The sequence below is a fragment of the Pseudomonas sp. Fl4BN1 genome (assembly GCF_009908285.1).
Taxonomy (GTDB): domain Bacteria; phylum Pseudomonadota; class Gammaproteobacteria; order Pseudomonadales; family Pseudomonadaceae; genus Aquipseudomonas.
Genome location: NZ_JAAARM010000046.1, coordinates 1 through 41922, shown reverse-complemented (window position 1 = coordinate 41922; position 41922 = coordinate 1). Strand labels below are relative to the sequence as shown.

The 41922-nt window shown below is 57.0% G+C and carries 45 protein-coding genes and 1 pseudogene; 30 read left to right on the top strand and 16 right to left on the bottom strand.

Annotation, left to right across the window (positions count from 1 at the left end):
* Together GV818_RS30465 and GV818_RS30460 are read left to right on the top strand one after the other, a co-directional pair.
* On the top strand, positions 1-141 hold a 141-nt coding region (locus tag GV818_RS30465; protein WP_161778359.1), incomplete at its 5' end, for an IS3 family transposase.
* Positions 142-178: 37 nt separating this feature from the next.
* A complete protein-coding gene (locus GV818_RS30460) occupies positions 179-754 on the top strand; it encodes an aminotransferase class III-fold pyridoxal phosphate-dependent enzyme (RefSeq protein ID WP_161778358.1) in 576 nt (191 codons plus the stop codon).
* Positions 755-1262: 508 nt separating this feature from the next.
* Here the strand turns inward: GV818_RS30460 and GV818_RS30455 are convergent.
* The 5 genes and pseudogenes from GV818_RS30455 to GV818_RS30435 form a co-directional block, all read right to left on the bottom strand.
* Positions 1263-1688, bottom strand: coding sequence for a hypothetical protein (locus GV818_RS30455; RefSeq protein ID WP_161778357.1), 426 nt, complete (start codon positions 1686-1688; stop codon positions 1263-1265).
* A complete protein-coding gene (locus tag GV818_RS30450; RefSeq protein ID WP_161778356.1) occupies positions 1685-3499 on the bottom strand; it encodes an integrase in 1815 nt (604 codons plus the stop codon). The genes GV818_RS30455 and GV818_RS30450 overlap by 4 nt, the downstream gene beginning before the upstream one ends.
* Positions 3500-3732: 233 nt before the next feature.
* Entirely contained in the window at positions 3733-5157 is a 1425-nt protein-coding gene (locus GV818_RS30445) for a hypothetical protein (RefSeq protein WP_161778355.1), read from the bottom strand.
* Between the two features lie 468 nt (positions 5158-5625).
* Positions 5626-7107 carry a site-specific integrase gene (locus tag GV818_RS30440; RefSeq protein ID WP_161778354.1) on the bottom strand — a complete coding sequence of 494 codons (1482 nt, stop codon included), beginning with the start codon at positions 7105-7107 and terminating at the stop codon, positions 5626-5628.
* Positions 7108-7225: 118 nt separating this feature from the next.
* Positions 7226-7348, bottom strand: a pseudogene (locus GV818_RS30435) (NAD(P)-dependent alcohol dehydrogenase); the annotation flags it as partial.
* A 180-nt stretch (positions 7349-7528) separates the two neighbouring features.
* Between GV818_RS30435 and GV818_RS30430 the strand changes: the two are divergent.
* Positions 7529-8419: an AraC family transcriptional regulator gene (locus GV818_RS30430; protein WP_161778353.1), complete on the top strand. Its 891-nt coding sequence runs from the start codon at positions 7529-7531 to the stop codon at positions 8417-8419.
* A 93-nt stretch (positions 8420-8512) separates the two neighbouring features.
* On the opposite strand, the gene GV818_RS30425 is transcribed toward GV818_RS30430, so the two are convergent.
* On the bottom strand, positions 8513-10177 hold the full coding sequence (locus tag GV818_RS30425) for an electron transfer flavoprotein-ubiquinone oxidoreductase (protein ID WP_161753407.1): 1665 nt from the start codon (positions 10175-10177) through the stop codon (positions 8513-8515).
* Positions 10178-10277: 100 nt separating this feature from the next.
* On the opposite strand from GV818_RS30425, the gene GV818_RS30420 reads away from it, so the two are divergent.
* The 16 genes from GV818_RS30420 (at position 10278) to GV818_RS30345 (ending at position 22306) form a co-directional block, all read left to right on the top strand.
* Entirely contained in the window at positions 10278-10469 is a 192-nt protein-coding gene (locus tag GV818_RS30420) for a hypothetical protein (RefSeq protein WP_161778352.1), read from the top strand.
* 257 nt (positions 10470-10726) lie between these two features.
* Positions 10727-11476 carry an electron transfer flavoprotein subunit beta/FixA family protein gene (locus tag GV818_RS30415; protein WP_161753403.1) on the top strand — a complete coding sequence of 250 codons (750 nt, stop codon included), beginning with the start codon at positions 10727-10729 and terminating at the stop codon, positions 11474-11476.
* A 2-nt stretch (positions 11477-11478) separates the two neighbouring features.
* Positions 11479-12408: an electron transfer flavoprotein subunit alpha/FixB family protein gene (locus GV818_RS30410; RefSeq protein WP_161753401.1), complete on the top strand. Its 930-nt coding sequence runs from the start codon at positions 11479-11481 to the stop codon at positions 12406-12408.
* 80 nt (positions 12409-12488) lie between these two features.
* Positions 12489-13313, top strand: coding sequence for a substrate-binding periplasmic protein (locus GV818_RS30405; protein ID WP_161753399.1), 825 nt, complete (start codon positions 12489-12491; stop codon positions 13311-13313).
* A 9-nt stretch (positions 13314-13322) separates the two neighbouring features.
* Positions 13323-13679, top strand: a complete 357-nt coding sequence (locus GV818_RS30400; protein WP_161753397.1) for a DUF4398 domain-containing protein — start codon at positions 13323-13325, stop codon at positions 13677-13679.
* Positions 13676-14488 (top strand): OmpA family protein, encoded by an 813-nt coding sequence (locus GV818_RS30395; RefSeq protein WP_161778351.1) that lies wholly within the window; start codon positions 13676-13678, stop codon positions 14486-14488. The genes GV818_RS30400 and GV818_RS30395 overlap by 4 nt, the downstream gene beginning before the upstream one ends.
* A gap of 205 nt (positions 14489-14693) precedes the next feature.
* Positions 14694-16133 (top strand): PLP-dependent aminotransferase family protein, encoded by a 1440-nt coding sequence (locus GV818_RS30390; RefSeq protein ID WP_161753393.1) that lies wholly within the window; start codon positions 14694-14696, stop codon positions 16131-16133.
* A 76-nt stretch (positions 16134-16209) separates the two neighbouring features.
* A complete protein-coding gene (locus GV818_RS30385) occupies positions 16210-16704 on the top strand; it encodes a translation initiation factor 2 (protein ID WP_161753391.1) in 495 nt (164 codons plus the stop codon).
* 169 nt (positions 16705-16873) lie between these two features.
* Positions 16874-17128, top strand: coding sequence for a YkgJ family cysteine cluster protein (locus GV818_RS30380; RefSeq protein WP_161753389.1), 255 nt, complete (start codon positions 16874-16876; stop codon positions 17126-17128).
* Between the two features lie 43 nt (positions 17129-17171).
* Positions 17172-17780: an START domain-containing protein gene (locus GV818_RS30375; RefSeq protein ID WP_161753387.1), complete on the top strand. Its 609-nt coding sequence runs from the start codon at positions 17172-17174 to the stop codon at positions 17778-17780.
* 145 nt (positions 17781-17925) lie between these two features.
* Positions 17926-18159 (top strand): hypothetical protein, encoded by a 234-nt coding sequence (locus GV818_RS30370; protein WP_161753385.1) that lies wholly within the window; start codon positions 17926-17928, stop codon positions 18157-18159.
* Positions 18160-18372: 213 nt separating this feature from the next.
* Positions 18373-18714 carry a ribonuclease E inhibitor RraB gene (locus GV818_RS30365; RefSeq protein WP_161753383.1) on the top strand — a complete coding sequence of 114 codons (342 nt, stop codon included), beginning with the start codon at positions 18373-18375 and terminating at the stop codon, positions 18712-18714.
* A 27-nt stretch (positions 18715-18741) separates the two neighbouring features.
* On the top strand, positions 18742-19095 hold the full coding sequence (locus tag GV818_RS30360; RefSeq protein ID WP_161778350.1) for a hypothetical protein: 354 nt from the start codon (positions 18742-18744) through the stop codon (positions 19093-19095).
* A gap of 69 nt (positions 19096-19164) precedes the next feature.
* Positions 19165-20574: a circularly permuted type 2 ATP-grasp protein gene (locus tag GV818_RS30355; protein ID WP_161753381.1), complete on the top strand. Its 1410-nt coding sequence runs from the start codon at positions 19165-19167 to the stop codon at positions 20572-20574.
* An 11-nt stretch (positions 20575-20585) separates the two neighbouring features.
* Complete coding sequence (locus GV818_RS30350; protein ID WP_161753379.1) at positions 20586-21536, top strand: alpha-E domain-containing protein; 951 nt, start codon at positions 20586-20588, stop codon at positions 21534-21536.
* A complete protein-coding gene (locus GV818_RS30345; RefSeq protein ID WP_161753377.1) occupies positions 21533-22306 on the top strand; it encodes a transglutaminase family protein in 774 nt (257 codons plus the stop codon). Before GV818_RS30350 ends, GV818_RS30345 begins: the two co-directional genes overlap by 4 nt.
* 62 nt (positions 22307-22368) lie before the next feature.
* On the opposite strand, the gene GV818_RS30340 is transcribed toward GV818_RS30345, so the two are convergent.
* Positions 22369-23175 carry a c-type cytochrome gene (locus GV818_RS30340; RefSeq protein WP_161778349.1) on the bottom strand — a complete coding sequence of 269 codons (807 nt, stop codon included), beginning with the start codon at positions 23173-23175 and terminating at the stop codon, positions 22369-22371.
* The gene (locus GV818_RS30335; protein ID WP_161753373.1) at positions 23172-23621 is read right to left on the bottom strand and encodes a rhodanese-like domain-containing protein; all 450 of its coding nucleotides are present in this window, start codon (positions 23619-23621) and stop codon (positions 23172-23174) included. Before GV818_RS30335 ends, GV818_RS30340 begins: the two co-directional genes overlap by 4 nt.
* 598 nt (positions 23622-24219) lie before the next feature.
* Here GV818_RS30335 and GV818_RS30330 point away from each other — a divergent pair.
* From GV818_RS30330 to GV818_RS30320, 3 genes are all read left to right on the top strand, one after another.
* Positions 24220-25425, top strand: coding sequence for an acetyl-CoA C-acetyltransferase (locus GV818_RS30330; protein ID WP_161778348.1), 1206 nt, complete (start codon positions 24220-24222; stop codon positions 25423-25425).
* A 25-nt stretch (positions 25426-25450) separates the two neighbouring features.
* The gene (locus GV818_RS30325; RefSeq protein WP_161753369.1) at positions 25451-27595 is read left to right on the top strand and encodes a 3-hydroxyacyl-CoA dehydrogenase NAD-binding domain-containing protein; all 2145 of its coding nucleotides are present in this window, start codon (positions 25451-25453) and stop codon (positions 27593-27595) included.
* A gap of 105 nt (positions 27596-27700) precedes the next feature.
* Positions 27701-28423: an amidotransferase gene (locus GV818_RS30320; RefSeq protein ID WP_161753367.1), complete on the top strand. Its 723-nt coding sequence runs from the start codon at positions 27701-27703 to the stop codon at positions 28421-28423.
* Between the two features lie 43 nt (positions 28424-28466).
* On the opposite strand, the gene GV818_RS30315 is transcribed toward GV818_RS30320, so the two are convergent.
* From GV818_RS30315 to GV818_RS30295, 5 genes are all read right to left on the bottom strand, one after another.
* The gene (locus tag GV818_RS30315) at positions 28467-29438 is read right to left on the bottom strand and encodes a magnesium and cobalt transport protein CorA (protein ID WP_161753365.1); all 972 of its coding nucleotides are present in this window, start codon (positions 29436-29438) and stop codon (positions 28467-28469) included.
* Between the two features lie 148 nt (positions 29439-29586).
* Positions 29587-30309, bottom strand: coding sequence for a lysophospholipid acyltransferase family protein (locus tag GV818_RS30310; RefSeq protein ID WP_161753363.1), 723 nt, complete (start codon positions 30307-30309; stop codon positions 29587-29589).
* A 214-nt stretch (positions 30310-30523) separates the two neighbouring features.
* On the bottom strand, positions 30524-31213 hold the full coding sequence (locus GV818_RS30305; protein WP_161753361.1) for a crotonase/enoyl-CoA hydratase family protein: 690 nt from the start codon (positions 31211-31213) through the stop codon (positions 30524-30526).
* Positions 31214-31254: 41 nt separating this feature from the next.
* Complete coding sequence (locus GV818_RS30300; protein ID WP_256679563.1) at positions 31255-32262, bottom strand: phage integrase; 1008 nt, start codon at positions 32260-32262, stop codon at positions 31255-31257.
* Positions 32263-32395: 133 nt separating this feature from the next.
* Positions 32396-32632: a helix-turn-helix domain-containing protein gene (locus tag GV818_RS30295; RefSeq protein ID WP_123397637.1), complete on the bottom strand. Its 237-nt coding sequence runs from the start codon at positions 32630-32632 to the stop codon at positions 32396-32398.
* Between the two features lie 92 nt (positions 32633-32724).
* Between GV818_RS30295 and GV818_RS30290 the strand changes: the two genes are divergently transcribed.
* The 7 genes from GV818_RS30290 (at position 32725) to GV818_RS30260 (ending at position 38056) form a co-directional block, all read left to right on the top strand.
* Positions 32725-32961, top strand: coding sequence for a hypothetical protein (locus GV818_RS30290; protein ID WP_123397636.1), 237 nt, complete (start codon positions 32725-32727; stop codon positions 32959-32961).
* A gap of 12 nt (positions 32962-32973) precedes the next feature.
* Positions 32974-35652: a toprim domain-containing protein gene (locus tag GV818_RS30285; RefSeq protein WP_178125195.1), complete on the top strand. Its 2679-nt coding sequence runs from the start codon at positions 32974-32976 to the stop codon at positions 35650-35652.
* Positions 35652-36533: a hypothetical protein gene (locus GV818_RS30280; protein WP_161778345.1), complete on the top strand. Its 882-nt coding sequence runs from the start codon at positions 35652-35654 to the stop codon at positions 36531-36533. Before GV818_RS30285 ends, GV818_RS30280 begins: the two co-directional genes overlap by 1 nt.
* Positions 36526-36918 (top strand): hypothetical protein, encoded by a 393-nt coding sequence (locus GV818_RS30275; protein ID WP_161778344.1) that lies wholly within the window; start codon positions 36526-36528, stop codon positions 36916-36918. Before GV818_RS30280 ends, GV818_RS30275 begins: the two co-directional genes overlap by 8 nt.
* Positions 36919-36936: 18 nt before the next feature.
* Complete coding sequence (locus tag GV818_RS30270) at positions 36937-37188, top strand: hypothetical protein (RefSeq protein ID WP_161778343.1); 252 nt, start codon at positions 36937-36939, stop codon at positions 37186-37188.
* A 60-nt stretch (positions 37189-37248) separates the two neighbouring features.
* On the top strand, positions 37249-37491 hold the full coding sequence (locus GV818_RS30265) for a hypothetical protein (RefSeq protein ID WP_161778342.1): 243 nt from the start codon (positions 37249-37251) through the stop codon (positions 37489-37491).
* Between the two features lie 355 nt (positions 37492-37846).
* On the top strand, positions 37847-38056 hold the full coding sequence (locus GV818_RS30260; protein ID WP_161778341.1) for a hypothetical protein: 210 nt from the start codon (positions 37847-37849) through the stop codon (positions 38054-38056).
* Here the strand turns inward: GV818_RS30260 and GV818_RS30255 are convergent.
* The 3 genes from GV818_RS30255 to GV818_RS30245 form a co-directional block, all read right to left on the bottom strand.
* Positions 38029-38286: an ogr/Delta-like zinc finger family protein gene (locus GV818_RS30255; protein WP_161778340.1), complete on the bottom strand. Its 258-nt coding sequence runs from the start codon at positions 38284-38286 to the stop codon at positions 38029-38031. The two genes, GV818_RS30260 and GV818_RS30255, sit on opposite strands and share 28 nt — an antisense overlap.
* A 77-nt stretch (positions 38287-38363) precedes the next feature.
* Positions 38364-39203, bottom strand: a complete 840-nt coding sequence (locus tag GV818_RS30250; RefSeq protein ID WP_256679564.1) for a phage portal protein — start codon at positions 39201-39203, stop codon at positions 38364-38366.
* Positions 39142-41196 carry a terminase large subunit domain-containing protein gene (locus GV818_RS30245; protein WP_161778339.1) on the bottom strand — a complete coding sequence of 685 codons (2055 nt, stop codon included), beginning with the start codon at positions 41194-41196 and terminating at the stop codon, positions 39142-39144. Before GV818_RS30245 ends, GV818_RS30250 begins: the two co-directional genes overlap by 62 nt.
* A 162-nt stretch (positions 41197-41358) precedes the next feature.
* Between GV818_RS30245 and GV818_RS30240 the strand changes: the two genes are divergently transcribed.
* Positions 41359-41922, top strand: a 564-nt coding sequence (locus GV818_RS30240; protein ID WP_161778338.1) for a GPO family capsid scaffolding protein, incomplete at its 3' end; no start/stop codon positions are given.

The window sequence follows — 41922 nt, the reverse complement described above, 5'->3', positions numbered from 1 at the left end:
ATCCGTAAGCGCATCTACAAAACCCGTGACTTGGCCAGGGCCGATGTGTTCGATTACATCGAAGTGTTTTACAACCGTACTCGCCGTCATAGTCACTTGGGCGGCGTCAGTCCTGAGGCCTTTGAAAGCGCCTCGTTATGAGGCCGGAAAATGTCTATTGGAATGGGGGTAGTCCAATATGTTTGGTTGCCAGACGTTTGGGATCAAACCAGACGTCATGGTTTTGTCCAAGCAGCTGTCTTCGTCCTACCAACCGATTGCGGCCATATTGATCAACGACTTGGTTTATCAAGGAATTGCAGACCAAAGCCATACGATCGGAACTCTTGGTCACGGATTTACTGGCAGTGGTCATCCGGTCGCAACTGCGGTCGCTTTGGAAAACATCAAGATCATCCAGGATGAAGAGCTGGTTTGGCATGCTGCACGTATGGGAGAAATCCTGCGTGATGGCCTTCAACGGTTCGCTGATCACCCACTGGTGGGGGAGATTCGTGGCGTTGGCTTGATCGCTGCGGTGGAGTTGGTTGCTGATAAGGAAACAAAAGCGCCGTTTGAAACTGGGGGGCGCTTGGGACGGTACCTGTCGGCACGAGCTCAGGATCTGGGCATGATCAGCCGCGCGATGGGCGACGCTGTCGCTTTTTGCCCTCCGTTAATTTCCAAAGAAGAAGACATCCAAGCCATCCTGAAATGCTTTGAGGAATCATTGGATGCAACTTGGCAGTGGTTCCAAGCTGGCCAAGTTAAATAACAGCAAGAACCTTTCGCAAGCGTCTGTCGATCAGGGCTAAGTACCAATTGTTTACCTACGGTACTAGCCCCGATCACAGGATTGAGAAGCCCCAGGAGTATTCCTGCGTTGATAGCAGTTGCTTAGTGCTAATTTCTGCAGTGACGCTATGAGTGCTTGTCATGTTCAGTGTTTCGATTCTCCTCAAAATCATTCTCCTGTCTGGCATAGCCGACCAACAATTGCATATGGTCGAGCGATTCAAAGTCTAGTACTTTTCCATGTTTGTCTTGCAAGGGGCGCGGACTATCTACTGAAACCCCGTTCATTAGTTGTGTGATGAGTGATCTTGGTAACTACGTGCTGTATCTGATTATTTTTTCGTCGCCATTGGTGCGACCTTGAACGACAGGGAGGGGATTGGGGCTGAATTTATGGCAGGTATCCACACGCTCGGTCTGACGAGCCAGCGATATGAGATAGAGGGGGCGCAGCAATACCAGAGAGGACATTAATTAAAGGAAAAGAGCTAAGGCTCACTCTGAATTTTTTGAACATTACGGTAACTTTTTAGCTCCAATTCCAGAGTGCGTACTCTTTCGACAAGTTGAAGGTTTTGAGCAATTATCTTTTGCGTAAGGTCATGAAGGTATTGTATTTCAAAGTCTTTCTGCTCTGATTTTTTCAATACCTGGGTGAAGCGTGTCAGATTAGTTGAGGAATCGGATTTTAGGCGCTTGCGATAGCTATTAATTTCATCAATTAGATGTATGTGAATTTGACGGGATTTTTTGAGATATCCCCGGTCGAAACCAGCCTCTACACTCACAGTTCCTGGTGTTATTTTTGACGAAGGAAGACCTATATGCGCGGGATGTTCCGGCTTTCCGGCTTTCAAACGTTCAAAGCCAGCGCGGCAAGCCTCCACTCCATTTTTATACGCTGCTTTGTTCAAGGCTTGTTTTCTTTTTTCTTGTGTTTCGTGTGAAAGATTTTCATCTTACTTAGCTCTTCTTTTAAAATCTGATGCTCACCAGTACCGGGATGATAAATAAGCAACTCGCGTTCGGAGTTTTCAATTTCAGCCCCCAGTTTATCTAAGGAGATCGCAGCGCCGTCACATGTTAAACAAGTGCTAACTTGGCCAAGCATATATGTCTCACAGTCACCAGTTTTTGTGCAAGATCCGAGAAAGGTGCTACGGTGACTCAACTCTCCAGATTGGACTCTCTTTGTTGTATCCTTTCGGAACTCGATAACGCTAATCTGGTTTGAGGCGATTCGCTCCCTCTGAGCCTGAATCTGAGCACCGCCACCACCGTACAATTGCATCTCCCCTAGGACGTCAGCTATCAGTTCATAAGCCATTTGCATTGGAATGGCCAGTTGAAACTCGTAAAGGAAGTGAGTGTGGGGTAGGATAAATTCGCCGGTTTTGGGGTCGTAGCTACCGAAGATGGTCTTTATTCTTTCAAAGTTGTTTGAGTAATATCTGGCGAGCTGTTTCGTGAAATGCTTGAATTGCTTGGATAAGCTCGGCAGTGATAGGAAGCCACTACTGCTGCCGTACAGCGCTAGAGATCGGCGAAGTTGATGTGTGCTAAGTGGCCAGGGCTTACCAACCTCAAATCCATCCTGTGCAAGAAAAACTCGGCTGGGATCAGACAGATCAAGTTCTGCTAAGTCGGCTTGGGAGATCGTAAGCCGTTTCATAAAAGCAGGTTGAGAAGGGTATTCAATAATCGCCGGTCGCGGAGCAGATTCTAGGCTTCGGATAACACCAGAGCTGGTGAATAGATGTAAGGATTCCGGCGGTACACCATGTATTTTGGCCAGCCCTCGGCAGACGGCCTGTGCAATCCGTACTGCTCTCACCACCTCCGAAGTCGCGAGCCAAGCTGCTTCTTGGCGATATCCTGTGTATTTGGTTGTGGTTGAGATGACATTGATGATCAATTCTGGATCTCGTAAGAGTCCATAGTCGTCGAAGGTTGCAGGCTCAATCTCTTCCTTTGCAATACAGTCGTAAGGTAGGCGTCCGACTTCTTGATCGCGCATGCCTGTGTAAAGATGAATTGTGTACTTGGCAAGGTGCTGAATGGTGGTCAGGAGTACGGTGAAGCGTTGGCGTGAGTCGCAGAAATAGTCGTCGGTGAATAGACTTCCCAAGTTATGGGAAGCTACTGCTACGCTAAAGTCCGGTTTCAATTCTACAGTAGTATTTCTAGAAATTTTATGCTGAGTCCGGTAATCAACCCCATAGCAACGGTCTGCAAATGCAGTGATGAACTCCTCAAGTTTTGATGTCAGAGGTGCGAGCTTGTCAAGGTCTGCGCTCAGCCCATTTATGAGATTGATATACAACATGGTCGGAATTGCTGGGTGCTGCTTGGCTTTAGCCGGAGCAGGTACGTCAAAGGTGTCAATGGAGCTGATAACCATATAGCCAAGGTTCGAGCTTCCCATCGATGCCATTCGATTTAATATTTTCAATACATTCCGTTGTTGTGTGGGGCGGGATTTTAGCTCCTTTAGAATCGCAGCCATGTAAATTGGAGTAGTGAATATGTCTTTGAAACTAAGTGTTCCGACCAGCTCATTCCCTTTCATTTTATAACAAAATTTACCAATAAGTCGCAGTGTATTACAGTAGTCAAGTATTGAGGACGGCGAAATAGATCCGCCGAAACCTGTCGATGCATAATACATGAAACAAAATGCTAGATACTGTGCCTCTTCAACTATTCCTCGCTGCTCGGTATTCATCTCGTCGCCAAAGTACTTGTCAAATCTAATTTTGGACATGTATCTGGCGCTTAATCTCAGTGGGTTAATATCCCAAATGTATTGTCCATAGACCGCTGTCGGTATGCCTGACTTATCGCGGCATATAATGAAGTCCGGCGATGGGCGAGCGCCGGGTTCGACATAACCCTCTAGGGGGCGGATTTGATCGCCCAGCGAGTCGGCATTGGTAGGCTCGTCGTTGTCCGCGCTCCTCATAGAATACCCATGCGCTCGTAACGCTGTAGTCTTGACTCCCAAAACGGAGTGAGCTCGCCCAGCACAAAGACTCGGTGCTTGACCTTTTCAACCATTGCCATGGTGTGAGCTGATTTAGACGCAATAGCACTTATAATCTCGGACAAGCGAATGTTCAGATCTTTGAATAGTCGAGTGGTTAGCGCACTTGCTACAGAGATTGCTCTCACACTTTCAATGACATACTTTAAGCTCAGTAACTTGAACGTATCCTCTTCATCGGCGTGACAGGAATAGTGCATGCAGTACAGGCAGCCAAGCTGCGATTCACATACTGGCTGAATCGGAATAAGTTGTTCTTTTGGCTCTGGATGATTGATATTGTCGCAATGCCCAGCGGCAATTGACTGCGTTCCAGATGCATCGCGGTCTCGTATGAGTTCCGCTGTTTTTCGTACAGCTGCCCAGTAATTACCAAATTCCCTACGTTGGCCATCGACCGATGGATGCGAATAGTGTCGAATATTAACCTCTTCAGTATGGTTAAGTACCTCGGAGACTACAGGCAGGGAATGCTCGATTTCATGAAGTACTACACTTTTTATTTTGCGGGCAAGCTTCGGTGGGATGTTGGCGGTAGACGGTTCAAAATAAAGGTCGCGTACCCTTGGCCATAGAGTAGATTGGAATTTCTTGGACAATCCCGTTATGCTATTTAAGCCGGCGCCATGGCCAATAAAGAGTTGGCTGATTTGTTCGCCACGTACAACCCAAGCCCGGAACTTTAGGTATTCGCGAAGCAGTTTTAGTCCTGTTTTTCGTCCGACGGTATATTTCGTAACCCGACCATTTGCCCGCAGCTTAATAGCCTTCAGCTGTTTTCTGAGCGTGTCCTCAGTGATGGTAATTCCTTCTTCGTAGTCAAATTGAGATAATTCTTTTGCAGAGGCTGCAGTAATATAGATGAACAGATTTGCATACGCCTGCAAGGCTAGGGATGCTAGCTGATTCCTGGCGCGGCAGTACGGGTTGTTGTTTGCGAGACTTAAAGTTTTGCGAACTCCCTTAAGGCGGTTGAGTGCGTCATTTTTTTCAAGCCGATAAATGCTAACTAAGCTTTCGACAGTTCTAAGGGTGCACGTCGCATCGTCAATCGTCACAACCTCATGTTTTTTCTTATCTGTGCTGATTGGCCTTGTTATGTAAGGGAGGAAGCAAGATCGCTGTCCTCCGATCTCCAGTATAAAAGGAAATGGCTCTACGTCCATCAGAGCTTTGGAAAGTTTTTGAGCTAAGTCTAGTAAAACTCTCACTTGAGATCGGATGATCTGCTCTTGAGGTATATTGCCCTCAATAAATCTGTTGTATCTTAATGTGATGACTCCAGCAGTTATTGAGGTGGCAAGCTCAGTTCCAAACTTAAGCTCAATCAGGCGCTTCATGATTGATTGCAGAGTCGAGCATCTAATCGGGCCCAGTTCTTCAGTTGTGTGAAGTTTGTGTCTGAGTTCATTCGTGTAGTTTAAATATACACGCCGGCTTTGCGTCGGGCTGACAAAAATATCATGGTGGTTAGTTGTGTCGCACCAGTCGATAATTGTCCTTATGTTGCTCAAGAAAGGGTATATGCTTGACTCGCTATTAAATGCAGTAGGGATGACGTCGAAAATGGCTTCAATCAGTTCGATGCGTTCATGTCTCAATGACATTAGATCAACTGGAGTCGGCTCGCCAGAAGGTCTTGTGGTTTTCCGGGAGATTGGAATGTACCTAATTGAATATGCAAGCGCGCCTATATCAAAGGGAACTGCCACTACCTCTGGGAGGTGTACCCTAGCTAATTCAGGATGCGTAATTACATCGGTTAGCTCTGAGACTAAGTAAGTATTGGTTTTTCGAGTGGATAGCATTTAGGCTAGCTTTTTATTGTCATGGTTTTGGAGCATGCCTTCGCCACCCATAAGCCAATCTTCCCAACCCTCTTGCGCTGCCAGATTCTCGTTGAACATCTTGAATAGTTTTAGATAGTGCTCCGTAGTCTCACGATAACTGTGGCTGAGCCTGATCTGTATAATTGAAATTTGATCACTGCTCCCGAGACGTCCGGAATCCACCAATGGCTGTAAGTATTGGTAGAGTTGGAAGGCGAATGTCGCTCTTAACCAATGAAAAGTGAAGTCCTTTGGGAATGTACTTCCTGAATACTTCAGGATCTTTCGCTTTATTGTCGTGGTTACTTGGCCCTTGGCAGGCGTTTTTATGAAGGGGTAGTTGGGGTCATCTTTGGATACGTAGTAGGAATTTCCTTGCTCAGACAGAAATAAATAAACGTCTTCACGCTTCCATTGAGAGCCAATTGGCCCGGATGCTGCCAAGTCCATAAATTTTTTTTGTCGTTTGGAAGCGGTGGGGCTTTTTGCCCAGATTGACAATCGTGAGGCGAGTGCTTTCGGAATATAAATCGTCAAGGCTTTGCTATGCTTAGTGTCGATTCCGGTGCCAGGGCCGCACTTAACTGCATAGGTGTTATCGCGTCTTAGGTTCTCTTCAGTGAACTGTGCAAGGTGTTTAAGTCGTAGTGTCAATACTGTCTGTTTACGAGCCCCGGTCATCAGGGCGGTATCAACTATTAAACGATCTTGCACCCGCCATTTGTGCTTAGTAAGGGAGTCTTGCAGCATTTTCAATTGCTGGTTCGTTAGCGGCCGAAGGTCTTCGCCTTCATCTCTTACCGTACCTATGTCGGGTTGAACCGTAGGTGCTGTGCTTAGAGTTTGACTTCGTCTTACGCGTTCAATTAAAAATGAACCTTTGGCTGTAGAAGCAAATGATTTGAACGTGCGGACGGTGTCTACGCGCTCCATGTCGATGGAGTGCCAATAGCGAGACACATATTTGTAGAAGTTGTAGACGGCGCCGGTGTATTGGTTGGTGACGCGGCTGCTTCGCTTGCTTTGGTTCTTCAGATAATTGAAGTACTTATAGGTCGGCCGGTGAGAAGGACGCTTCCCTGAAAAGTCTTTCCAGTCGATGCCTTGTGATTCGCAGAAGATCAAATAATCGAGGAGTTCCGCGGCAATTCGCCTTGCTTGATCCGTTGGACGTTCATTGGGATGCTGATCCTGAATAATGTGATAGAGGTAGGAGTTAGCTTCTATCCAAGGTGTACCGTCCTTGTGAAACAAGAAGGGAAAGTTATAGGCGTTCTTTAAATGATCATCTGCTCCAACTTCATCTTCACGGTAAATCTCCCGCGAAGTTTCACAACCATGCAGTGGCTCAGTCACGGCCCCAGGAAGGCAAACGGTTGCGTACACCGTCGCGAATATGTTGGGCACGGAGGGTACGAGGACAATCCTGCCTTCATGTGTGGAATTTATATATGAAGCCATTGTGCTCGTCGTGCCTACTAGGTTTGTAGTCAAGGCTAGACGTTACGCCTGGGTTGTCAATTCTACGGTCAACCCACGCGATACATGATGCAGTCAATCAGCTAGGGTTACATGTTGGGCAGACGCCGCAGTAGAGGATCTCGATGGCGACGTCGTCCGCACGTGGACTGCGTCGCTGGAAGCTCATGGGGGCGAGGGGAGTGGTGGCCGATTGGGTGGCATAACCGATGGCGGTGTACATGGTGAACCTCGCAAAAGCGCTGACAAGTGAGGCGAGGCATTTTCGGCGCCGAGCGTCGCTGCAGCCATGGCGATTCCTCGGCATGTCATGCCTATTCCTCCGTCATTGGCGGTTTTTGCGCGGCATTGGCCAGCAGACCTGCGATGATGTTTTCATCCCTTTTTCCGTGAAGTTTTCCCCATGCTGCTGACCCGTCACCTCGACGCCAATGCCCCTCTGGTTTCGTTGCTCCAGCCCCTTGCCAGTCGTGAGGGCTTTATCCCCACTGCATTGCCTGGGGTGCAGGTGCTGCGGGCCAGCCGTGATGTGGCCCGGGGACCACAGATCTACGAGCCGAGCCTGATGATCATCGTTCAGGGCAGCAAGCTGGCCTACCTGGGTACGCGGACCCTGGAGTACGGTGCCGGGCATTACCTGATCCAGGCGCTGTCGGTGCCCTTCGAATGCGAAACCTTTGCCTTGCCCAATGCGCCGCTGTTGGGGGTTTCGATTGCCATCGATCGGGCGATGTTGGGGGAACTGGTACTGGCCATGGGCATCACCGAGGGTCGCACGGTTTCGGCGCAGACCCTGGAGTCCATGACCTCGGCGGTGCTCGATGACGCCATGCGCGGGTGCGTGGAGCGGTTGCTGCGCTGCCTGCACGATCCTCTGGAGTGCAAGATCATGGGTGCTTCAAGGGTGCGAGAGTTGCTGTTCGCCGCCTTGCGCGGGCCCCAGGCCGATGCGTTACGGGCACTGGTGGAGCAGCAGGGGCAATTCGCCCGGGTGGCGGCGTCGCTCAATCACCTGCACGAACATTACACCGAACCGTTGAATGTCGAGACCCTGGCCCGTTGCGCCAACATGAGTACTTCGACCTTTCATGAGCACTTCAAGCGCAGCACCTTGCTGTCGCCGGTGCAGTACCTCAAGCGCCTGCGGTTGCTCAAGGCCCAGCAGTTGCTGTTGGGGGAGGGGTTGGGCGTGGCCCAGGTGGCGCATCGAGTGGGGTATCAGAGTACGTCGCAGTTCAGTCGTGAGTACAAGCGCTACTTCGAGCGTAATCCGGGTGATGAACGCACGGCTTGAAATCGCTGCTCGCAGGTAGGCGTTGGCTTGCCAGCGAATCGCAAGCATAAAAAAGGCCCCCTTCATTGGGAGCCTCTTTGGCGCAGCGGTGACTTACATGTTCGGGTAAGTCGGGCCGCCGGAGCCTTCCGGAGTGACCCAGGTGATGTTCTGCGCAGGATCCTTGATGTCGCAGGTCTTGCAGTGCACGCAGTTCTGCGAGTTGATCTGGAAGCGCTTCTCGCCGTCTTCCTGGGTGATCACTTCATACACGCCGGCCGGGCAGTAACGCTGAGCCGGCTCATCGTACAGCGGTAGGTTGCGGCCCAACGGAATGCTCGGGTCGGTCAGCTTCAGGTGGCAAGGCTGTTCTTCTTCATGGTTGGTGCCGGAGATGAACACCGAGCTCAACTTGTCGAAGCTCAGCTTGCCGTCGGGTTTCGGGTAGTCGATCTTCGTGCAGTCCTTGGCCAGCTTCAGGCAGGCGTAGTCCGGCTTGGTGTCGTGCAGAGTGAACGGCATTTTGCCGCCGAGGATGTTCTGGTCGAACCAGTTGAAGCCGGCGCCGATGATCGGGCCGAACTTGTGCATGGCCGGGCCGAAGTTGCGGCTGGCGAACAGCTCTTCATACAGCCAGCTGGCCTTGAACGAGTCGACATAGCTCTTGAGCTCGTCGGCGCCTTCGGAACCGGCGAACAGCGAGTCGGCTACCGCATCGGCGGCCAGCATGCCGGACTTCATCGCGGTGTGGCTGCCCTTGATCTTGGCCACGTTCATGGTGCCCAGGTCGCAACCGATCAGTGCGCCACCCTTGAAGACCATCTTCGGCAGCGAATTGATACCGCCCTTGGCCAGTGCGCGGGCGCCGTAGCTGATGCGTTTGCCGCCTTCCAGGTATTGCTTGAGCACCGGGTGATGCTTGAGACGCTGGAACTCGTCGAACGGCGACAGGTAAGTGTTGGCGTAGGACAGGTCGACGATCAGGCCCACCACCACCTGGTTGTTTTCCAGGTGATAGAGGAAGGAGCCGCCGGTGTTCTCGTTGCTCATGATGTCCAGCGGCCAGCCGGCGGTGTGCACCACCAGGCCCGGTTGGTGCTTGGCCGGATCGATTTCCCAGATTTCCTTGAGGCCGATGCCGTAATGCTGGGCGTCGGCGTCGCTGTCCAGGTTGAACTGCTTGATCAGCTGCTTGCCGATATGACCACGGCAGCCTTCGGCGAACAGGGTGTATTTGCCGCGCAGTTCCATGCCTGGGGTATAGAGACCTTCCTTTGGATGGCCTTCACGGTCGACACCCAGGTCACCGGTGATGATCCCGCGGACCACGCCGTTTTCGTCGATCAGGGCTTCCTGGGCGGCGAAGCCCGGGTAGATTTCCACGCCCAGGTTCTCGGCCTGCTGGGCCAGCCAGCGGCACAGGTTGCCCAGGGAGATGATGTAGTTGCCTTCGTTGTGCATGGTCTTGGGCACAAAGAAGTCTGGAACCTTGGTGGCGGCTTCACCGCTGCGCAGGACATAGATGTCGTCGCGGGTCACGGGGGTGTTTAGCGGGGCGCCCAGTTCTTTCCAATCCGGGAACAATTCGTTCAGGGCCCGAGGTTCGAACACGGCACCGGAAAGGATGTGAGCACCGACTTCGGAGCCTTTTTCAACCACGCAGACGCTGATTTCCTTACCGGCTTCAGCGGCCTTCTGCTTAAGGCGGCAAGCGGCGGACAAGCCTGCGGGGCCGGCACCGACGATGACCACGTCGAATTCCATGTATTCGCGTTCCACTAGGCTATCTCCTACTCAAGGCTCAACGGTTTTTTCTAATTGGAGGTTTGGCGTTGCATCCGCGCTTTCTCCCATCACACATGGGGGGGGGGAGGTGAGGATGGCCGACCTTTCTCTCTGGGCGGCGCATTATATCTACACCACTCTCAGCGTCCAATACAAACGTTTGTTTGAATTTGTCGCAGCCCAGATAAATCAAAGAAGCGCGGCTCATGAACGGCTATTTTGCCGTATTGACCGGAAAAGGCGTTCCGGTCAAGATACGGTCGGTTTTGCGCTCGCCGTAGGCTGACTGTTGGTTTCAAGAGCACCTCTAAAGACAGGGCAAAGGCAGTAAAGGTGACGCACCGCGCAGCTTGAAAGTGCGCAGTTTACACGCCGCGATAATGAATGACTCGTCGGTCACCACTGACGAACGGTCATCACCCCGTGAGCAAGGTCAACCTGATGTGCGCCAGCGTTTTTGGAGGTGCCCTTGTGCCGATGAGCATCAACCGCCAGGTTCTCGCCTAGGCGACTTTCTTTTCACCGGAGAGTAACGAGGAATCCATGAAGGTTCTTGTAGCTGTCAAACGAGTGGTCGACTATAACGTCAAGGTTCGCGTCAAAGCGGACAACTCCGGCGTCGACCTCGCCAACGTCAAGATGTCGATGAACCCTTTCTGCGAAATCGCAGTGGAAGAAGCCGTACGCCTGAAAGAGAAAGGCGTGGCGACTGAAATCGTCGTCGTCTCCATCGGCCCGTCCACCGCTCAAGAGCAGCTGCGTACCGCGCTGGCTCTGGGTGCTGACCGTGCCATCCTCGTCGAATCTGCCGATGAACTGAACTCCCTGGCCGTGGCCAAGCTGCTCAAGGCTGTGGTCGACAAGGAACAGCCACAGCTGGTGATCCTCGGCAAGCAGGCCATCGATAGTGACAACAACCAGACCGGCCAGATGCTGGCTGCATTGAGCGGCTACGGTCAGGGCACTTTCGCTTCCAAAGTCGAAGTCAACGGCGACAGCGTTGCTGTAACCCGCGAAGTCGACGGCGGTGCGCAGACGGTTTCGCTGAAGCTGCCGGCCATCGTCACCACCGACCTGCGTTTGAACGAGCCGCGCTACGCGTCCCTGCCAAACATCATGAAAGCCAAGAAGAAGCCTCTTGAAGTGCTGACTCCTGATGCTTTGGGCGTTTCCACCGCCTCCACCAACAAGACCCTGAAAGTCGAAGCGCCGGCTGCACGCAGCGCGGGCATCAAGGTCAAGTCGGTGGCTGAACTGGTCGAGAAACTGAAAAACGAAGCGAAGGTAATCTAATCATGACTATCTTGGTAATCGCTGAACACGACAACAAGGCGCTGGCTCCGGCCACGCTGAACACCGTGGCTGCGGCCGCGAAAATCGGTGGCGACATCCACGTGCTGGTTGCAGGCCTGGGCGTTGGCGCCGTGGCTGAAGCGGCTGCGAAAGTGGCTGGCGTGGCTAAAGTGCTGGTGGCTGATAACGCCGCTTACGCGCACCAGTTGCCGGAAAACGTTGCTCCGCTGGTAGTAGAGCTGGGCGCTGGCTACAGCCACATCCTGGCTGCCGCGACCTCCAACGGTAAAAACATCCTGCCGCGGGTTGCCGCTCAGCTGGATGTTGATCAGATCTCCGAGATCATCTCGGTTGAAAGCGCTGATACCTTCAAGCGTCCGATCTATGCCGGTAACGCAATCGCTACTGTGCAATCGAGCGCTGCGGTAAAAGTCATCACCGTCCGCGCTACCGGTTTCGACCCGGTTGCCGGTGAAGGTGGTTCGGCTGCGGTTGAAGCTGTATCTGTTGCCAAGGATGCGGGTACTTCCAGCTTTGTTGGCGAAGAGCTGGCCAAGTCCGATCGTCCTGAGCTGACTGCTGCCAAGATCGTCGTTTCCGGCGGCCGCGGCATGCAGAACGGCGACAACTTCAAGCACCTGTACGCCCTGGCCGACAAGCTCGGCGCAGCTGTCGGCGCTTCCCGTGCGGCGGTCGACGCAGGTTTCGTACCCAACGACATGCAGGTCGGCCAGACCGGCAAGATCGTTGCGCCACAGCTGTACATCGCCGTCGGTATTTCCGGTGCGATCCAGCATTTGGCCGGTATGAAAGATTCCAAGGTGATCGTTGCGATCAACAAGGACGAAGAAGCACCGATCTTCCAGGTGGCTGATTACGGCTTGGTGGCGGACTTGTTCGAAGCGGTACCCGAGTTGGAGAAGCTGGTCTAATCCGGCGGCTTCACTTATAAAGAGCCCGGCCCTTTGGCCGGGTTTTTTTTGTCTGCTGTTTGCTGGGGGAGAGTTTTGCCATGGATCTGCGCCGCATGAGTGGCTGGTCAGCACTGTTGGGCCTGACGTTGTTGCCGTCGCTGTCGATGGCTGCGGGCAAGTGCGAGCGGCTGGTGGTTACGGGCAGTCCTGATGCGCCGCCTTACTTGTGGCGTGACCCGCAAAATCCCAAGCATCTGATGGGTGCCAGCGCCGACCTGTTACAGCAGGTAGCGGGGGAGATGGGGTTGAAGGTCGAGTTGCTGTACGCCGGCAAACGCTCCGAGGCTCTGGAGGAAGTACGTACCGGGCGCATGGACCTGCTTGCCGATGCGCCGTTGACCCTGGATGAGCTGGAGTCCCTGGACTACATCCATCCGGCCCTGGTGCAGAACGACTACCTGGTCTGGACCCGCAAGGATTCGACCCTGAGCTACACCCAGCCGGCGGATCTTGCTGGGCATCCTGGCGCTGTATCGGAAAAGGCCCGGTTGACCCAGCCTTTTGTCGCTATGGCCAAGGACCACTTGCAGCTCAAGCGCCTACCGAACCTGACCCAGGTCTTTCAGACCTTGCTTCTGGGAGAGGTGGATTATGTCCTGGCGCCGCGTTATGCCGGCATGGCCATGGCCCAGTCCTTGGGCATGGAAGCGGATCTGGCAGCGTTTCCCCAACCTATCGACAAACCGGGACTGTTTCTCGCGCTCTCCCACAACTCGGCCTGCAATGACCCATGGTTGCGCGGACAGTTGGCAAAAAAGATGACAGAATTGCCGGCGTCCGGTCTGACGGAGGCCTTGCTGCAGCGCAATCTTGAGCGCTGGAAGGCCCAGTTGCAGCAACCCGTCAACAGCCCAAAACCGTAGGAATCTTGTGTGACTATTCGACCTCTTTTCGCTGCCGTGGCCCTGTTGGCCATGGCGGGTTGTGCAACCGATCCAGCACCCAACGAGCAGATGCGCCTCACTGCCCAGGCGTTGGAGCAAGCCAAGGCCGTTGGGGCTTCTAGCGAGGATGTGCCTGAGTTGAAACTGGCCGAAGACAAGTTCTCCCGAGCCCAGGGCAACATGCAGGATGAGTCCTACAAGAAGGCGCGGATGCGTGCCGAGCAGGCCGAACTGGATGCACGCTTGGCCGAGGCCAAAGTCCTGACCCAGAAGAGCCAGGAGCAGGTAGACGTACTCAATACCCGCATCACTCGCCTGCGCAAGCAATTGGGAGATGCCCAATGAAGCTCTTCAAACCCATGTTCGGCGCTACAGTGCTGTTGGCCTGCGCCAGTCTCTATGGCTGTGCCGGTCAGCACAGCGAGGAAGCCTTGCAGCAAGCCAGTGTCGACTTCCAGAAGGTCAAGGAAGATTCCAATGTGCTGCGTATAGCGCCCAAGGACGTAATCCGCGCCGGTGAGTCCCTGGCCCGTGCCGATCGCCTGTCGACCTATTGGGGCAGTGGTAGCGACGTTGAGCACTATGCCTATCTGAGCCGTCGTTACAGCGAAATTGCTCGCGAACACACCGAGCAGATGTTGAATCAGGAACGCGCGGCCAAGCTTGAGCTGGAGCGCCAGCGCCTGCAACTGGCCCTGCGTGAAGCCAAGCTGCTGAGCGTGCAGCAGCAGGGCAAATGGTTGGAAGAGCAGATCATCAGCCTGGCCACCACCCAGACTGATCGTGGCCTGGTGATGACCCTGGGCGACGTGCTGTTCGATACCGGGGAGGCGGAGCTGAAGAATTCGGCCAACCGTACTGTGCTCAAGGTGGTGCAATTTCTCCAGCTCAACCCCAAGCGCGTGGTGCGTATCGAGGGTTACACCGACAATACCGGCGAGCGCCAGAGCAATCTGCAACTGTCCCGGGATCGCGCCCAAGCGGTGGCGGATGTGCTGGTGGACCTGGGGATCGATGAGAAGCGGATCCAGGTCGAGGGTTATGGCGACGACTATCCGGTTGAAGCCAATGCCTCCGAACGAGGCCGGGCGCAGAACCGTCGGGTAGAAATCGTCTTCTCTGACGAAAAGGGCCAGCTCGGCGCTTCTCGCTGAAACCAACCTGTTGCCCTGGGAAAACCCGACGCCTCGCAAGCGTCGGGTTTTTTTATGCCTGCCACGGGGTTCGCAAAAACCCTACAGTTCTACTTTTCACTGCCCCACATCCTCGACTATTGTAGAAACTGTCCCAGTACACTTCTAAACTGTGCCGGTATTGTTTCACACAAGAATAAAACGCCGTGAAATCGAGTGCTGCGCAATGACCAATCTCTTGCTCTATCAACGTATCGCTCAGCAGTTGGCTGAGGATATTCGCCGTGGTGTCTACCAGCCGGGCGAGCGTGTACCGTCGGTGCGCAAGATGAGCTCGCAGCTCAATGTCAGCCACGCCACGGTGCTCCAGGCTTACGCCAACCTGGAGGATCAGGGGTTGATCCGTGCGCGCCCACAGTCGGGTTACTACGTGCACCAGACGCCGGCGCTGACCGCGTCGACGCCGGACATCGCTCGGGTCGAGCGCCCGGGACTGGTGACCCGCAGCAGTATTATCCAGCAGGTGTTGGTGGAATCCCGTCGCGAAGGGGTCTTTCCTCTGGGCGCTGCGGTACCCAGCGTCGACTACCTGCCGGTGCGGGCGCTGCACCAGCAATTGGCCAAGGTCACGCGTTTTCATAGCCCTCGGGCATTCAGCTATATGTTCAGTCCGGGGTTCGAGCCCTTGCGGCGCCAGGTGGCAATTCGCATGCGCGATGCCGGGGTGGTGGTCGATCCTTCGGAAGTGGTGATCACCCACGGTTGCGTGGATGCGCTACAGATGTCGCTGCGGGTGCTGACCCGGCCGGGTGATCTGATTGCCGCGGAGTCGCCGACCTACTACGGCTTGTTGCAACTGGCGGACCTGCTGGGGCTCAAGGTCATCGAGATTCCCAGCGATCCCTCTACCGGCATGAGTCTTGAGGCCTTGCAGCTGGCGGCCAACCAATGGTCGATCAAGGCCCTGGTGCTGACCACGCGCCTGAGCAACCCCCTGGGCGGCACCATGCCGGAAGAGCGGCAGAAGCAACTGCTGCGCCTGGCTTCGGACTTTGATATCCAGGTGGTCGAGGACGATATCTACGGCGAGTTGATGTTCGAGGTGGGGCGCACCAAGGCCCTCAAGGCCTATGACCGCCTGGATCGGGTGATCTACTGTTCGAGCTTTTCCAAGACCCTGTCGCCGGGAGTACGCATCGGCTGGATGATCGCCGGCAAGTATCAGCAGGAGATCCAGCGCCTGCAGACTTTCAGTACCCATTCGGCGTGCAGCGTGACTCAGATGGGCGTCGCGGCCTATCTGGAGAACGGTGGTTATGACCGGCATCTGCGCTACATTCGCCAGGAATACCGCAAGAACCTCAGTGCCTTTCAACTGGCGGTGCAGCAGTACTTTCCTGAGGGTACGCAGATCACTCGGCCCAATGGGGGGTTCATCTTGTGGGTCAGCCTGCCGGGCCGGGTCAACACCCAGGAGCTGCATGTGCGCGCCTTGCAGCAAGGCATCAGTATTGCCCCCGGATTGATATTCAGTAACACCGAGCAATTCAATCACTGTGTGCGCTTGAACTGTGGCACTCCCTGGAACCGTGAAGCCGAACGAGCGTTGATGACCTTGGGAATGCTTGCCAGCCAGTTATGCCAGGAAGCGGCCGGCGGATTTTAAACAATCAAGCCCCGTGCTTGTCATGGGGCTTGCAACAAGCGAGCATAGGGCACCTTTTGTCGATCTACCTGCCTTTATGAAAGCCTTTCTTCCTGCCTTCTGGTTATGCGTCTGCCTGTTGGGAGTTGCCCCGGTCACGTCCGTCCAGGCAGACTCGGCTTCGGACAAACCGGCAGCCAGCAGTTCCCACCCGAGCAAGCCGACTACCACCAAGAAAACGCCTGCGAGCAAAAACAAGGCGCCAGCCAGTGCCGCAAAGGCCAAGCCGGCGAACAAGAAGGCCACGTCGAAATCCAAGTGGGCCTATCAAGACATCAAGACGCCTTTGACCAGCCCCAAGCTGGATTTGAGCCTGCCGCCGGAGATGGTCAAGCACCTGCAACCTGTCGGTAGCGTGCCACTGCCCAAGCGTGAGCCGCTGCTGCCGCAGATGTTCGGCGAGAAACCCAAGGAAAGCAGCCCGTTCCAGCTCAATGGCCGCTTGCTCAGCAACGAAATGCAATTGCAGTTGCGCAATGAGGAGCGTCGGGAAATCGAAGGCGCTGCCCTGGATTTCGAGTTCAAACAGTAAAAATTTCAGCATTGCTGTGACTGGCTGGGTCGACACTTTGTCGGAGACTGATCAGTCACGCACGGTTGTGCGTCAAATCCGTTCTTTGAGTAATTTAAAACGGCTGTTTTAGCGGTTACTCTTACCGGGAGTCATTCGACACTTTGCTTGTCGCGAGGAGTTTTTCGTCATGAACTGCCGTGAAGGTTGTGGCGCCTGCTGTATTGCCCCCTCCATCAGTACACCGCTTCCCGGAATGCCCCAGGGTAAACCGGCGGGAGAACGCTGCCTGCATCTTTCTGTCGAACACCTGTGCGGTCTTTTCGGCATGCCAGAGCGACCAGCAGTGTGTGGCGCGTTCCAGGCAGATCCTGAGGTTTGTGGCGAAAGTCGTGAAGAAGCCATCCGCTTGATCGGTTGGTGGGAACAAATGACAGCGGCTTAAGGTGTTCTCAATGAACGGAACTTCAACAATAAGGAATAAGACAATGGGTTCGCTGCATCGAATTGCTGTGCTCTGTGGTTTAACCGTGCTGTTGGCGGCAACGGCTCACGCCGAAGACTGGCAAACGGCCAAGGATGAAGACGGCATCAAGATTTCCTTGAGCGAAGTGGCCGGCTCCAAATACAAGGCCTACCGTGGTGTGACCACCATGAAGACCTCCATCGCCAAGCTCCGCGCACTGCAGGAAGACGTGGCCGGCGCCTGTTCCTGGATTCACGAGTGCAAGACCCAGAAACTGCTCAAGCATGAGGGCGATCAAAGCTGGACCTATACCCAGTTCAATACCCCGTGGCCGGTCACCGCCCGTGATTCGGTGCTGCACATCACCACCAGCGAGGCCGCTGACGGCAGTCTTACCCGCAAGCTTGAAGGCGTGCCGAGCTACATCCCCGAAGAGAAAGGCTTCGTACGTGTGGCCCAGGTCGAGGGTTACTGGAAGTTCGTCCCCAAGGGTGCCGACCAGGTTGAAGTGACCTACCAGGTGCACACTGAGCCGGGTGGCAGCGTGCCGTCCTGGTTGGCCAACAAGTTCGTGGTGGATGCACCCTTCAATACTTTGAAGGCGCTGAAGGCCCGTGCTGAAAAGCCGTGATCGGCTAAGTATTCACCGGGTTCACCAAGGCCGCCTTCGGGCGGCCTTTTTATTGGTGTCCGCAGGCCCGCCTGGTGGAACGATTGCCCAAGGCTCAAGGTCGAGATGTTGTAAGCCCACTCTTGGGGCTATCGAGGAGGCACTGATGCAAAAGTGGCAAGTCACTTTCGTTGATGATCATGGTGTCCAGTCCGTCGAACACTTTGATTGCGACCAGCAACCGACGCTGGAGCGAGCCGCACAACTGGTGCGGGCCAAATTGCTGCCCGTGAGTGCCGAGTTGGATCTCAACGATCTGGATGGGCGCATCGAGGCGCCCACGCTCAAGAGCCTGAAAGAGCAGAACAGCATTCAGATTCTCGGCATCACGCCGATCTAGAGAGGGCAGAGGTCGTTCCGGCAGCAATTTCTGGCGGCGTCCAGAGGTTGGCGCTAATCTGCAAACGAGATCAGCGAATTCTTCGCTAAGCTCTGATCTTGTCAGCTCCATGCTTGTTTCCTGACGACCCGCCCAGGGTCGTGATGCCGGTTACTTTGGCCGGCGGGTCGGGAAGCACGGAAAGTCTATCCATCGGTTTGAGGAGGACGTTTCATGAGCACAGCCTTTCAAGAAGACATCAGCAGCAGTGTGCTGCGCCGCATGAAAGAAGGCGGTTTTGACTTTTCACGATTCCATCCCATCGAGTTCTACGCCATTTTCCCGGATGAGGAGCGGGCGCGCAGGGCGGCAGGACATTTTCGCGGTGAATCCTTGAATGCCCAGATCAGCGTGCGTGACGATGGCGCCTGGTATCTGGAACTGAGCAAGGTGATGTACGCCACCCATGGCGGCATCGGGGATTTTGAACAGGACTTCGAGGCGGTGGTCGAGCCCCTGGGCGGCATTATTGAGGGGTGGGGAGTGAAGCAGGAGGTTCGAGGGCGGCTGGTATAGCCTGCGCAATCTTCTCGAGACTGACAATTGGCTGACCCCTGGGTCGGCCAGTTGCGTTTTATGGGGGATAAAAAAGGCAAAAAAAAGCCACCCGATTGGGTGGCTAAAAGGGAAGGCCGGTCAGGAGAGGCAGTCGGTAGGGAGCATCCGGATCTGCTTGTCATCGGTGTCATCAAGGTTGCAGCAGCGGCTTCATCAGGCTTGGTGAAGTGTTTGCTCGATGGAGGCGATTATCTGCATGTGCGACCGGGCAGTGAAATCAACTCTGACTATGCTGGTGATAGCCAAAGCCTTGCTTCGCCATGGTGCGGGGAGGGCGAGATTGACGCACCGGCTGCACTGAACGGGTGGATGGATGCCGCGCAGTCAGTAACTATCTGATACCAAAGCGCTTATGCCGATGGCACGGGGCTTGTGAAGCCCAAGTGCCCGGGTGGCAAGGAGCACGGCATGATCCGCCGCGGTTTTGATGAGATGTATACGGCCGATGGCCAGGTCCGCGAACACTATCGAGAGTTCGCTCGCTGGTTGGCGCATACCCCCGACGAGCTTCTGGCTCAGCGCCGCCGTGAGGCTGACCTGTTGTTTCACCGCGCCGGTATCACGTTCACCCTGTACGGCGACGAGCAGGGCACCGAACGGCTGATTCCCTTCGACATCATCCCCCGCAGCATTCCGGCCAGTGAGTGGCGGGTCATCGAGCGTGGCTGCATTCAGCGAGTGCGGGCATTGAACCTGTTTCTCGCCGACCTCTATCACCAGCAACGGATCATCCGCGCCGGAATCATTCCCGCCGAGCAGGTCCTGGCCAACGATCAGTATCAATTGGCGATGCAGGGTCTGGATCTGCATGGCGACGTTTATGCGCATATCTGCGGCGTGGATCTGGTGCGCGACGGCGACGGCAGTTACTACGTACTGGAGGACAACCTGCGCACTCCCAGCGGCGTCAGCTACATGCTCGAAGACCGCAAGATGATGATGCGCCTGTTTCCTGAGCTGTTCGCTGCCCAGCGCATCGCTCCCGTCGATCACTACCCTAACCTGCTGCTGGATACCTTGAAGAGCTCCAGCCCGCTGGACGATCCGAGTGTCGTGGTACTGACCCCGGGCCGCTTCAACAGCGCCTTCTTCGAGCACGCATTCCTGGCCCGGGAAATGGGAGTGGAGCTGGTGGAGGGTGCCGACCTGTTGGTGCGTGATGATCGGGTCTTCATGCGCACCACCGACGGCCCTCAGGCGGTGGATGTGATCTACCGGCGTCTGGACGACGCCTTCCTCGATCCCCTGGCGTTCAACCCGGATTCCATGCTGGGCGTGCCAGGGCTGCTGGCGGCCTACCGTTCGGGCAATGTGGTGCTGGCCAATGCGATTGGTACGGGGGTAGCGGATGACAAGTCGGTGTACCCCTTTGTTCCAGAGATGATCCGCTTCTACTTGGACGAGGAGCCGATCCTCAAGAATGTGCCCACCTGGCAGTGCCGCAAGCCTGATGAGCTGTCCCATGTGCTGGCGCATTTGCCGGAACTGGTGGTCAAGGAAACCCAGGGTTCCGGCGGCTACGGCATGCTGGTGGGGCCGGCCGCCAGCGCCGCGGAGATCGAAGCCTTCCGCGCGCGGATCAAGGCCCGGCCCCAGGCTTATATCGCCCAGCCCACCTTGTCCCTGTCCACGTGCCCGACCTTTGTCGAAAACGGCATTGCTCCACGGCATATCGACCTGCGTCCGTTTGTCCTTTCCGGTCGTGAAACCCGCGTGGTGCCTGGAGGTCTTACCCGTGTGGCCCTGCGTGAAGGTTCTCTGGTGGTGAATTCCTCCCAGGGCGGCGGCACCAAGGACACTTGGGTGGTCGAGGATTAAGGAAGCCTGCCATGTTGAGTCGAACCGCTTCGGATCTGTACTGGATGTCGCGTTATCTGGAGCGCGCGGAAAACCTCGCGCGGATGCTCGATGTCAGCTATTCGCTGTCACTGATGCCCCAGGACGGACGGGGCGACGGTCTGCACGAACTGGCCATGCCGCTGCGCATCACTGGCACCCTGGAGGATTACCTGGCCCGTCATGGCGCGTTGCACGCCGAACGACTGTTGCAGTTCTTCGCCCTGGACGCGGCCAACCCCGCCAGTATCTACAGCTGCCTGGGGTCGGCCCGCAGCTGTGCTCATGCAGTACGTGGGCGCATCACCGCGGACATGTGGGAAAACGTCAACGCCACCTGGCTGGATATTCACCAGATTGCCCGGCAAGGACTGGGTGCCTATGGCATGCACCGCTTCTGTGAGTGGATCAAGGAACGCTCCCATCTGTTTCGCGGGGCCTCCTACGGCACCATCATGCGCAACGATGCATTCCGATTTATCCGCCTGGGAACCTTCATCGAGCGCGCCGATAACACCTTGCGCCTGCTCGATGCCCGCTACGAGATGGCCGGCGATCAAGCTGCCGCGGTCAGCGATGGTACCGCCCACGCGTATTACCAGTGGAGTGCCTTGCTTCGCGCCCTTTCGTCCTTCGAGGCCTATACCGAGATCTACCGCGAAGCCCCCGGCGCACGGCATGTCGCGCAATTGCTGCTGTTGCGTGCCGACGTACCGCGCTCGCTGCGGGCCTGCACCGAAGAGATCGATCAGATCCTCGCCAGCCTGCCCGGGATCAATGGACGCCCGGCCCAGCGCCTGGCAGCGGAAATCGACGCGCGCCTGCGCTACACCGGAATCGACGAGATCCTCGACGAGGGCCTGCATGCCTGGCTGACCGACTTTATCCCGCTGGTACGCCAGTTGGGCAACGCCATTCACCGTTCCTACCTGGAGGCTGCATGAGACTCTCCATTAGCCATGAAACCGCCTACCACTACGAAGACCCGGTACGTGCCAGCATCCAGTACTTGCGCCTGACGCCCCACGACAGCGAGCGCCAGCAGGTGCTGAGCTGGCAGCTCGACCTGCCTCGGCCGGTACGAGCGCAGTTGGATCCTTTTGGCAATATTCTGCACGTGCTGACCCTGGATGAGCCCCACGATTCGGTGATTATTGGCGCCCGTGGTCAAGTGGATATCGATGAGTTGCGCGAGGCCGAGCATGAGCATCAATCGGCCCTGCCGTTCCTGCGTTTCACTCGTCTGACCGAAGCCGATGAGGCATTGCGCGCGTTCGCCGGCCAACAGTGCAGGCAACGACGTGATCGCACAGGGTTGATCGACCTGATGCACGGGCTAAACCAGCATATGACCTACACGCCGGGGGCGACGGATGTGGCCACCAGCGCCGCCCAGGCCTTCGCTGGAGGTTGCGGCGTTTGCCAGGATCACACCCATACCTTTCTCGCCTGTGCCCGCAGCCTGGGGATTCCTGCACGCTTTGTCTCCGGCTATCTGTACCGTGAAAACAGTGCGGCACTGGCCAGCCATGCCTGGGCCGAAGCCTGGCTGGACAATGCCTGGTACAGCTTTGACGTGACCCACCAGTTGGTACGACCCGAGCGTCACCTGAAGCTGGCGGTGGGCTTGGACTATCTGGATGCCTGCCCGGTCCGGGGCATGCGCCGAGGCGGCGCTGGCGAACAGATGCATGCCAAGGTGTTGCAGCAGTGATGCTGCTCTTCAGCTAGGCGCCAGGGTGCGGGCGAAACGCATCCAGGGCGCTTCCACGATCCTCAGGGAGTCTGCTTGCGCCCGGCCATGTGCTTGAGATACCCCAGCAACAACGCCAACTCTTCATCCGGCAGGACGCTGTTGTTGAACCCAGGCATCTTCGCCTGCGGCCAGCGCCTCAGGCTTTGTGGGTCGCGGATATAGCGCTTGAGAAAGTCACTGCCGAAGTACTCGGTGGGACTGTAGGGAATATTCAGATCCGGACCGAATTGCGAGTCGCCGGCACCATTGAGGCGGTGGCAGGCCAGGCAGTTCTTCTGGAACAGGGCAAAGCCCTGGTTGATCGGATCATTGGCCGCCAGCTTCGGGTCTGGCGCCAGGGCCGGGAAGCGCTCCGCCACCGGTGCCAGGCGCTGGATCCGCGCAACCTGGAACGGCCATTGCTCAGGGCTGACATGCCCGGCTGCAGGATCGCTCCACACCAGATAGAAGGGCCCTGCGCTGGGCTTGTCTGGCGCTAGCGTCGGCCAGGGTTTGCTCGGGTCTTCAATGGCCAGCCAAGCCTGGGCACCCTTGCGGTTGAGCAGGGGCCCCGCGTTCAGCTCCGCGGCAAAGCCGTCAAGGGCCACGGCTTGCAGATGATCCTCAGCCTTGAGGCCCTGGAGCAGGGCGGCCATGGGCACGGCGCGGTACTGCATGTCGCGTTTGTAGGACACGTCGTCCTTGATGGTGATGTTTCGGGCTTCAGGGTGCTTGAGTAGTTCTTCGGTCCGCCAGGCATGACTGCCTGAGCCTAGGTCGATCAGCAGTTGCGCGGCATACAGCGGGCTGCTCAACAGCAGAGCAGCACCCAATAGGAAAGCTTTCAATTGATGGCCGTCGGGTTGTCGTCAGTGGGTTCGTCGCCGGGAAGCACGTCGTCTGGTCGCGACACGTGGTCGAACAGGGCGTCCCGGAGTTCTTCGTAGTTACCGCCGTTCACGATACCGAAATAGCCGTGCTTGACCAGGGTGTCTTCAGCTTCCAGTGCGTGTTGGTCGGTGTCGCTGTAGATCACCACCGTGGCGTTGGGGTCCAGCACCACCTTGCGCAACTGATAGGCCAGGCCCTCGGCGCTGATGCCGGTGCCGTCCTCCAGCTCGAGATTGACCTGCAGTGAGTTATGAACGTTGCCGGCGGCAAAGTCACTCTCGTTACGCAGGTCTAGGATCAGTGCACCGTCATTGATTTCATCCACTGCGCGGTTGACGTCAATGATTCCGGCGTGAGCGTTGAAAGCGCTCAAGAGCGCGGCAAATGCAATCCAATGGCGCATGAATCTTCCCCGTGGTGTTCCTCAGGAAGACTGGCACACAAGTCGGTACCCCGGTAGGAACCGGGGACAATTTTTTGACCCGTTAATCGAGTCGCCACGGATCAGCCGATCACTTTGGTGAGATTCGGCAAGATCAACAGCAGTGTGGTTGCGAAGAGAATGAGCCCCGCCTGACGTACTTTCGAATGTTTGAACATGGCTGAATGCCTTTTGTTGTTATTCCTGAGCATCAATGCAAACCGGTTGGCGTACTTCACTATGAGCCGGCAATGTGTCCTTTTTCTTACCTGTCCCAGCGCAGCATCCGTCTGAGACCTCCTGCAGTTTTCACCTTAGGGGCCTTGAATCCTCTGGCTTAGATCCAATTCGTATGAAGTTATAGTTGAGCTTGATTAAAAAGCTATAAATCAGTCCGAATACTGCTTTGCCGACCCTTGGCTAGACGGTTCGTGACCCTTCATCGGAGCATCCCTTAGCTGCCTACCGTTCGTCTGAGCGTCACCGTCAAGGCGGCTGAGCGCATCGGTCATTGAATCCAGGGCTGCCACGCCTAAGGTGGGAGCTCGACATTTCCCCTGCACAGCGGTTCGAGGACGTCATGACCCAAGCTTTGATATTCGATGCGTTACGCACGCCCCGCGGCAAAGGCAAGGCCGATGGCGCTTTGCACAGCGTCAAGCCGGTAAACCTGGTGGCAGGCCTGCTACGGGCTTTGCAGCAACGCTGCGAGCTGGATACCAGCCAGGTGGACGATGTGGTCCTGGGCTGCGTGACGCCCATCGGCGACCAGGGCGCCGACATTGCCAAGACTGCGGTCCAGGCGGCGGATTGGGATGTGAGCGTGGCCGGGTTGCAGATCAACCGTTTCTGCGCTTCGGGGTTGGAAGCGGTCAACCTGGGGGCAATGAAAGTACGCTCGGGTTTTGAAGAGTTGGTGGTGGTCGGGGGCGTCGAGTCCATGTCGCGGGTGCCCATGGGCAGCGACGGTGGTGCTTGGGTGCTGGACCCCGAGACCAATATGCACAGCCATCTCACCCCGCAGGGGATCGGCGCCGACCTGATCGCAACGCTGGAAGGCTTCTCGCGCCAGGATGTCGACCGGTTCGCCCTGCAATCCCAGCAGAAGGCGGCGCGGGCGCGGGCCAGTGGCGCTTTCGGCAAGTCCCTGGTGCCGGTGCTGGATCAGAACGGCATTGTGCTGCTGGACCATGACGAATTCATTCGGGCCGATTCGACCCTGGAAGGCCTGGGCAATCTCAAGCCGAGCTTCGAGATGATGGGGCAGATGGGCTTCGACGCCACCGCATTGCGGGTCTACAGCCACGTGGAGCGGATCAATCACGTGCACACCCCGGGCAATAGTTCGGGCATCGTCGACGGTTCGGCGCTGATGCTCATCGGCTCCGAAGCCAAGGGCCGCGAACTGGGGCTCAAGCCCAGGGCGCGGATCGTTGCCACGGCGGTCACCAGTACCGACCCGACCATCATGCTCACCGGTCCCGCGCCAGCTACCCGCAAGGCCCTGGCCAAGGCTGGGCTGCGGGTCGAGGACATTGACCTGTTCGAGGTCAACGAAGCCTTCGCGTCGGTGGTGCTCAAGTTCATCAAGGACATGGCCATCGATCCGGTCAAGGTCAACGTCAATGGCGGCTCCATCGCCATGGGCCATCCCCTGGGCGCCACCGGCTGCGCGATTCTCGGCACCTTGCTCGACGAGCTGGAAACCCGGCGCCAGCGCTATGGCCTGGCGACCCTCTGTGTCGGCGGCGGCATGGGTATTGCCACCATCATTGAACGCCTCTGAGCCCCGATTTCAAGGAATCTCCTTCATGACCGATGCCATTCGTTACGAAAAAGGCCAGGACCAGATCGTCGTCCTGACCATCGATATGCCGGGCCAGAGCGCCAACACCATGAACGCTGTGTACCGCGATGCCATGGCGGGTGCCGTGGCTCGCCTGCAGGACGAGCAGGAGTCGATTGCCGGGGTAATCATTACCTCGGCGAAAAAGACCTTCTTTGCCGGCGGCGACCTCAATGAGCTGATCAAGGTCGGCAAGCCCGAAGCCAAGGCCTTCTATGCCATGGTGCTGACCCTCAAGGGGCAGCTGCGGGCCCTGGAGACCTTGGGCAAGCCAGTGGTCGCCGCGATCAACGGCGCGGCCCTGGGCGGGGGCTGGGAGATCTGCCTGGCCTGCCATCACCGCATCGCCATCGACGACAAGGCGCTGCAGATCGGCCTGCCGGAAGTCACCCTGGGCTTGCTGCCTGGTGGCGGTGGAGTGGTGCGCATGGTGCGTATGCTGGGCTTGGAAAAGGCCCTGCCGTATCTGCTGGAAGGCAAGAAAGTCCGCCCGCAGCAAGCGTTGCAGGCCGGTTTGATCGATGAGCTGGCAACCGACCGAGACGAGCTGCTGGGCAAGGCGCGGGCCTGGATCCTGGCCAACCCGGCGGTCAAGCAGCCTTGGGATGTACGCGGCTACCAGATTCCCGGAGGGACGCCTGCGAACCCGAAAGTCGCGCAAATGCTGGCCATTGCCCCATCGATCCTGCGGGCCAAGACCCAGGGTTGTTTCCCGGCGCCGGAGAAGATTCTCTGTGCCGCGGTCGAGGGTGCCCAGGTGGATTTCGACACCGCGCAATTAATCGAGACCCGCTACTTCACCGAACTGACCACTGGCCAGGTGGCGAAGAACATGATCGGCACCTTCTGGTTCCAGCTCAACGAGATCAATGCCGGTGGTTCGCGTCCTCAAGGCATACCGACTCAGACGACGAACAAGCTCGGAGTCCTCGGTGCCGGCATGATGGGCGCGGGCATTGCCTACGTCAGCGCCGTGGCGGGCATCGACGTAGTGCTCAAGGACATCAGTCGCGAAGCCGCGGAGAAGGGCAAGGCTCATTGCGCAGCACTATTGGAGAAAAAGGTCGCTCGCGGGCAACTGAGCAGTGAGCAGCGGGATGCGACCCTGGCGCGGATTCTCCCCACTGTCGAGGACGCCGATCTGGACGGTTGCGACCTGATCATCGAAGCGGTGTTCGAAGACCGTGAACTCAAGGCCAAGGTGTCCAAGGCTGCGCAGCGAGTGGTTGGCGCGGGGGCGGTGATCGCTTCCAATACCTCGACCCTGCCCATCACCGGGCTGGCCACTGCCGTGCCTAATCCGGACAAATTCATCGGCCTGCATTTTTTCAGCCCGGTGGAGAAAATGCCCCTGGTGGAAATCATCAAGGGCACGCACACCAGCGATGAAACCCTGGCGCGGGGTTTTGACTTCGTCCTGCAGATCAAGAAAACCCCGATTGTGGTCAACGACAGTCGCGGTTTCTTCACCTCCCGGGTGTTCGGCACCTTTACCAACGAAGGCATCGCCATGCTTGGCGAAGGCGTTGCGGCGCCGATGATCGAGACCGAGGCGCGCAAGGCCGGGATGCCGGTGGGGCCGCTGGCGATTTCCGATGAAGTCTCCCTGAGCCTGATGAGCCACATTCGTCAGCAGACCGCCAAGGACCTGCAGGCCGAAGGCAAGCCACTGATCAAGCACCCGGCGTTTGCCGTGATCGATCTGCTGCTCAACGACTACCAGCGTGCGGGCAAGGCTGCCGGCGGCGGTTTCTACGATTATCCGGTTGGCGGCCAGAAGCACTTGTGGCCGGAGTTGCGTACGCACTTCTATAAGGCCGATGGACAGATTTCAGCCCAGGATGTGCGCGACCGTCTGCTGTTCATCCAGGCCATCGAAACCGTGCGTTGTGTGGAGGAGGGCGTGTTGCAGTCCACCGCAGACGCCAATATCGGCTCGATCTTCGGCATAGGCTTCGCCGCCTGGAGCGGTGGCGCCCTGCAGTTCATCAATCAGTACGGGGTGCAGGATTTTGTCGCCCGTGCACAGTACCTGGCGGAGCAATATGGTGAACGTTTCACCCCGCCGACCCTGCTCCTGGAAAAGGCCCGCCAAGGTCAGCTGTTCTGACCCGGGCAGGCAATAAATGACCCGCTCCGGGGCTTGCCTTGCCGTAGTATTTCAAGGCAGGCTCTGGGGTGTTCATTATTGCCATCGCCTTGTCAGGAATTTTTTATGTCGCTACGCATCTGCATTCTTGAGACCGATATCCTGCGTCCCGAGCTGGTCGATCAATATCAGGGTTACGGGCAGATGTTCCGGCGCCTGTTCTCGCAACAGCCCATCGCCGCCGAGTTCAGCGTCTACAACGTGGTTCAGGGTGAATACCCCGCTGATGAACTGGCGTTCGACGCCTACCTGGTGACCGGTAGCAAGGCCGATTCCTTTGGCACCGACCCCTGGATTGAAACCCTCAGGACCTACCTGCTGGGGCGCTATGAACGTGGCGACAAGCTGCTGGGCATCTGCTTCGGCCACCAATTGCTGGCGTTGCTCCTGGGTGGCAAAAGCGAGCGTGCGAGCCAGGGTTGGGGCGTTGGTACCCATAACTACACACTGGCTGCCAAGGCGCCGTGGATGAGTCCGGTGGTGGAAGAGCTGACGTTGCTGATCAGTCACCAGGACCAGGTCACCGCCTTGCCGGAAAACGCCACGGTGATCGCCTCCAGCGATTTCTGTCCTTATGCTGCGTATCACATCAATGACCAGGTGCTGTGCTTCCAGGGCCACCCTGAGTTCATCCACGATTATTCCCGGGCCCTGCTGGACCTGCGCCAGGAGTTTCTCGGTGAGCAGATCTACCAGAAGGGCGTTGCCAGCCTGGAGCATGACCACCACGGCGCCACCGTCGCGGAGTGGATGATGCGTTTTGTCGCTCACAAGCCCGAAGCGGCCTGACAATGGCTGTGGCCCTGCTTAAGTGTGCAGGGCCGCTATCCCTTCAGAGCCAGCCTGAACGCTTGAAGCTGGCCCAGAGGCCGACACAACCTACGCTGATGAAGCCCAGGACGCTGAAGTAGCCGTAGTGCCAACTCAACTCCGGCATGTTCTGGAAGTTCATCCCGTAGATCCCTGCCACTGCTGTGGGAAACGCCAGGATTGCCGCCCACGCGGCGAACTTGCGTTGCACGATGCTCTGTCGCGAAGCCTCCAGCAGCACGCCGATCTCGATGGTCTGGCTGGCGATATCGCGTAGGGTCGAGAGATCTTCCATCTGCCGGGTGACGTGAATCTGCACGTCACGGAAATACGGCCGCATATTTTTGTCGATGAACGGAAAGCTGAGCTTCTGCAGCTCCTCGCTGATCTCCACCATGGGCGCCACATGGCGGCGCAGGCGCAGTACGTCGCGGCGCAGGCCGTGGAGATTCTGGATATCCCGCTCATTCAACGAATTGCACAGTACGTTGCGCTCCAACTCGTCGATCTCTGCGTGGATCGCCTCGCTGACCGGCTGGTAGTTCTCGGTGACGAAATCCAGCAGGGCATAGAGTACGAAGTCTTCGCCGTGCTCTAGCAGCAGTGGGCGCGCCTCGCAGCGCTGGCGGACGTAACCGTAGGAAGCCGAGTGGCCGTTGCGGGCGGTGATGATGTAGCCGTTGCCAGCAAAGATGTGGGTCTCGATGAACTCCAGCTTGCCCTCGGTCCGCACCGGCGAGTAGGTGACGATGAACAGCGCGTCGCCGAAGGTTTCCAGCTTGGGCCGGCTGTGTTTTTCCAGCGCGTCCTCGATGGCCAGTTCATGCAGGTTGAACTGGCGTTGCAGGTTGGCCAGTTCATGGGCGTTGGGTTCTTCCAGGCCGATCCAGACAAAGTGCTCGGGTTTTGCGGCCCAGGCGGCCCCCTCGTCGAGGCTGATATCAGTGACTTTCTTTCCGCCGCTGTACACGGCGGCCGCAACAACTCTACCCATGGTTCCGATTCACTTCTTCTTATCAAGGAGGGTGGTGACAGACGATGTGCAGCTTAGCCTGCAATGCACCATCAGAGTCACAGTCGAGGCCTGAGTTCGCAGACAAATAAAAGCCCGCACAAGGCGGGCTTTCTGGCGTTGATCGGGCTCAGGCCGATTGCAGCTGGCGATCCATGCTGGCGATGCAGTCGCGCATTTGTTCGCGACATTGGGCGATCAGCAGCGGCATGTCGTCCAGGGTCAGTCCGGCGGTGGGGATTGCCGGCAGCGAACGGATCAGGATCTTGCCGCTGTTCCAGCGGTTCAGGCGCATCTGCTTGATGTAGCTGCTGACGCACACCGGCACGATCGGCACGCCGGCAGCGATGGCCATCTGAAACGCACCCTTCTTGAACGGCAGCAGATCTTCGCCGAGGTTGCGCGTGCCCTCCGGGAAAACCCAGATCGAAGTGTCTTTGTGTTGCAGGGTGTGGGTGGTGGTGAGCATCGAGTTGCGGGCTTTTTGCGGGTTGCCGCGGTCGATCAGGACGTTACCCGCCAACCAGAACAACTGGCCGAACAGCGGCACCCATTTCAGACTCTTCTTGCCGATGCACACGGTGCGTCGTGGCACCACGTTGCCGAACACGAACAGGTCGTAGTTGGATTGATGGTTGGCGATGATCACGCAACTTTGCGGCTTGTCCATCAGCGGACCGACTTCGGCCTTGACCCGCAGGCGCAAGATGCACATGGCCGGCCAGGCGTAGAGGCGGGCGCACAGGCGGCTGTTGTCCGGGTTGAACGGTCGGCATAGCCCGAGCAACAGGCCCAGGCTGCCTGCCACGATAAAGTGCAGGCTCATCAACGACATGCGAAACAGATACAGCATCTAAACGGCCCACCTGGGACAAAAGGTGGCGCAGTGTACGGATGTGCACTATTTTCGGCAATTGCCGTTCTCAGCCCGGAGATGGGCGATGTTTAAGTGCATGTTTCCAACTGCGAGCGACAGCGGCGGTCTAGAGCCTTTTGACGATGGATTTTGGTGCGCCAGGAAAAAGCCCGACACGCAGGTCGGGCTGATTGATTCACGGCCGATGGCTTCAGCCTATGTGTTGCTGATCAAGGAGGATGGCGTTGTCGAGGCTTTCCAGCAGGGCCTTGCGCACCTTCAACTTGGTGTTCTTGTGGGCCAGCATGTTGATCTTCTTCAGTTGGCGCGCAGCAGCCAGGGCTGCACCTTGCAATGCATCGGCGCTCACCACCTTGTCGAGGAAGCCGGCATCCACGGCGCTTTGCGGATCGAACATCTCGCCATTGATTACCGAGCGATGGAAAGCCGAGCGCCGCAGGCGGTCACGAGCCAACTCGATCCCGGCGTGGTGCATGGTCATACCGATCTGCACCTCGTTGAGCCCAATGCTGAAGGGGCCTTCAACCCCGATCCGGTAGTCCGCCGACAGCAGCAGGAAGGCACCTTTGGCCACCGCGTGCCCGGGGCACGCGACGATCACGGGGAAAGGGTGGGACAGCAGGCGGCGTGCCAGGGTCGAGCCCAGGGTGACCAGCGCCACGGCTTCCTTGGGGCCTGCGGTCATGACCTTGAGGTCGTAGCCGCCAGAGAGAATCCCCGGCTGACCGGTGATGATCACAATCGCGCGATCAGTGGTGGCCTGATCCAGCGCGGCATTAAAGGCGGCAATCACGTCCGGGGAGATGGCATTGACCTTGCCATTGCTCAAGGTCAGGGTCGCGATACCGTCTTCGAGATGGTAGGAAATCAATTCAGACATTTGGCATTCCTTTTGTTCTGTTGCTTATTAACTCATTGATTTTAAAGATATTTAATATCTTTTTCTTGATGTGGTTGATCAGTTGTTTTTTGTGAAGTGTCCACATTTTGTCCGCGGTTGCCGGCTAGGGGGTTCAGGTTGACGACTTCTGCAAGGTGGCCGGGGCTGAAGTGGGCATAGCGGATGGTCATTTCCAAGGTGGAGTGTCCGAGCACGCGCTGCAGTGTGAGGATGTCGCCACCATTCATCATGTAGTGACTGGCGAAGGTATGGCGCAATACGTGAGTTACCTGGCCTTTCGGCAGCCCTAGATCAATCTCAGTTACCACGTCGGAAAAGGTGTACCAGGTTTCTCTGTAAGTCGATTTAAACGGCATCGCTTGGAGTAACTGATTTTCCAAGCTCTTGGCGATCGGCACGGTCCTGTTCTTTGACGACTTAGTGCGTGTGAAGTGAATGCGTCCGTCGCGCACCTGGTGCTTTTCAAGATTCGCGGCTTCTGCCCACCGAGCACCTGTTGCCAGGCACACACGGGCGATTACACCCACGTCGGATGGTTCCTGGTCCAATCGAGCAAGGAGGCGGGAAATTTGAGGGCTCGACAGGTATGCCATCTCACTCTGGTCAAATTTCAACGCACGCACTTTTGACAGCGGATTCTCGCCAGTCCATTCACCAAGCCGGCCTAGTTCGTTGAATACCGCACGTAGGTAGCTCAACTCATGGTTGGCGGTATTCGCCGTGATCGGCGCAGTGGCGCCATTGCGCTTTCCGGTTTCGTCGACTTTTGCGCGTCCCCATTTGCCGGCTAGGCGGTCTGCCCGGTACTGGGTGAAACAACCGGCTGTGAAGTCAGTGGCCCGTGGATCGCCGAGGTTTTTAACCATGCGCTCAAGGAACGCCAGGCATTTTTCACCGCGCTTCAAGTTGCGTCCGTGGAGCTTGAACCAAAGGGCTACAAGATCGGAAAGCTTGCGTTCGTCCTGCTTCGGCTTTTTCTCAAACTCACCTTTCGCTCCGTCCCCCATCAAGCGACGTTCAAAAACCATGGCTTCGTTCTTGGTCCGAAATTTTCGGCGAACACGCGCCCCAGTTCGACCATCTGGGCGGCAATCAACCAGCCATTCTCCGGACTCAAGTTTCTTCAGTGACATAGTTCTTCAGCGCAAAAGGGGAGAGGAGTTAGATCGGGCTGACTTGGCCGCATTCCGGTACTGCCTCGCCGGTCATCAGCCACAGAGTGTATTTCTTGAAGCGTGCGTGATTGGCGATCTTCGAAAGAGGGCCATAGCTCATTTCGAAGAGCGACGATTCCCACTTCTTGTAGGTGCTCAGGCTGAAGTCCAACTCCTTACAAAACTCTGATTGGGTTAGCCGTTCAGCTGCCCGGATAGCCTTCAACTTCTCTGCAAGCTCCATCTAATCTCCGACTTGACAAGGAACCTATATAGGATCCAGTATGGATCCGATATAGGAACTTTTTCAGAAAATGTACCAACGGAGAGTATCAAATGCAGATCACCATCGACACGCCTTATGTGACCCCGAATGAGTTTGCGCGTCGCGCCGGGCTCACGGAGCGCTCAGTGCGTCACAAAATCGACCAGGGAATGATTCTGGTCAGGGACAAGCAGCCTGGTGAAAAAGGTACGGTCTTTATCAACATGATCTATCTAGCGCTGGAGGCTGCAGAGCAAGCAGAGCGAGTGCGCGGAGGGAGGTCTAAGCAGAAGGCGGGGGAAGTGTAAGTGGGTTCCTCGATGAAGCTTGATCAAAAGATATTCGACGAGATCTATCAGAAGGACGTGATCGAGGCCCTGGAGAACGACAGGGAACTGGACTTCAAGGACATTGGCGACAAGTACCTACAGAAGGGCACCTGCCCCAACTGCGGTAAAGAAAAATTGTTCATCAGTCGCGCCAAGCCCTACCGCTTGAAGTGCAACCGGGACAATGAATGTCAGTTTGAACAGAACACCCGCGACCGTTACAGCTACCTGTTCGAAAACCTGAGCGAGCGTTTCCCCGCCACCGAAACCAATCCAACTGCCACGGCCGACGCCTATCTGCAGCGCAACCGCGGTTTCGACGTTGCCAAGCTGTCCGGCTGGTACAGCCAAGCTCGACGCAAGATGAAGTCCGGGGATTGGGCGGACACGGTACGGTTTCCGCTGTGCAACGGCTACTGGGAACGACTCATCGACGAACGCATGGTTGCGGCCAACAAAGGCGACAAGGCCGGTATCAAGTTCCAGATGAGTTACCAGAACAACGGCTGGATGCCCCCAGGGCAGACTATCGCGAAGAGCGATCGAGTCTATGTTGTGGAAGGGATCTTCCACGCCATCGCTCTGCACCTGGCTGGATATAAGGCCATCGCATCCATCAGCTGCGTGAACTTCCCTTGGGAGATTGTCGAAGCTCACAAGGGGCGATCGGTGACGTGGGTCATTGGCCTGGATGATGACAAGGCAGGCCATAAATACATCCCCAAGTACCTCCAGATGCTGCGCGGTATGGGGGAGATTGGCTGGGTAGCGCTCGCTGGCCAGCGTGACTGGGACGACGTGTACCGGGATGGTGAGCTGGATGACAAGTTCATGGAGGACGCTTGTTATCGCGGCCAACTGTTCACCGCTGAGAATACAAACAAGCTCGCTTACTTGCTGTACCTGCGGCGTCCGGCTGGCTTTTACCTGCTGGAGTTCCGGAACCAGCTTTATTCGGCCCGCGTAAACCAGGGTGAACTGAGCAAAGACCTTGGCGAAGACAAGGTGGACGGCAACCGCGAGATCTTCGCCCGGCATGTAAAGATCGCGCAGATCTCCAACTGCATCCCCAGCCTGGACTACTTGGAGAAGGACATTATCACCGGCGAGCAGCGCTACTACTTCGACTTCCAGTTTCCTGACCAGAGCCGGAGCGTCCAGGCACCGCTGCCATCGAGCGCAATTGCTGAGCCCAGGGGGTTTGTCCGGGCCATGCTCGACTTCACACCCGGAGGAAACTTTGAGGGCGGCGCTCGTGAACTGGCCATGCTCAAGGCCAAATGGTTGAACGATGTAAAGCGGCCAGTACGTACTGTGCGCAGCCTTCCCTTTATTGGCTACGACGAGGACTCCGGCACCTACTGCTATCCCCAGTTCGGCTTTCATGAGGGCAGAGAGCTACCGGTAAACAGCCACGGCTTTATCGAGGTCAAGGGGGCGGGTGTGAAGACCGCCTTGGTGAATACCAAGTTCGAACGGGGTACTGATTTCGATGGTCAGTGGTTCCCTGACTTTCTGGCGGTTCACAGCCTCAATGGTCTGGCCGCATTGTCGTGGTGGACTGGGTCGCTATTCGTCCAGCAGATCGGCAGCCAGCAGGCGTCGTTTCCCTTCCTGGAACTGACGGGTGAGCCAGGTGCGGGCAAGTCAACGCTGCTGCGTTTCCTATGGCGCCTGATCGGTCGCGACAACATGGAAGGCATCAAGCCTAGCGGCACCGGTGCAAGCGCCGTGGGCCTATCACGCGCCTTTTCCGAGGTCAGCAATCTACCGGTGGTGTTGATCGAGTCAGACCGTACTTATAACGACGCACAGGGCCGTACAGTCACCGTGCAGTTTGCCTGGGACGAAGTTAAGCCGATGTTCGATTATCACGCCCCTCTGCGTGTGACCGGCGCCAAGACGACGGGCAATGAAACGCGGATCAGCATCTGGCGCGGCGCCTTGGCCATTTCTCAGAACGAGAGCGTGGACGGGTCCGAGGCCATCCTTTCGCGGATCGTGCACTTGCACTGCACCAAGGATCACCACTCGCTGGCACTCAAGCCAATGGCCGACAGGTTGAAATCCATGAAGGCCAAAGAGCTGGGCGGCTATCTACGTCGTGTCTTGGCATTTGAAAAGCAGTGGCTGGAGCGCTACTTCGAAGCGTTCACACGTTACGAGCAGCGCCTGCAGTCCATCAGTGCCCTGACCGAGGCGCGGATAGTCCTGTGCCACGCCCAAGTGCTTGCTGCCGCCTACGCGACCCAGGCGCTGTTCCCTAGTTGGACCGACAGAGACACCGAAAGCTTGGCTGGCCACCTGGAGGCGCGAGCGATTGCCAGGCAACAACGTTGCCGATCGGAGCACCCAACCGCTGCCCAGTTCTGGCAGATCTATCACTACCTGAACGAGAGGGTGGTGACGATCACTGATTCAGACGGAACACGGGAGGAAACTCACGAAACCCTGAACCACAGCAACGATCGGCAGTTGATCGCCATCAACATCCAGCACTTCCAGCAGACGTGCCGTCAGGCCGGCCAGGAGGTGATCTCAGAGGCAATGCTGCGTCGGGCGCTGCCCCAAAGCACCACTCACACCTTCATTGAGACTCGTAAAGTCCGGTCGCCACTGGAGAAGCGTTCTATCTGGTGCTGGATTTTCAAGAAGCGGGGGAACGCCTGATGAAACGTATGGCCTGCAGTGCGTGGGGTGTCCTATCGAGTGAAAAGGGCATGGCCTGTGCAGAAGCTGGAGCGGTCCGGAACATCTGGAACATTCAGATAGATATAAAAAATATTCAATCATTTCATATGGTTAGTCAGTGTTTGGTGTTCCGTCCCTACTGGTACAAACCGGATCGCTCTGGAACAAATTTGTTCCGGCTGGTTCCGTCACTGTTCCAACCGGTGGCACGTCCAGAACAGGGCTACAGGCTGCATGCCACGGGGCTTTCAGCAGTTTTCCTCAACATTGTGTTCCGAAACGTTCCGGGAGAGCTGGAACACTGCCCTGTCGCTGGAGGCCACGAACGGCGTGGGGTCCAGCTATCCGGTGGTTCGCTGTTCCGGTTGTTCCGGGACGTTCACAGCCCTGAGCATGTTTTCAACATTGGAGAATCGAAAATGCCCGCTCTCAATGCCCCAGTTCGCGCCGAAATGTCTGCCCAATCCCTGGACTTTGCCCATTGCTGGCAACAGGCCGTCGAGCTGGTCGGCCTGTCGTCCTCGGTCCCCATGATCACCACCATGAGAGAGCTGAGCATTGCAGGGGGGGGGTTATCGCCGCTTCTCAAACGCCTGCATTCCCTGGACACCCCGCGCCGTGCGCTCCTGCTGACCATGGCCTGCATGGCCAACCCGAAGCGCGCCGAATGGCTCCAGGGCGAAGTGGGTTTGCACTTCGGACAACTGACAGCTGCAGACCTGGGCACTGAAGTATTCCAGGTGCTGGTGGGATTGCTGGCGTCCTTCCCCTTTACCAACAGGGCCTGCGAGTGCCCCAGCGACTGGAGCGAGCTTGAACAACTCTATCTGAGCAACGATCTGGAGCCGCACCATGGATAAAACCGAACAGGACAAGCTGATACGCCATCAGCGCCTTGAAGCGTTCCGAGACTTTGCCCGAGGCCGTATCAATCTTGATCTGCTGCAGAACGATGGCGAGCGGTTCACGCACTCCACCGTCCAACTGATCTTCGAGGCCTTCCTGGCAGAGGCGGCGGGTGCGCAGGTTATCGGTCAGCAGCTTTACGCCGGTATCAAAGAGGGCAGCAGATACCACTCCCAAATCGAGTTCGGTAACTCCTGCGGTTGGCCGTACCCGTTCCCAATCAAGTTGGAACCGTGCCCTGAGGGGTATGTGGTGAGGGGCGGTGTTGGTGGCAGGTATCGGATGGAAGACGTGGAGCTTTACGTGCTTCAGCACGGCTCCAAAGTGCGTGTGGCCTGAATAGGAGATCGAGGAGGAATGAAGATTCGTTACAGCGCCAATGCCTTGAACGGTTCTCTGCAGTTACCCAACTTCTACGTGGATCTCTGCACAGTTGAAGAGTTGGCTGAACTCGCTGCCATTGGGCATTGGCAAGATCACCCAGAAGAAACCCCGACTCAGATCACCATTGTTCACTTGCTGGACGTAGACGGCCAAGACTTGGGGGTATTTGAAGTGCGCTGTGAGCAGCGCCCGGTATTCACCGCCAGCCATATGCGGCAGGCGTGATAGAGACGGTGTCGAGGAGTTGCAGCTCCCCGACACCAACCACCAGCAAAGGAGCAACACATGCAAGCGATACATCCAAGCGGTAGCGCGGTAAAGGCTACCACAGCCCCCGAACGTCAGTTGGCCCTGGTAATGGTTGGCCAGGCACTAATTGAGTATCAGGTGCAAAAAACACCAGATGCCAGGTGCCAGCTGGAAGTCCTGGCAGCTCAGGCCAAGCGCCTGGGCGCTTTGTCTGACAGCGATACCACCTTGCTGGCCCAGCTTCTGGCGCGGCCTGTGATCAATCTGACTTTGAACTGAGGTCCCTATGATCATTATTGTTCGTCAATCCACTGGGGCCTACCTGGCCAGGGCAAAGGGCATGGGTATAACCGCGAGTTGTACAGAGAGTCCTCTATGTGCTGCCAAGTGCGTAGCGGCAAAGCTAGATCGTAATCCGGACCTGTTGGAGCAGGTTTCGCATGATCAGGGGCAGGGGGTTTACGCCTTCCAGTTGCGAGAGGTGCAGCCCGGATAGATAGGCGAAAGGGCGAGAGTTGTATGGGGCAGGGGGTGGCTAAGGCCGCCCCTTGCACTTTCCGCTGATGGCGTATTGCTACTCCCTTATCAGACTCCCGCCCCGCCAATTCAGGCAACCTCATTCAAGGAGTAGTAAATGAAAAACCTGAACCTTACGGACATTCGTGGCGAGCTGCAGGGCGCGGCCGCCATCATGCACATGATTGTCGAGATCTCCAGCGCGGAAGTCCCGCTCAGTGACGAAGGCCGAGCCGGTTTGTTTGAGGTCGGAAAGTTGGCTATTGATCGTATAGAAGGAGCCGTGGCGGCTCTCGGAGATTACGAGGCAGGCAAAGCCCCTAGCTGATCGAACAGAAGGCGCTGTTGTGCTTTAGGTAACTCGCGGAGTCGGTCGAACAATAGAGCGTCAACCGACTTCGCGGACGGGCTCAGGGTATGCGAAAACGTCAGATGCGCGACCCAGGAATGACCGCAGTGTACGTCCAGACACTGACAATAGAGCTTCCTGAAGTCCGGCGATAGCGCCTCACTGTGCCCTATCCGCCCTTTGTGCCCACACTTACAAATGACTCGCATGCAACCCTCCCCAAGGGTCCTATTTGGGTGCTATTTTGCCACAGCATGTCGGGCCTAGCGGTGGCAATGACCCCATATCAGGTGGTTTCGACGTCAGCCGGGGGCTCTCTCCACGCAATGCGCCGATCCTCTCGCAGAGTGTCGTTCACCTGGTCGAACAGCTGGCCGATCGGACGTATCTCGTTGCTGGTGTAGACCCGATCAATTTTTTCGATATCACCGAAACCTGCGCTGTTCTCGGGAATGATCCCCGCCAGTGCCGGGTTCATGCGCCAGGCGGCGATGATGTCGTTTCGCGTGATGTTCTTGACCTTCTCCAGCTCGTCCTTGGCCTGGAAGTCCCCCACGGGGATGATCTGGATAGCGTTTTCCTTACCGCCGGGGATGTTCACAAACATAGAGCGGAAGTTGCCCACGCCCTTACTTGAGCTGATCTGTTCGCGTAGGTTTTCTTCGTCGTCCTCGGTCAGGTCCGGGTCGTTGGTGTAGAAGATGTACCCGGCGTGGGCGCCGTTGCTGTAGTAGCGCCGACGGAACAGGGTTGCGGCTTCGTTGAGCAGCAGCGCCTGCATGCCGCCCAGGTAGTCCGGAATGCCGTAAATGGTCTGTTCCACGTCGTAGTCCATGACGTGCTCGATCTCGTCCTGGTCGAAGTCCATAAACTTGCTGTCGGGCAGCAGCATCCGATAACCACCGTCCACCTTTACCCGCATGTTGATCGCCGGCACGTGCTGCAGCTCTAGCACCTGGCCGAAGGCGTTTGTGTTGCGGTAGAAGAAAGCCTCGCCAAACACCATGTAGTCCAGGCCCGCACAGCCCATTGTCCGGGCGCTGCAGCCTGCTGAGGGCAAGAACTCACGCAACAGCAGGTTTCGCTTGAACTTCGGGATAGCGCCGTGGTGCGCGTTTGCCCGCAGCAGCTTGGCCAGGCCGGTGCGCGACACCGGCGGCTTGTAGATCTCCCCGTCGTCGCTGGGAAACACCCCCACGTACTCGCCGATGTTGCCGGACAGCACCTGCTCGGGCTCGCCGAACGTGAACGACCGCATAGGCTGTTGCTGTCGCGCCTGCTGGACTACCGGGCGCTTTTTGTGTCGAAGCTTGGGCATTGTTTCCACTCGTGACGTAGCGGCTACGGCGCCGCTTGTTGGTGTTTAGAGGTTCGTTGTGCAGCGCATGCATGACCGCCCAGGCAACGTCGGCGTGTCCGGTGGCGTCGGTGCGGGATGCGCTGTAGGTCACCTGGCCGCTGCCGGTGGTGCCTCGCTTGATCGTGAGGAAGGCCTGGGCGATATCGGTCCAACCCGCGTCCCATTCGATGCGGCTGCCTTGGATCGTGTCCTGGGCCTTGAGTACCAGGAGGTTTTTCGTATCCAGGCTGTAGTGGATCGAGGTCGCCCGGGGGTAGAAGTCGCGCACCAGGTCGAACACGCCGTAACCAATGCCCGTGGTGTCGATACCGATGTGCTGCACGTTGAAGCGCTCGGTGAGTTTCTTGACCTGGTCGGCTTGATACTTGAAGGACTGGCCCCGCCAGCTGTGCTTCTCCAAGATCCGGAACTTGGCCCCGGCTTCCAGCGGTGGCGCGATGACCACGCAAGTGGCGTCGTCGCGTGTGCGGCTTGGGTCGTAGCCGATCCAGACCGGGCTGTTTCCATAGGGGCGGTCCGCTTCGGGGTCGAAGTCGTCCCACAGCGTCAGATCGGAATAGCAGCGCTCCAGGTCTTTGAGGCCGAATGCGCTCTGTGTGCTGTCGATGAACTTGCAGTAGAACAGCTGCTGGAACTTGTCCTCGTCGTACTCCAGCTGCAGCTGCTCGACGTCGAACAGATCGCAGCCCCCGGCGATCGCATCGTCCAGAGTGATGGTCTTGCGCCACTGGCCATCCGGACAGAGGGCGCCCTGCGTGTAGGCCGATTCGCTGGGCCAGACGCCGCCGGCTTTCTTGCCGCGCTTGCTGTTGCGGAATTCTTCGCCGGACCAGAACGGATAGGCCTGATGCGACACCGCGCTGGGCGTCGAGAAATAGGTTTTCCGCCACTTCTTGTGGGTGCCCATGGCGCTGGCCACGGTGCTGAGCTTGTCGAAATCGCGAATCCAGAAGTATTCGTCAACGTAGACGTGCCCGTGGTAGCCCTGGGCGGTACTGCTGTTGGTGCTGAGAAAGCGCAGTTCCGCGCCATTGCTGAGCACAATGGGGTTGCCGGTCAACTCGATGCCGAACCACTGCTGGGCAAACTGGATGATGTAGCTGCGGAAGATCTCCGACTGCGATCGGCTGGCCGACAGAAACACCTGGTTGTCGCCGCTTAACACGGCGTCCATGAAGGCCTCGCCGGCGAAGTAGTAGGTCAGGCCTACCTGGCGACTTTTCAGGATGTTCCTGATTCGCCGCGTCAGCGGGTTTTGCTTGGCTTCGAACAGTTCCTGCTGGTAGCGGTACATTTTGGAGATGAACTTATCAAGGAAGTCCACTTCCGTGAGGCCGCTCACGTCGTTTTTGGCCTTTTTCTCCCGCTTCTTGCCGCCACCCTCCCCACGGCCGGAACGGTCGCCACGCGATCGTTGGCGGGGTTCCTGGGGCTCGTCCTGATCGTCGCCGGCCAGCACCGCCGGCGCTAGTTTCGCAGCTTGTTTCAGCAGCCGTTCGCGAACAGTGGTCAGCCGGTCCAGTTCGTTCAGATCGTCTTTTGACAGGCTGCCGACCTTATCCAAGAGCAGGGTGATTCGCCGGCCTACAGCCGTCAGCGGCTCTTCATCCGAAAGCATGTCCTCCCACCCGCCCTGGCGTATCCAGTAGTAGACGATCCGGATATTGGGCAGGTGGAGCTGCGCCTGAATTTCCTTCGCCTTGCAGCGGCGTAGAAACAGGCGTTTTGCGGCTTCTTTAACTTCGGTTGAGTAGTACATGGGCCGCAGTCTATGCGGCGAAAATGCGATAAACGCGGGGTTAATTTCCGCGATCCTCCTATAACGAGAATCTAGGAGGTGCGCGGAATTGAATCGTTTGTTTGGGCACTTTCGGCTGCCTATCGTGGCGGCAATTCAACCGATTGAGCGCAGTTAACGCCCATGCCCCGTTCCCTTGTTTCGTACTGGAAACGTGTCGCCACCAGCGGCACCACCGCTGATGGCCGCGAGATCCTTCCCCAGGAACTGCGCGATATCGCTGAGACCTATAAGCCGTCTTTTTATACCGCTGTTATCTGGTGTGAACATGAACGCTGGCAGGGCTGTTTCGGGACTGTATTCGCGGTCCGCTTGATTGAAGAAGGCGAAGACCTAGAGCCCGGTGAAGTCGCGCTGGAAGCCCAGCTCAAGCCCAACGACCGTTTGCTGGCACTCAATGACGAAGGTCAGAAGCTGTTCACCAGCATTGAAATCCGACCCAACTTCCGCGGCAGTGGCAAGGCCTATTTGGGTGGCCTGGCGGTGACTGATGAACCCGCCAGCATTGGTACTCAAGAACTCTACTTTTCCCACCGGACTGGCAAGGACGGGTATTACGCCGCCTCTGTCGAACTGGGCCCGCTTGAAGACATCCCGCCAGCCAGCGAGCTGAATAAGTTTTTCGCTTTGTTTTCAGGGCTACTCAAGCGCTTTAGCACCGAAGCCCTCCCCGCAACCCCGTCAACC

Excerpts from the sequence above, each read along its gene's own strand:
- GV818_RS30460 (WP_161778358.1), top strand. The coding sequence starts at position 179 with ATGTTTGGTTGCCAGACGTTTGGGATCAAACCAGACGTCATGGTTTTG.
- GV818_RS30450 (WP_161778356.1), bottom strand. The coding sequence starts at position 3,499 with ATGAATACCGAGCAGCGAGGAATAGTTGAAGAGGCACAGTATCTAGCA.
- GV818_RS30445 (WP_161778355.1), bottom strand. The coding sequence starts at position 5,157 with ATGAAGCGCCTGATTGAGCTTAAGTTTGGAACTGAGCTTGCCACCTCA.
- GV818_RS30440 (WP_161778354.1), bottom strand. The coding sequence starts at position 7,107 with ATGGCTTCATATATAAATTCCACACATGAAGGCAGGATTGTCCTCGTA.
- GV818_RS30430 (WP_161778353.1), top strand. The coding sequence starts at position 7,529 with ATGCTGCTGACCCGTCACCTCGACGCCAATGCCCCTCTGGTTTCGTTG.
- GV818_RS30420 (WP_161778352.1), top strand. The coding sequence starts at position 10,278 with ATGGCCGACCTTTCTCTCTGGGCGGCGCATTATATCTACACCACTCTC.
- GV818_RS30415 (WP_161753403.1), top strand. The coding sequence starts at position 10,727 with ATGAAGGTTCTTGTAGCTGTCAAACGAGTGGTCGACTATAACGTCAAG.
- GV818_RS30410 (WP_161753401.1), top strand. The coding sequence starts at position 11,479 with ATGACTATCTTGGTAATCGCTGAACACGACAACAAGGCGCTGGCTCCG.
- GV818_RS30405 (WP_161753399.1), top strand. The coding sequence starts at position 12,489 with ATGGATCTGCGCCGCATGAGTGGCTGGTCAGCACTGTTGGGCCTGACG.
- GV818_RS30395 (WP_161778351.1), top strand. The coding sequence starts at position 13,676 with ATGAAGCTCTTCAAACCCATGTTCGGCGCTACAGTGCTGTTGGCCTGC.
- GV818_RS30390 (WP_161753393.1), top strand. The coding sequence starts at position 14,694 with ATGACCAATCTCTTGCTCTATCAACGTATCGCTCAGCAGTTGGCTGAG.
- GV818_RS30385 (WP_161753391.1), top strand. The coding sequence starts at position 16,210 with ATGAAAGCCTTTCTTCCTGCCTTCTGGTTATGCGTCTGCCTGTTGGGA.
- GV818_RS30380 (WP_161753389.1), top strand. The coding sequence starts at position 16,874 with ATGAACTGCCGTGAAGGTTGTGGCGCCTGCTGTATTGCCCCCTCCATC.
- GV818_RS30375 (WP_161753387.1), top strand. The coding sequence starts at position 17,172 with ATGGGTTCGCTGCATCGAATTGCTGTGCTCTGTGGTTTAACCGTGCTG.
- GV818_RS30370 (WP_161753385.1), top strand. The coding sequence starts at position 17,926 with ATGCAAAAGTGGCAAGTCACTTTCGTTGATGATCATGGTGTCCAGTCC.
- GV818_RS30365 (WP_161753383.1), top strand. The coding sequence starts at position 18,373 with ATGAGCACAGCCTTTCAAGAAGACATCAGCAGCAGTGTGCTGCGCCGC.
- GV818_RS30355 (WP_161753381.1), top strand. The coding sequence starts at position 19,165 with ATGATCCGCCGCGGTTTTGATGAGATGTATACGGCCGATGGCCAGGTC.
- GV818_RS30350 (WP_161753379.1), top strand. The coding sequence starts at position 20,586 with ATGTTGAGTCGAACCGCTTCGGATCTGTACTGGATGTCGCGTTATCTG.
- GV818_RS30345 (WP_161753377.1), top strand. The coding sequence starts at position 21,533 with ATGAGACTCTCCATTAGCCATGAAACCGCCTACCACTACGAAGACCCG.
- GV818_RS30335 (WP_161753373.1), bottom strand. The coding sequence starts at position 23,621 with ATGCGCCATTGGATTGCATTTGCCGCGCTCTTGAGCGCTTTCAACGCT.
- GV818_RS30330 (WP_161778348.1), top strand. The coding sequence starts at position 24,220 with ATGACCCAAGCTTTGATATTCGATGCGTTACGCACGCCCCGCGGCAAA.
- GV818_RS30325 (WP_161753369.1), top strand. The coding sequence starts at position 25,451 with ATGACCGATGCCATTCGTTACGAAAAAGGCCAGGACCAGATCGTCGTC.
- GV818_RS30320 (WP_161753367.1), top strand. The coding sequence starts at position 27,701 with ATGTCGCTACGCATCTGCATTCTTGAGACCGATATCCTGCGTCCCGAG.
- GV818_RS30315 (WP_161753365.1), bottom strand. The coding sequence starts at position 29,438 with ATGGGTAGAGTTGTTGCGGCCGCCGTGTACAGCGGCGGAAAGAAAGTC.
- GV818_RS30310 (WP_161753363.1), bottom strand. The coding sequence starts at position 30,309 with ATGCTGTATCTGTTTCGCATGTCGTTGATGAGCCTGCACTTTATCGTG.
- GV818_RS30305 (WP_161753361.1), bottom strand. The coding sequence starts at position 31,213 with ATGTCTGAATTGATTTCCTACCATCTCGAAGACGGTATCGCGACCCTG.
- GV818_RS30300 (WP_256679563.1), bottom strand. The coding sequence starts at position 32,262 with ATGGTTTTTGAACGTCGCTTGATGGGGGACGGAGCGAAAGGTGAGTTT.
- GV818_RS30295 (WP_123397637.1), bottom strand. The coding sequence starts at position 32,632 with ATGGAGCTTGCAGAGAAGTTGAAGGCTATCCGGGCAGCTGAACGGCTA.
- GV818_RS30290 (WP_123397636.1), top strand. The coding sequence starts at position 32,725 with ATGCAGATCACCATCGACACGCCTTATGTGACCCCGAATGAGTTTGCG.
- GV818_RS30285 (WP_178125195.1), top strand. The coding sequence starts at position 32,974 with ATGAAGCTTGATCAAAAGATATTCGACGAGATCTATCAGAAGGACGTG.
- GV818_RS30280 (WP_161778345.1), top strand. The coding sequence starts at position 35,652 with ATGAAACGTATGGCCTGCAGTGCGTGGGGTGTCCTATCGAGTGAAAAG.
- GV818_RS30275 (WP_161778344.1), top strand. The coding sequence starts at position 36,526 with ATGGATAAAACCGAACAGGACAAGCTGATACGCCATCAGCGCCTTGAA.
- GV818_RS30270 (WP_161778343.1), top strand. The coding sequence starts at position 36,937 with ATGAAGATTCGTTACAGCGCCAATGCCTTGAACGGTTCTCTGCAGTTA.
- GV818_RS30265 (WP_161778342.1), top strand. The coding sequence starts at position 37,249 with ATGCAAGCGATACATCCAAGCGGTAGCGCGGTAAAGGCTACCACAGCC.
- GV818_RS30260 (WP_161778341.1), top strand. The coding sequence starts at position 37,847 with ATGAAAAACCTGAACCTTACGGACATTCGTGGCGAGCTGCAGGGCGCG.
- GV818_RS30255 (WP_161778340.1), bottom strand. The coding sequence starts at position 38,286 with ATGCGAGTCATTTGTAAGTGTGGGCACAAAGGGCGGATAGGGCACAGT.
- GV818_RS30245 (WP_161778339.1), bottom strand. The coding sequence starts at position 41,196 with ATGTACTACTCAACCGAAGTTAAAGAAGCCGCAAAACGCCTGTTTCTA.